This is a genomic window from uncultured Brachybacterium sp., assembly GCF_947500705.1.
Taxonomy (GTDB): domain Bacteria; phylum Actinomycetota; class Actinomycetes; order Actinomycetales; family Dermabacteraceae; genus Brachybacterium.
Map to the genome: position 1 here is coordinate 171,393 of NZ_CANMSY010000004.1, position 57,671 is coordinate 229,063.

The 57,671-nt window shown below is 69.9% G+C and carries 48 protein-coding genes (2 of these 48 cut by a window edge); 19 read left to right on the forward strand and 29 right to left on the reverse strand.

Features of this window, described 5'->3' with window-relative positions:
• The 8 genes from Q0937_RS09520 to Q0937_RS09555 all read right to left on the reverse strand — a co-directional run.
• Positions 1-1,053 carry the 5' portion of a ribonuclease J gene (locus tag Q0937_RS09520; protein ID WP_299302925.1) on the reverse strand. 633 nt of this gene lie to the left of the window's left edge, so only the first 1,053 of its 1,686 coding nucleotides appear in the window; it begins with the start codon at positions 1,051-1,053; the stop codon falls past the left edge of the window.
• 255 nt (positions 1,054-1,308) lie between these two features.
• On the reverse strand, positions 1,309-2,295 hold the full coding sequence (locus Q0937_RS09525) for a dienelactone hydrolase family protein (RefSeq protein ID WP_299302928.1): 987 nt from the start codon (positions 2,293-2,295) through the stop codon (positions 1,309-1,311).
• 5 nt (positions 2,296-2,300) lie between these two features.
• Positions 2,301-3,269, reverse strand: a complete 969-nt coding sequence (locus Q0937_RS09530; RefSeq protein WP_299302931.1) for a carbohydrate ABC transporter permease — start codon at positions 3,267-3,269, stop codon at positions 2,301-2,303.
• Entirely contained in the window at positions 3,266-3,766 is a 501-nt protein-coding gene (locus Q0937_RS09535) for a hypothetical protein (RefSeq protein ID WP_299302934.1), read from the reverse strand. Before Q0937_RS09535 ends, Q0937_RS09530 begins: the two co-directional genes overlap by 4 nt.
• Positions 3,750-5,042: a glycoside hydrolase family 28 protein gene (locus tag Q0937_RS09540; protein WP_299302937.1), complete on the reverse strand. Its 1,293-nt coding sequence runs from the start codon at positions 5,040-5,042 to the stop codon at positions 3,750-3,752. The genes Q0937_RS09535 and Q0937_RS09540 overlap by 17 nt, the downstream gene beginning before the upstream one ends.
• Positions 5,043-5,118: 76 nt before the next feature.
• Positions 5,119-6,630 carry an extracellular solute-binding protein gene (locus Q0937_RS09545; protein ID WP_299302940.1) on the reverse strand — a complete coding sequence of 504 codons (1,512 nt, stop codon included), beginning with the start codon at positions 6,628-6,630 and terminating at the stop codon, positions 5,119-5,121.
• A complete protein-coding gene (locus Q0937_RS09550) occupies positions 6,627-7,355 on the reverse strand; it encodes a YesL family protein (protein WP_299302942.1) in 729 nt (242 codons plus the stop codon). Before Q0937_RS09550 ends, Q0937_RS09545 begins: the two co-directional genes overlap by 4 nt.
• The gene (locus Q0937_RS09555; RefSeq protein WP_299302945.1) at positions 7,355-8,371 is read right to left on the reverse strand and encodes a sugar ABC transporter permease; all 1,017 of its coding nucleotides are present in this window, start codon (positions 8,369-8,371) and stop codon (positions 7,355-7,357) included. Before Q0937_RS09555 ends, Q0937_RS09550 begins: the two co-directional genes overlap by 1 nt.
• A gap of 461 nt (positions 8,372-8,832) precedes the next feature.
• Here Q0937_RS09555 and Q0937_RS09560 point away from each other — a divergent pair, with 461 nt between their 5' ends.
• From Q0937_RS09560 to Q0937_RS09570, 3 genes are read left to right on the forward strand one after another with little or no spacing between them, the layout of a single operon-like run.
• Complete coding sequence (locus Q0937_RS09560) at positions 8,833-10,425, forward strand: glycoside hydrolase 43 family protein (RefSeq protein ID WP_299302948.1); 1,593 nt, start codon at positions 8,833-8,835, stop codon at positions 10,423-10,425.
• Positions 10,425-12,389 (forward strand): DUF6807 family protein, encoded by a 1,965-nt coding sequence (locus Q0937_RS09565; RefSeq protein ID WP_299302951.1) that lies wholly within the window; start codon positions 10,425-10,427, stop codon positions 12,387-12,389. Before Q0937_RS09560 ends, Q0937_RS09565 begins: the two co-directional genes overlap by 1 nt.
• A 2-nt stretch (positions 12,390-12,391) precedes the next feature.
• A complete protein-coding gene (locus Q0937_RS09570; RefSeq protein WP_299302954.1) occupies positions 12,392-13,186 on the forward strand; it encodes a rhamnogalacturonan acetylesterase in 795 nt (264 codons plus the stop codon).
• Positions 13,187-13,303: 117 nt separating this feature from the next.
• Here the strand turns inward: Q0937_RS09570 and Q0937_RS09575 are convergent, their stop codons facing one another.
• A complete protein-coding gene (locus tag Q0937_RS09575; RefSeq protein WP_299302957.1) occupies positions 13,304-14,938 on the reverse strand; it encodes an alpha-N-arabinofuranosidase in 1,635 nt (544 codons plus the stop codon).
• A gap of 80 nt (positions 14,939-15,018) precedes the next feature.
• A complete protein-coding gene (locus tag Q0937_RS09580) occupies positions 15,019-16,539 on the reverse strand; it encodes an alpha-N-arabinofuranosidase (protein WP_299302960.1) in 1,521 nt (506 codons plus the stop codon).
• Positions 16,540-16,649: 110 nt separating this feature from the next.
• Here Q0937_RS09580 and Q0937_RS09585 point away from each other — a divergent pair, with 110 nt between their 5' ends.
• A complete protein-coding gene (locus tag Q0937_RS09585) occupies positions 16,650-16,919 on the forward strand; it encodes a hypothetical protein (RefSeq protein ID WP_299302963.1) in 270 nt (89 codons plus the stop codon).
• A 38-nt stretch (positions 16,920-16,957) separates the two neighbouring features.
• Here Q0937_RS09585 and Q0937_RS09590 read toward each other — a convergent pair whose 3' ends face one another.
• Entirely contained in the window at positions 16,958-17,455 is a 498-nt protein-coding gene (locus tag Q0937_RS09590; RefSeq protein ID WP_299302965.1) for a hypothetical protein, read from the reverse strand.
• A 237-nt stretch (positions 17,456-17,692) separates the two neighbouring features.
• On the opposite strand from Q0937_RS09590, the gene Q0937_RS09595 reads away from it, so the two are divergent.
• The 5 genes from Q0937_RS09595 to Q0937_RS09615 all read left to right on the forward strand — a co-directional run bounded on the left by Q0937_RS09595 (position 17,693) and on the right by Q0937_RS09615 (position 22,836).
• A complete protein-coding gene (locus Q0937_RS09595) occupies positions 17,693-18,340 on the forward strand; it encodes a hypothetical protein (RefSeq protein WP_299302968.1) in 648 nt (215 codons plus the stop codon).
• Between the two features lie 287 nt (positions 18,341-18,627).
• Positions 18,628-19,713, forward strand: a complete 1,086-nt coding sequence (locus tag Q0937_RS09600) for a LacI family DNA-binding transcriptional regulator (protein ID WP_299302970.1) — start codon at positions 18,628-18,630, stop codon at positions 19,711-19,713.
• Between the two features lie 4 nt (positions 19,714-19,717).
• Positions 19,718-20,521: a thymidylate synthase gene (locus Q0937_RS09605; protein WP_299302973.1), complete on the forward strand. Its 804-nt coding sequence runs from the start codon at positions 19,718-19,720 to the stop codon at positions 20,519-20,521.
• An 86-nt stretch (positions 20,522-20,607) separates the two neighbouring features.
• The gene (locus Q0937_RS09610; RefSeq protein ID WP_299303200.1) at positions 20,608-21,102 is read left to right on the forward strand and encodes a dihydrofolate reductase; all 495 of its coding nucleotides are present in this window, start codon (positions 20,608-20,610) and stop codon (positions 21,100-21,102) included.
• Between the two features lie 249 nt (positions 21,103-21,351).
• Entirely contained in the window at positions 21,352-22,836 is a 1,485-nt protein-coding gene (locus tag Q0937_RS09615; protein ID WP_299302976.1) for a glycoside hydrolase family 43 protein, read from the forward strand.
• A gap of 76 nt (positions 22,837-22,912) precedes the next feature.
• Here the strand turns inward: Q0937_RS09615 and Q0937_RS09620 are convergent, their stop codons facing one another.
• From Q0937_RS09620 to chvE, 9 genes are all read right to left on the reverse strand, one after another.
• Positions 22,913-23,836: a carbohydrate ABC transporter permease gene (locus Q0937_RS09620; RefSeq protein WP_299302979.1), complete on the reverse strand. Its 924-nt coding sequence runs from the start codon at positions 23,834-23,836 to the stop codon at positions 22,913-22,915.
• Positions 23,833-24,783 carry a carbohydrate ABC transporter permease gene (locus tag Q0937_RS09625; RefSeq protein ID WP_299302982.1) on the reverse strand — a complete coding sequence of 317 codons (951 nt, stop codon included), beginning with the start codon at positions 24,781-24,783 and terminating at the stop codon, positions 23,833-23,835. Before Q0937_RS09625 ends, Q0937_RS09620 begins: the two co-directional genes overlap by 4 nt.
• Positions 24,784-24,889: 106 nt before the next feature.
• On the reverse strand, positions 24,890-26,284 hold the full coding sequence (locus Q0937_RS09630; protein WP_299302985.1) for an extracellular solute-binding protein: 1,395 nt from the start codon (positions 26,282-26,284) through the stop codon (positions 24,890-24,892).
• Positions 26,285-26,581: 297 nt separating this feature from the next.
• Entirely contained in the window at positions 26,582-27,487 is a 906-nt protein-coding gene (locus Q0937_RS09635) for a carbohydrate ABC transporter permease (protein WP_299302988.1), read from the reverse strand.
• 1 nt (position 27,488) lies between these two features.
• Positions 27,489-28,445 carry a carbohydrate ABC transporter permease gene (locus Q0937_RS09640; RefSeq protein WP_299302991.1) on the reverse strand — a complete coding sequence of 319 codons (957 nt, stop codon included), beginning with the start codon at positions 28,443-28,445 and terminating at the stop codon, positions 27,489-27,491.
• A gap of 17 nt (positions 28,446-28,462) precedes the next feature.
• A complete protein-coding gene (locus Q0937_RS09645) occupies positions 28,463-29,833 on the reverse strand; it encodes an extracellular solute-binding protein (protein WP_299302994.1) in 1,371 nt (456 codons plus the stop codon).
• A 249-nt stretch (positions 29,834-30,082) separates the two neighbouring features.
• A complete protein-coding gene (mmsB, locus tag Q0937_RS09650; RefSeq protein WP_299302997.1) occupies positions 30,083-31,264 on the reverse strand; it encodes a multiple monosaccharide ABC transporter permease in 1,182 nt (393 codons plus the stop codon).
• 9 nt (positions 31,265-31,273) lie between these two features.
• Positions 31,274-32,815 (reverse strand): multiple monosaccharide ABC transporter ATP-binding protein, encoded by a 1,542-nt coding sequence (gene mmsA, locus Q0937_RS09655; protein WP_299303000.1) that lies wholly within the window; start codon positions 32,813-32,815, stop codon positions 31,274-31,276.
• A gap of 79 nt (positions 32,816-32,894) precedes the next feature.
• The gene (gene chvE, locus Q0937_RS09660; RefSeq protein ID WP_299303003.1) at positions 32,895-34,046 is read right to left on the reverse strand and encodes a multiple monosaccharide ABC transporter substrate-binding protein; all 1,152 of its coding nucleotides are present in this window, start codon (positions 34,044-34,046) and stop codon (positions 32,895-32,897) included.
• A 418-nt stretch (positions 34,047-34,464) separates the two neighbouring features.
• Here chvE and Q0937_RS09665 point away from each other — a divergent pair, with 418 nt between their 5' ends.
• The 6 genes from Q0937_RS09665 (at position 34,465) to Q0937_RS09690 (ending at position 42,546) form a co-directional block, all read left to right on the forward strand.
• Positions 34,465-35,487, forward strand: a complete 1,023-nt coding sequence (locus Q0937_RS09665) for a LacI family DNA-binding transcriptional regulator (RefSeq protein WP_299303006.1) — start codon at positions 34,465-34,467, stop codon at positions 35,485-35,487.
• A 106-nt stretch (positions 35,488-35,593) separates the two neighbouring features.
• Positions 35,594-37,255, forward strand: a complete 1,662-nt coding sequence (locus Q0937_RS09670; RefSeq protein ID WP_299303010.1) for a xylulokinase — start codon at positions 35,594-35,596, stop codon at positions 37,253-37,255.
• 101 nt (positions 37,256-37,356) lie between these two features.
• Positions 37,357-38,076, forward strand: a complete 720-nt coding sequence (locus Q0937_RS09675; protein ID WP_299303014.1) for an L-ribulose-5-phosphate 4-epimerase — start codon at positions 37,357-37,359, stop codon at positions 38,074-38,076.
• 87 nt (positions 38,077-38,163) lie between these two features.
• Positions 38,164-39,672 carry an L-arabinose isomerase gene (araA, locus tag Q0937_RS09680; protein WP_299303018.1) on the forward strand — a complete coding sequence of 503 codons (1,509 nt, stop codon included), beginning with the start codon at positions 38,164-38,166 and terminating at the stop codon, positions 39,670-39,672.
• Positions 39,673-39,914: 242 nt separating this feature from the next.
• Positions 39,915-41,207 (forward strand): D-arabinono-1,4-lactone oxidase, encoded by a 1,293-nt coding sequence (locus Q0937_RS09685; protein WP_299303021.1) that lies wholly within the window; start codon positions 39,915-39,917, stop codon positions 41,205-41,207.
• A gap of 4 nt (positions 41,208-41,211) precedes the next feature.
• Positions 41,212-42,546 carry a glycoside hydrolase family 27 protein gene (locus tag Q0937_RS09690; protein WP_299303024.1) on the forward strand — a complete coding sequence of 445 codons (1,335 nt, stop codon included), beginning with the start codon at positions 41,212-41,214 and terminating at the stop codon, positions 42,544-42,546.
• 12 nt (positions 42,547-42,558) lie between these two features.
• Here the strand turns inward: Q0937_RS09690 and Q0937_RS09695 are convergent, their stop codons facing one another.
• From Q0937_RS09695 to Q0937_RS09715, 5 genes are all read right to left on the reverse strand, one after another.
• Positions 42,559-43,401, reverse strand: a complete 843-nt coding sequence (locus Q0937_RS09695) for a DUF1206 domain-containing protein (protein WP_299303026.1) — start codon at positions 43,399-43,401, stop codon at positions 42,559-42,561.
• A 103-nt stretch (positions 43,402-43,504) separates the two neighbouring features.
• Positions 43,505-44,302, reverse strand: a complete 798-nt coding sequence (locus Q0937_RS09700; protein WP_299303028.1) for a sugar phosphate isomerase/epimerase — start codon at positions 44,300-44,302, stop codon at positions 43,505-43,507.
• Positions 44,303-44,373: 71 nt separating this feature from the next.
• Positions 44,374-45,435: an alpha/beta hydrolase gene (locus Q0937_RS09705; RefSeq protein WP_299303030.1), complete on the reverse strand. Its 1,062-nt coding sequence runs from the start codon at positions 45,433-45,435 to the stop codon at positions 44,374-44,376.
• Positions 45,436-45,526: 91 nt separating this feature from the next.
• The gene (locus tag Q0937_RS09710) at positions 45,527-46,870 is read right to left on the reverse strand and encodes a BNR-4 repeat-containing protein (RefSeq protein WP_299303033.1); all 1,344 of its coding nucleotides are present in this window, start codon (positions 46,868-46,870) and stop codon (positions 45,527-45,529) included.
• Between the two features lie 85 nt (positions 46,871-46,955).
• The gene (locus Q0937_RS09715; protein ID WP_299303035.1) at positions 46,956-47,327 is read right to left on the reverse strand and encodes an L-rhamnose mutarotase; all 372 of its coding nucleotides are present in this window, start codon (positions 47,325-47,327) and stop codon (positions 46,956-46,958) included.
• Between the two features lie 264 nt (positions 47,328-47,591).
• On the opposite strand from Q0937_RS09715, the gene rhaI reads away from it, so the two are divergent.
• Genes rhaI through Q0937_RS09730 form a run of 3 tightly spaced genes read left to right on the forward strand, consistent with a single transcriptional unit; the run spans position 47,592 to position 52,335 of the window.
• Complete coding sequence (rhaI, locus tag Q0937_RS09720) at positions 47,592-48,770, forward strand: L-rhamnose isomerase (RefSeq protein ID WP_299303037.1); 1,179 nt, start codon at positions 47,592-47,594, stop codon at positions 48,768-48,770.
• A 2-nt stretch (positions 48,771-48,772) separates the two neighbouring features.
• Positions 48,773-50,824, forward strand: a complete 2,052-nt coding sequence (locus tag Q0937_RS09725) for a bifunctional aldolase/short-chain dehydrogenase (protein ID WP_299303039.1) — start codon at positions 48,773-48,775, stop codon at positions 50,822-50,824.
• Entirely contained in the window at positions 50,821-52,335 is a 1,515-nt protein-coding gene (locus Q0937_RS09730; RefSeq protein WP_299303041.1) for a rhamnulokinase family protein, read from the forward strand. Before Q0937_RS09725 ends, Q0937_RS09730 begins: the two co-directional genes overlap by 4 nt.
• A 6-nt stretch (positions 52,336-52,341) precedes the next feature.
• On the opposite strand, the gene Q0937_RS09735 is transcribed toward Q0937_RS09730, so the two are convergent.
• From Q0937_RS09735 to Q0937_RS09745, 3 genes are all read right to left on the reverse strand, one after another.
• Entirely contained in the window at positions 52,342-53,100 is a 759-nt protein-coding gene (locus tag Q0937_RS09735) for a hypothetical protein (protein ID WP_299303043.1), read from the reverse strand.
• The gene (locus tag Q0937_RS09740; RefSeq protein WP_299303045.1) at positions 53,097-53,996 is read right to left on the reverse strand and encodes a HipA domain-containing protein; all 900 of its coding nucleotides are present in this window, start codon (positions 53,994-53,996) and stop codon (positions 53,097-53,099) included. Before Q0937_RS09740 ends, Q0937_RS09735 begins: the two co-directional genes overlap by 4 nt.
• 270 nt (positions 53,997-54,266) lie before the next feature.
• Complete coding sequence (locus tag Q0937_RS09745; RefSeq protein ID WP_299303046.1) at positions 54,267-55,277, reverse strand: LacI family DNA-binding transcriptional regulator; 1,011 nt, start codon at positions 55,275-55,277, stop codon at positions 54,267-54,269.
• Between the two features lie 252 nt (positions 55,278-55,529).
• Between Q0937_RS09745 and Q0937_RS09750 the strand changes: the two genes are divergently transcribed.
• Positions 55,530-56,522 carry a hypothetical protein gene (locus tag Q0937_RS09750; RefSeq protein WP_299303048.1) on the forward strand — a complete coding sequence of 331 codons (993 nt, stop codon included), beginning with the start codon at positions 55,530-55,532 and terminating at the stop codon, positions 56,520-56,522.
• Positions 56,523-56,553: 31 nt separating this feature from the next.
• Here the strand turns inward: Q0937_RS09750 and Q0937_RS09755 are convergent, their stop codons facing one another.
• Positions 56,554-57,671, reverse strand: the 3' portion of a protein-coding gene (locus Q0937_RS09755) for a Gfo/Idh/MocA family protein (protein WP_299303050.1). Its footprint extends 106 nt past the window's final position; 1,118 of the gene's 1,224 nt are visible here — the last part of the coding sequence; its start codon lies beyond the right edge, outside the window — the gene reads right to left on this strand; its stop codon occupies positions 56,554-56,556.

The following is a 57,671-nucleotide window of genomic DNA, read 5'->3' on the forward strand; positions in this document are numbered from 1 at the left end:
GTAGATCGCGTTCTCGTTGCCGGGGATCAGCGAGCTGGCCATCAGCACGGTGTCGCCCTCGCCGACCTGGATCTGGTGATCGCCGTTGGCCATACGGGCCAGCGCCGCCATCGGCTCGCCCTGCGAGCCGGTGCAGATCAGGGTGACCTTGTGATCGGGCATCGACTGGATCTTGCGGAAGTCGACGACCAGTCCCTTGGGGATGGTCAGGTAGCCGAGATCGCGGGCGATCCCCATGTTGCGCACCATGGAGCGGCCGACGAAGGCGACCTTGCGGCCGTTGGCGTGGGCGGCGTTGAGCACCTGCTGGATGCGGTGCACGTGGCTGGCGAAGCTCGAGACGATGATCCGACGCGGCGAGGTGGTGAACACCTGGTCGATGGCCGGGTTGAGGTCACGCTCGGACATCGTGAAGCCGGGGACCTCGGCGTTGGTGGAGTCGGTGAGGAAGAGGTCCACACCCTCCTCGCCCAGGCGCGAGAAGGCGCGCAGGTCGGTGATGCGGCCGTCCAGCGGGAACTGATCCATCTTGAAGTCACCGGTGTGCAGCACGCTGCCCGCCTTGGTGCGGATCATGACGGCCAGCGCATCGGGGATCGAGTGGTTGACCGCGACGAACTCGAGGTCGAACGAACCGGCCTTATGCTTCTGGCCCGCTTCGACCTGGAGGGTCTTGGGGGTGATGCGATGCTCCTTGAGCTTCGCGGTGATGAAGGCCAGGGTCAGCTCGGAGCCGATCAGGGGGATGTCGCCCCGCTCCTTGAGCAGGTACGGCACGCCGCCGATGTGGTCCTCGTGACCGTGGGTCAGGACGATCGCCTCGATGTCGTCGAGACGGTCGCGGATCGAGGTGAAGTCCGGCAGGATCACGTCGATGCCGGGCTGGTGCTCCTCGGGGAAGAGCACGCCGCAGTCGACGATCAGGAGCTTGCCGGCGTGCTCGAACACCGTCATGTTGCGGCCGACCTCACCGAGACCGCCGAGGGCGGTGATGCGCAGTCCGTTCCGGGGCAGGCGCGGAGGAGCAGTGAGCTTTTGGCGGGGGGTGGGCATAGGAAATTCTCTCCATCGTCGAAGGGTCAGGGTCTCAAGTCATTGGTGGCGCGCGCGTCACAGAGGTCGCAGCAAACGTCCACCCCTTAAACGTACGTCAGGAACGCCTCTTTTCCGCATCCATGCCGGATTGACCACGTTCAGAATCCCGATCCCGCACGGGCTACTCGCCGGTAGCCCCTCTGAGATGTCGCTGTGGCCCCCACGAAGCGACAGCTCAGCGCGCGCACCCCGTCCTCGTCCCGCCAGCTGGAGTCAGCCGGCGAGCGCCTGGACCAGCGCCTCGAGGGAGCGCTCGGCGCGGAAAGCATGACCGCCGCGCGTGACCACGAGCTCGGGCGGGACCGCGCCGTGCGCCTCCCATGCCGGCGCGAGCTGCGCGAACGACTCCCGGGTCGCCGCGATCGGGAAGATGCGGTCCTGCTCCCCCGCCTCGAGGATCAGCGGACGCGGCGCGACGAGGGCGGCGATGTCCGCCATCTCGAGCTCGGGCAGGAGCCCCGGGATGATGTTGCAGGGGCAGTGCCTGATCGAGCACAGGCTCGCCTCGAAGCTGCAGAAGTACGTCGCGACCAGGGCCGCCGCGATCGACGGGTCGGACGCCGCGAGCAGCAGCGCGACCGCCCCTCCCCCGGAGCCGCCGGCGACGGCCACCCGGCCGGGATCCACCCCGGGGAGCTGCCGCAGAGCCTGCACGGCGGCGCGGGCGTCCGCCACCCGGTGGCCCATCACGGGACGGCCGTGCAGGAGCAGGCGTGCGGCATCGATGCCGCAGGAGTTCTCGGCCGGCTCGTAAGGCTCGGCGCCGACGGGGCGCGGGAAACGCCGCCGTCCGAAGCTGATCATCTCCGGGCACAGCACCGTGAACCCGGCGCGCACCAGCTTGTGCGCGAGGCCCTCGTGGTACTCGTCCGTCGGGTCGGTGCGCACCAGGTCATCGATGCCGCGGCCGTGGCCGGCGACCAGCACGACACCGACGCCGCTGGCGAGTTCCGGCGCCGGGCGCAGGAGGAAGGCCGGGATCGAGTCGCCGCCGACGGTGTGCACCCGCACTTCTTCGGGGGCTCCGGTCGCGGGTTCCGACGGGAGGGCCTCGAGACGTGCCGTCTCGCGGATCTCGTCGGCCTGGTCAGCCTGGGGATCGAGAACGGGATCTTCTCGCAGACCGAGCAAGGTGCGCAGGCGCTCCCGCTGCCGCTCGGCGTCCGTCGGCTTGGCAGTCCTCCCCGCAGCTCCCCTCACCGCGCTCAGCCCTTGACCGAGCCGATCAGGGCGCCCTTGACGAAGAAGCGCTGGATGAACGGGTAGACCAGGAGCATCGGCAGGGTCGCGACGGCGATTACGGCCATCTTCACCGACTGCGCCGGGGGCACCACGTCGACGGCGGTGGAGTCGGCGTTCACGCCGCTGGAGACGATGACGATCTGGCGCAGCAGCACCTGGATCGGCCACTTCGAGGAGTCGTTGATGTAGAGCACGGCGTGCATATAGGTGTTCCAGTAGGTCACGCCGTAGAACAGGCCGATGGTCGCGATCGAGGCGACCGACAGGGGCAGCACGATCCGCAGGAACACCCCCAGCTCGGAGCAGCCGTCGATGCGGGCGGACTCCTCGAGGCTCTCCGGGATGCCGGAGAAGAAGTTCCGCATGATCACGAAGTTGAAGGCGTTGATCAGCACCGGCAGCACCAGCGACCACAGCGAGTCCAGCAGCCCCAGCTTGGTGACCACGATGAAGGTGGGGATCATGCCGCCGCTGAACAGCATCGTGAACACGACCATGAAGTTGATGGCGCGCCGCCCCAGCAGATACGGCTTGGCGAGCGCATAGGCCATCAGGGAGGTCACCACCAGGCTCAGGAAGGTGCCGCCCACGGTCACGATCGTCGAGACCCCGATGGCCCGGAAGATGGTGGGGGTGGAGAGGATGTAGCGATAGGCGTCGAGGGTGAATTCGCGCGGGATCAGCAGGAAGTTGCTGGTCGCGAGCTCACCGGGGGTCGCGAAGGAGCTGCCGATGACGTGCACGAAGGGGATCGCGCACAGCAGCGCGAAGCCGGTCAGGATGATCACGTTGAACACCCGGAAGACCTGCTCGCCGGGGGTCAGCGGGCGCAGTTTCGGGGTGCCGTCGCGGCGGCGCCGACGACGGGGCTGCGGGTCGGTGGCCAGTACGGCCTGGACAGGTGCGGTGGTGGCGGTCTGCGAGGTGGTCATGAGGGGCTCCCATCCGTGACCGGTCGAAGGGCGAAGACGCCGGCGGCGACGAAGAAGATGAAGGCGACGGGGAACAGGATCAGCTGGCTGCCCAGCAGGCAGGCGAGGCCGGCGGCGAGGATCCACCAGCCGGCGGTGCGTCGCCAGGGGCGCCGACGGGCCATGAACCAGCCGATCGCCGACAGCAGCAGCACCGCGATCAGGGTGACGGAGAACCAGGCCGCGAGCGTGCGGGCCAGCTCGTGAGCCTCGGCGACGCCGACGCCGGAGTCCGCTTCGGTCCCGACCAGCGCGGGCATCACGACCTGCTCGAAGGTGGTCAGGTCGATCCGGTTCATGACCAGGGCGAATCCGCCCAGGGCCACGAAGGACACGGCCATCCCGATCCCGAGCAGCCAGAGCTCGGCGGTGCGGGAGACCCGCGGGGCGGCCTGCTCGGCGGTGCGGGAGGCGCGACCGGTGCGGGCAGTGCGGCGCGGTTCAGTCATGGTGGACATCGCTCCCCCTGACGTCGAGCTCGAGGTCGGTGCAGGAGGTGGTGAGGACGGCGGGACCGTCGGCTCCCCGCACCCGCACCCGGCTGAGCTCGCCGCCGGCGACGAAGCCGAGCTCGATCCCCGAGCGGACTCGCTCCGGGACGTCCAGCGCCATCTCCGGGGCGGCGGCTCGCGGGTCGGCCGCGAAGCCGATGGTCACATCGTGCAGGCTGAAGTCCTGCAGCGGAGCCTCCGGCAGCCCGAAGATGTGCCCGGCGGAGGCATGCACGTTCGTCGCGGTGAGGTGGGCCAGGTGCAGGGAGCGCAGGAACGGGGTGCCCGCGTCGACCGGGCGTGCCTCGCGGTCGCCGACGTGCGGGTCCTTGCCGTCGGGCCCGCAGAAGTAGAAGGGGTTGACGGTGATGGGACACAGCACGTCGTCCATCACGACATTCGTCACCCGCAGGTTCTCGACCACTCCCCCGCGATCCCGGCGGGTCTTCAGCCGGATGCCGCGGTCGGTGCCCTGGAAGATGCAGTTGCTGATCACGACGTTGCGCACGCCGCCGCTCATCTCGCTGCCGATCACCACCCCGCCGTGGCCGTGGACCATGGTGCAGCCGGTGACGGTGACGTTCTCGGTGGCGACCCGGTCCGGGGTGCGCTCGGTGCCGGACTTGATCGCGATGCAGTCATCGCCCACGTCGATGTGGCAGTCGCTGATGCGCACATTGCGGCAGGACTCGGGGTTGATGCCGTCGGTGTTCGGAGAATCCGCGGGGTTGCGGATGCTGACCCCGGAGACGGTGACGTCCTCGCAGAGCGCGGGGTGCACCGTCCAGGCCGGGGAGTTGCGCAGGGCGACGTCCTTGATCGTGACCCGCTCGCACTCGTGCAGCCCGATCAGGGTGGGCCGGGGATGGGCGAGCTCCTCACGTCGGTCACGGAAGGTGTCCCACCAGGTCTCCCCCGCTCCGTCGATGGTGCCGAGGCCCGTGATCGCGACGTCCTGCTCGCCGTGGGCGAAGAGGCACGGGGAGTGCACCGTCCCCACGGCGCCCTCCCACCGCGCATCCACCGGGGGATACAGCGCCGGATCCGGCACGAACTGCAGGACCGCACCCGCTTCGAGGTGCAGGTCGATGCCGCTGCGCAGGCGCAGCGCCCCGGTGCGATGCACCCCCGCGGGGATGCGGACCTGACCGCCGCCGACGGCCGCGGCCTCATCGATGGCGCGCTGCAGCCGGCTGGTCGCGAGCTGTTCCGTCGTGCGCTGGAGGCTGTCAGCGGTCGTCATGGGATCGTGCCTTCCTTCTGAGGAGCAAAGAGGATCGATGGGCCGGCCACCGTGGCGGCCGGCCCATCGCGAGCTGTCAGCTGACGGCGTCGTGCGCCTCGGTGTATTCCGCGATGATGTCGTCGAGCCCCTGCGAACGGACAGACTCAATAGCCGCCTCGTAATCACTCATCGAGGACTGCCCCACCATGAAGATGTTGTAGGCGTCATTGAGGGACTGCTCGATCGTGCCCCACTGGCTGTCGTAGGTCGCGGAGGTGAGGGACTGCGCGGGGTTGGTGATCGCGTACTCCCCGTTCTCCTCCATCATCTGGTTGGCGAGGTTCACATACTCGTCGGTGGACGTATAGGTCTTGACCGAGTCGGACGGGCGCGAGCTCGAGTACGGCTGGACCTGCTGCTCCCACATCGCCTGGTCGGTGATGGTCACGGCACCATCGCCGTCGATCTCGTAGTGAGAGCCCTCGATGCCGTTGGTCATGAGCTGGAAGGCAGGCTCGTCCAGCAGCTTGTCGATCAGGTTCAAGCCACGGGCGAGGTCCTCCTCGGACTTCAACGACTGGGTGGAGAAGCTCATCAGGCCACCCATGCCACCGCCGGTGTCGGAGACGATCCGACGCGGGACATCGCCGTAGGTGAGGTCATTGATCAGGGTCCACTTGACCTCGGTGTCGGGGTTGATCGACTCAGCGAGCGCGACGTAGTTCTTCGCCTCGAACAAGCCGGTGACCACAATGCCTCCCTTGTCCTGAGCGATCGCCTGCTGCTGGTTCTGCTTCTGGACGGTGACGAACTCCTGGTTGATGCCGCCGGCCTCGAAGATCCCGCGATACCAGTCCATCGCTTCCTTCCACGCATCCGTGGTGCATGCCGGGACGATCTTCCCCGAGTCGTCGAGCTGGAACTTGTCGCCCGCCCCGAAGTAGCCGGCCAGCGAACGGAAACCGACGAGGAAGCTCTCCTGGCGGTCGATGAAGCCTGTCGCGGATGAACCGGTGCCGGTGGGGTCGCCCTCGGCGAAGGCCTTCGCAACCTCCCCGAGTTCCTCGATCGTGTGGGGAACCTCAAGACCGAGTCGGTCGAGCCAGTCCTGACGGATCAGCACGCCATAGCGCGCGAGCGGCTTCTGGAAGGGCACGCCGTACAGCACACCGTTCAACCGTGCGCCCTCAATCGTCGCCGGGTTGATCTGTGAGAGGTTGGGGTAGTCGGCGAGGTGATCCTCGACCTCCCAGAAGAGTCCGGAGGCGAGGGTGGAGCGGATGGATGGCATAGCCAGCTGGTTCAGCGTGGTGATATCCGTGACCGAGCTCGATGCGAGGGCCGCATTGATCTTCTCCTCCTTGGAGGCGTCGGGGACCCACTGGAACTCGAAGTCAGTCCCCGTGTGCTCCGCGAGGGCCTTCATCACGGGCCCGTCATGCTCCGGGGTCGTCGGGGTGTGGAGCATCGACATCCACGTGAGTGGAGCGCCGCCCTCCCCACCATCGCTGCCGCTGCCGCTGGCGGAGCCGCCGCAGGCGGAGAGCGCGAGCGCGCCGGCCGCTGCGACGGGAGCGGACTGGAGGAGATTCCTGCGAGAGATCATGCTGGGGTTCCTTTCGAGAGGGAGTGCACCCGGTCGGAGGCCGAAGCCAGGTGCGGCGTGAGCGCGTCGGTGCGCTGCACGGGAGGCGCGATGGTCCGCGCAGGGACTGCGGGGTCCTCGGCCGCGGCGGGCTCGAGGTCGCGGAGGATCCGCGAGCAGATGGCGGCGAAGACGGCGGCGGGCAGCGCCACGCCGAACATCGCCAGCAGGGGAAGGGCGAAGCGGAGCATCAGCGCGTAGCCGATCACCACCACGGTGGTGCCGATGATCGTCCAGTGGAGCGAGCCGAGACCGAGCAGCAGGGCGCTGGTCAGCTGGGCGCGCAGGCCCTTCACGTCGAGCGCCGCCAGCACGGTGAAGACATAGGCGCAGACGATCCACAGCACGCCCAGGGCCACCAGGTTCGCGGCCCGGAGGTACCAGTCGCCCAGGCTCACCAGGTTCACGAAGATGACGCCGCCGACGCCCATCAGCACGGCACCCACCAGCACGGGCTGCCAGCGCAGCTCACGGGCGTAGCGGAAGAAGGTCCGTGTGGAGGGAGGGGTCTCCCCATGGCGGAACCAGCGGTGGAGGTACTTCGCCATTGCGTAGCTGGCGGGTCCCGCCCCGAGCACTCCGAGGCCCAGCACGGTCACGGCGATCCACAGCAGGTTCAGCCAGGCCAGCCGCCAGAAGCCGCTCAGCTTCCGGTTCACCGCGAGGAACTGCTCGAAGCCGAACATCAGTAGACGCCCTCTTCGCCGAACTTCTTGGCCAGCGAGTTCGCGCCGATCACCAGGACCAGACCCACCAGGCCCTTGAACAGGCCCACGGCGGTGGCGAAGCTGAGCTGGCCGTTCTGGATGCCGGCGGTGTAGACGAAGGTGTCGAAGATTTCTCCGACCTCGCGGTTCATCGAGTTCAGCAGCAGGAACATGTGCTCGAAGCCGAGCTCGAGGAAGTCACCGATCGAGAGGATGAACAGCACGATGATGGTGGGGCGGATCGCCGGCAGGGTGATGTGCCAGGTCTGCTGCCAGCGGTTCGCGCCGTCGATCTCGGAGGCTTCGTACAGCGCCATGTCCACGGCGGTCAGCGCCGCGAGGTAGACGATGGTCCCCCAGCCGGCGGTGCGCCACACGTGCTGGAAGACGTACATCGGGCGCAGCCAGTCGGGATCGGTGAGGAAGCCGATCGGCGCGCCGCCGAGGGAGACGATGAGGTTGTTGATCGCCCCGCCGTCGGTCGTGAGCATCACGTAGAACAGCGACACCACGATCACCCAGGACATGAAGTGCGGGATGTAGATGATGGTCTGGATGCTGCGCTTGAAGAACCGGCCCCGCAGCTCGTTCAGCAGCAGCGCCAGCACGATCGGCACCGGGAACGAGATCAGCATCAGCAGCACCGAGAGCAGCAGCGTGTTGCGCAGCAGCATGAAGAAGGTGTCCTGCGTGAACAGGCGCACGAAGTGCTCGAAGCCGACCCAGGGACTGCCCATGATGCCGAGGAACGGCTTGTAGTCCTGGAACGAGATGATCAGCCCGCCCATCGGCAGGTACTTGAACACCAGGAAGTAGAGGATGCCGGGCAGCGCCATCAGGTACAGCGCCCGGTGCCGCCACATCTTCGCGGCCAGGGTCCGACGGCGCAGCGGGGCGCGGCCGTCGCCGGCACCGGCGCCTGAGGGCGAGCCGGCGTTCGGGCTGTCGAGCAGGGACGTGCTCGCCCGGGGATCGATCACGGAGTCAGCCACCATTGGCCATCCTTGCTCTTCGTCGAGGGCGGGTCGGGACGGTGAGACCGAGCGAGAAACCGCTCTATCGGAAACCGGTATCCCGCTGAGCCCCAATTGTGGAGTCGGTTCGCGTGGCTGTCAACACGTTCGCCGGAAGAATTCCGGACCAGGTCTCAGGGCTGGCGCAGAATGCGCCTCAACTCCGCAGGTCAAAGCGTGTTCACAGCGGTACCTCGCTCCCCGAGCCGCCCATCCCCTGCGGGGCTGACCCCCTCTCGCAGCACCTCTGCGGTGCTGGTACTGTGTGCGACCACAGGGCGGGAAATCGGTTCCCCATCCGTTTCTCGTGCGGCTTCTGGAGCGGTCTCCTCGCGAGCTATTCGGGCGTCGGACCGCCGGTTGCGCAGGCGTATGACGCCATCCCGTTCACCGAGCCCGCACCCCGGGGTCGACGTCGAACCCATCCCTCTGGAGGAGTGAAGTTGGAGCATCGTTCGAACCCCGTCCTCGACGCGGACTGGCCCGATCCGGACGTCATCCGCGTCGGCGCGGACTACTGGATGATCGCCTCCAGCTTCCATCGCGCCCCGGGACTGCCCGTGCTGCGCTCGCAGAACCTGGTGGACTGGGAGCACGTCACCAACGCACTGCCGGCGCTGGTGCCGACCGAGCACTACGGCCTCCCCCGTCGGGGCAGCGGGGTGTGGGCCCCCAGCCTCCGTGAGCACGCGGGCACCTTCTACATCGTCTACCCCGATCCGGACCACGGCATCTTCGTGCTCGATGCCCCGCACCCGGCAGGGCCATGGAGCGCCCCCCGGCTGCTGCTCGCGGGCCGGGGCCTGATCGATCCCTGCCCGCTGTGGGACGAGGACGGCCGCGCCCATCTGGTGCACGGCTGGGCCCGCTCCCGGGCCGGGGTGAAGAATCGCCTCTCCCTGCTCGAGGTCACCCCGGATCTCACCGCGGCGCTGTCTCCGTCGCACGTGGTGATCGACGGCGCCGAGCTCACCGGCATGCTCACGCTCGAGGGGCCCAAGGCCTACCGGAAGGACGGCTGGTACTGGATCTTCGCACCGGCCGGCGGGGTGGCCGACGGGTACCAGGTCGTCTTCCGCGCGCGTTCGATCGAGGGCCCCTATGAGCACCGGATCGTGCTCGAGCAGGACTCGACCCCGGTCAACGGCCCCCACCAGGGCGCCCTGGTGGACGACACCGAGGGCCGCTGGTGGTTCGTGCACTTCCAGGACCGCGGCGTCTTCGGCCGGGTCACCCATGTCCAGCCGGTCCGCTTCGACGAGGACGGCTGGCCGCACATGGGCGAGAGCATCGACGAGGTCCGCGGCCGTCCGGTCGCGCTGGTCCCGACCCCGGGGCCCGGCCCCGCGGCCGAGCCGGCTGACCACGACGCGACGGCGGCACCGCAGCCCTACCGCGAGCCAACCCGCTCCGACTCCTTCACCGCTGCGGGAGATGCTGCCGAGCTCCACCCTCGCTGGCACTGGCAGGCGAACCCGCAGCCCTCGTGGGCCCGCTGCGGCGATGGCCGGCTGGACCTCGCCTTCGCGCCGAGCCCCCGGGGTGACCTGCGGGATCTCGGCGCGATCCTCGCGCAGCAGCTGCCCGGGCAGCCCTCGACCTGGACGGTGACGCTCGAGCTCCCCGCCACGCCGGCGGGTGCGCAGGTCGGCACCGAGCGCGCGGGGCTGGTGGTGCTCGGGCTGAGCTACGCCTGGGTGGGTCTGCACCGCGTCGACGGCCAGGTCGGGCTCGTGCATGGGATCATGGCGGAGGACGAGGTCGACGAGGTGGTCACCACCCATCGCCTGCTCACGGACGATCCCGGGACCCCGGTGTCGGTGCAGCTGCGGCTGGAGTGCGATCGCGTCGGCCGGATCCGGCTCCTGGCCGAGCAGCAGGCGCTGCTCGAGGGCTGGCTGGCCACGAAGGGCCACTGGGTCGGGGCCGAAGTGGGCCTCTTCGCCACGGTGGACAGCATGGTGCACCATGGCCTCACCGAGCGCAGCGCGCGCTTCGGTGCGGTCACCGTCGACCGAGAAGGACGTGAGATCTGATGGCACGCAGCACCGGGGGCCCGACCATCACGCAGGTCGCCGAGGCCGCCGGGGTCTCCCGCGCGACCGTCTCCCGGGTCCTCAACGGCCGCACCTCCGTCGACCCCGGCATCGGCGCTCGCGTGCGCGAGGCGGCGGACCGGCTCCAGTACCGCCCCAACCTCACCGCCCGCTATCTCTCGACCGGTCGCACCATGACCGTGTCCCTGGTGATCCCCGACCTCGGCAACCCGATGTTCCAAAGCGTGCTGCGCAGCCTCACCCGAGCGGCGGAGGCCAACGGCTACGGGGTGCTGGTCGCCGAGGCCTCGACCCCGGAGCGGGAGGCCGGCATCGCCCGGGATGCCCGGCGCCAATGCGATGCGGTGGTGCTGGTGGCACCGCGCATGAACGAGCTCGAGCTCGAGGCGCTGATCCCGGAGATCGCCCCCGTGGTGGTCCTGAACCGCAGGCTCGAGGACCCGCGGGTAGCGAGCGTGGGCATCGACTACGCCAGCGGCATGTCCCAGCTGGTACGGCATCTGGAGTCGCTGGGCCATCGTGACCTGCTGTATGTCTCCGGCCCGCCCCGCAGCGCGGCGCATCAGGAGCGGCTCAGCGCGCTGAACGCTCTTGCGGACACCAGGCCCTCCCTCAGCATCCGCACCATCCTCGGCGGTGCCACCATGACCGCCGGCCACCGCGTGGCCGAGCAGGTGCTGGAGTCAGGGGCCACCGCCGTGATGGCCTTCAACGACCTCGTCGCCTTCGGGCTCCTCGCCCGGCTGAACCAATTCGGCGTCGATGTGCCCGGAGACCTCTCGGTCACCGGCTTCGACGGGATCGAGCTGGTGCGATTCGCGGTGCCGACGCTGACCACCGTCGACCAGGAGGAGCTCGACACCGGGGCCGTCGCCTGGTCGCTGCTGTATCGGCAGCTGGATCCGAGCCGCGCCCCGGAACCCACCGAGCACGCGCTGCTGACCCCGCGGCTGCTGCTCGGCGACAGCACCGGGCGGGTGCCTCCCTCCCGGGCTCCGTCCATGCAGGCGGTACCGGCCAGCGCCGAGCAGCCCCGTCACGAGCTCGACCCCTCGCCGCTCGGCTGGATGCAGGAGAACGGTGCCTGGAACCTCACGCACGGCACCACCCTGCTCAGCACCGCTGTGGACGGCAGCGCGATGGTGCCGGTGCACAGCCCCCGCCCCCACCTGCACCCGGTGCGCTCGCTCGACGGGCGGCCGACGACCGTGGTCACCCCCGTGGATCATCGCCACCACTACGGCGTCTCGCTCGCCCTGCCCGACGTCAACGGCACCACCTACTGGGGCGGCCGGACCTTCGTCGAGGGACGAGGCTCGACCCTGCTGTCCAACCACGGCACCCAGCAGGTGCGGGCGACCCGTGCATCCGAGGACGGCAGCTCCCTGCTCTCGCAGATCGCCTGGCTCTCCCATGAGGGCCGTGACCTGCTCACCGAGCAGCGCACGCTCTCCGCGACGCTGCTGCCCGAGGAACGCGGCTGGGTCCTGGCCTGGCACAGCATCCTCACCCCCGGCTCCGAGCCGCTGCATCTGACCAGCCCCGCCACCCGCGGCCGGCCCGGTGCGGGTTACGGCGGGCTGTTCTGGCGCCTACCCGGTGCGGACGAGACCCGGGTGCTGGTGCAGGAGGGGGCCGGCGAAGCCCTCGCGCATGGCTCCAACGGCGCGGCCCTGGTGATCCAGCGCCGGCACGGCAATTCCTGGTCCAGCCTGGTGATGGTGCAGGACGGGCAGGACCAGGGCCGCATCGACCCCTGGTTCGTGCGAGCCTCGGACTATGTGGGCGTCGGCCCCGGCCTCGCCTGGGACGACGCTCGCGAGGTGCCGCTCGGCGCGACGCTCGAGATCTCGCTGCGGATGCTGCTCCTGGACCGTCAGGTGAGCATCGACGAGGTCCCGCAGCTGCTCGGGGTCGTGCCCGCCGCGGCAGGGGAGGTCTGAGCATGGGAGGGCTGAGCATGGGACAGGTGCTTCCCGCGGCCCGCCGGCGGCGGATCGTGCTCGCCGGCGACTCCACCGTCGCGCCCTATGTGGCCACGGCCTATCCGATGTCCGGCTGGGGTGCCCACCTGGGGGCGGCGCTGACGGCGCGTTGCGCGCTGCTGGACGGGGATGCCATCCCGCTCCACGTCATCGACCTGGCCAAGAACGGGGCCACCACCGAGTCCCATCGCACCGAGGGGCTGTGGGCGGCGGTGCTCGATGCGGCGGCGCCCGGAGATCTGGTGCTGCTCCAGTTCGGGCACAACGACCAGAAGCACGAGCACCTCGCCGCCTGGGACGGATACACCGAGAACCTCACCCGGATGATCGCGGAGGTGCGGGAGCTCGGCGCGCACCCGGTGCTGTGCACCCCGGTGGCGCGGCGACATTACGAGGGCGGGAAGCTGCTGCGCACCCACGGGGAGCACCCCACGGCGGTGCTGGCCCTCTCCGAGACCTTCGACGTGCCGCTGCTCGAGCTCCAGACCCGCACCCGCGCGCTGATCACGACCCTCGGCGAGGAACCCTCGCGCCAGCTGTTCACCCAGCTCCCGGCAGGGACGAGCGAGTTCTATCCCGAGGGCATCGAGGACAACACCCACTTCTCGATCGACGGTGCGATCGCCGTGGCCGAGATCGTCGCCGAGCTGCTCGCTCCGCTGCTGCAGCAGCTGCCCGCCGCGGGGGAGACCGCTACGGGCGCTGCGGCGGGTGCTGCGGCGGGCTCTCCCTCGGCCATGGCGGGCCAGAAGTAGGCGCAGGCCGGATTCGCGGGTCGCCCGTGCGTGAGCATCCCCTCTGAGCGGTCGGCACGCGATGCGCGTACCAGCAGCTCAGAGGGGATACCGGCCAGTCGCCTCTGCCGTGCGGGCTCACTCCCCCAGTTGCAGCTCCACGGTCGCGAAGGAGTGCGGGGGCAGGGTCAGTTCCAGCCCGCGCTCGTGCGGGCGCACGTCGGTGAGCGGAACCGGGGCGACCGCCTCGGGCTGCTCGGGCGTGTTGTGCGCGGCGGAGCTCGCGCCCGTGAGCACGGTCGCCGTGTGACCCGTGACGGAGCGTCCGCGCAGGTCCAGCACCAGGGTCCGCGACTCCGCATGATCCAGGTTCGACAGCGAGACCAGCGCCGTCTCCCCTGTGGTCGAGGCGGAGGCGGAGATCATCGGCAGTGCACGGCCGTCGACCTCGACGGTCTCCTCCGGCAGCAGCACGTGGGCGGCGAGCGCGGAGGCGTCCTGGTGCCCCGCGTTCATCGCGAACACGTGGTAGGTCGGGGTGAGCACGAGCGCGCCGGTATCGGGATCGGTGAGGATCATCGCCTGCAGCACGTTCACCGTCTGAGCGATGTTGGCCATGATCAGGCGATCCGCGTGGCGGTGGAAGCCGTCGAAGTGGATCGAGGCGACCAGCGCGTCGCGAACGGTGTTCTGCTGGTACAGGAAGCCGGGGTTGGTGCCGGGCTCCACGTTCCACCAGGTGCCCCACTCGTCGAAGACCAGGCCCACCTTCTTATGCGGGTCGTAGTGGTCCATCACCGTCGCGTGACGGGCCACCAGCTCCTCGGCATGCGCGGCGCGGGAGAGGGTGCGGTACCACTCCTCCTCGGTGAACTCGGTGGCGGAGCCCTTGTCCTCCCAGGGACCGGACATCGTGTAGTAGTGCATCGAGATCGCCTGGTACGGGCCGGCCTTGCCGTCCCGCTTCTCGAGGTTCGTCGCCGCGCGCATGAGCGCCTCGGTCCAGGCGTAGTCGTGGTCGCTGGCACCAGCGGCGATGCGGGTGACCTCGTTGCCCGCGTGGTCGCGCACGTAGGTGGAGTACTGGCGAGCGAGCGCCGCGTAGTCGTCGGCGCGCATGTTGCCGCCGCAGCCCCAGGCCTCGTTGCCGATGCCGAAGTAGGGCACCTTCCACGGCTCGTCGCGGCCGTTCTCGCGGCGCAGGGAGGCCATCGGCGAGTCGTCGGCGCGGGTGAGGTACTCGATCCACTCGCTCATCTCGCGCACGGTGCCGGAGCCGACGTTGCCGTTGACGTACGCCTCGGTGCCGAGCAGCTCGACGAGGTCCATGAACTCGTGGGTGCCGAAGGAGTTGTCCTCGACGATGTCGCCCCAGTGGGAGTTCACCATCTGCGGGCGCTGCTCGCGCGGGCCGATCCCGTCCTTCCAGTGGTAGTCGTCGGCGAAGCAGCCACCGGGCCAGCGCAGGTTCGGGATCCTCAGGGCGCGCAGCGCCGCCACCACGTCGTCGCGGATGCCTCGGGTGTTCGGGATCTCGGAGTCCTCGCCCACGAAGAAGCCCTCGTAGATGCAGCGGCCAAGGTGCTCGGCGAAGTGGCCGTAGAGGTGGCGGCTGATCGTCGCGCCGGGCAGGTCGAGGTCCACGACCACGCGGGCGGGGCCGTCGGTGGGGGCGGCCGACGGTCCGGTCGAGCCGCTGGCGCGGGAGCCAGGGGTGGTCGAGGCGAGCGCGGAGGTGAGGTCGGCGGCGAGGGTGGGGACGGAGTCGGTCATGGGTGCTCCTGGAGCAGAGGTGCGGAAGCGGGTATGGGCGGGGGCCGACGGACCGGCTGATCCGTCGGCCCCCGAGGTGGTCAGGCCGAAGGACGGGCCAGGCGCACGAGCGACCAGGAGATCGCCGGCAGCGCGCCGACCAGGCGGCCACCCTCGAGGCGCACCGAGTCGTTGGCCTCCGGCGACACGGTGTCGGGCGCATCCTTGGAGTTGGCCGCGTAGGGGTCCTCGTGGTGCAGGGTGACGGCCTCGATCAGCTCGAGATCGCCGAAGGAGGAGAGGTCCGCATCCAGCGCGAGCTCCTCGGCGGTGCCGCGGTTGACGACGAACACGGACAGCGCGCCGTCCTCCTCGTCCCAGGTCGCGACGGCGTCAGCCGCGGAGCTGGTGCCGAAGCGGGCGTTCTCGAAGGTGGGCGCGGTCAGGCGCACATCGAGCACCTCGCCGCGCGCGTGCTGGGAGGTGAGCGCGAAGGGATGGAAGGTGGTCTGCTTCCAGGCCGCGCCGCCGGGCTCGGTCATGATCGGGGCGATCACGTTGACCAGCTGGGCGAGCGAGGCCGAGGCGACGCGGTCACTGTGGCGCAGCAGGGAGATCAGCAGGTTGCCGAAGACCACCGCGTCCATCGCGTTGTAGGTGTCCTCGAGCAGCACCGGCGCGACGGGCCAGTCGTCCCCGCTCGGGGGACGGGACTCGGCGCGGTGCTGGTACCAGACGTTCCACTCGTCGAAGCTGACCATGATGTGCTTCTCGCGCTTGAGCTTCGCGCGCACGTGGTCCGCGGTCGCGACGACGGCGTCGATGAAGTGGTCCATGTCGTCCGCCGAGGCGAGGAAGGAGGCCTGGTCGCCGTCCTTCTCCGCGTAGTAGGCGTGGGCGGAGATCATGTCGACGTGGTCGTAGGCCTCGGTGAGGACCGTGTTCTCCCAGGCGGCGAAGGTCTCCATCGAGGAGCTCGAGGAGCCGCAGGCGATCAGCTCGAGATCCGGGTCCTCCTGGCGCATGGCGCGGGCGGCCTCGGTGGCCACGCGCGCGTACTCCTCGGCGGTCTTGTGGCCGGTCTGCCAGGGGCCGTCCATCTCGTTGCCCAGGCACCACATGCGGATGCCGTGGGACTCGGGGTGGCCGTTTGCGGCGCGCTGGTCCGAGAGGGCGATGCCCTGGGGGGCGTTCGCGTACTGGAGCACGTCGAGCGCCTCCTCGACGCCGCGGGTGCCGAGGTTCACCGCGTACATCGGCTCGACCTCCGCCTTCTTCGCCCAGGCCATGAACTCGTCCAGGCCCACGGTATTGGGGTCGGTCGAGTGCCAGGCGAGGTCGTGGCGGGCGGGGCGCTCCTCGACCGGGCCCACGCCGTCCTCCCACTTGTAGCCGGAGACGAAGTTGCCGCCCGGGTAGCGCACGGAGCTCACACCGAGCTCGCGGGTCAGCGCGAGGACGTCGGAGCGGAAGCCGTCCTCGTCGGCCGACGGATGGTCCGGCTCGAAGATGCCGGTGTAGACACAGCGGCCGAGGTGCTCGACGAAGGCACCGAAGGTGCGACGGCGCACGGGGGCGACCCGGAAGGCGGGGTTGAGAGTAAGGGTGACCTGCGATGACATCAGTGTCTGCGTCCTTCGTGAGGGAGGGGCACGGGTGCGCGCTCGGGGCGCGGCGGCCAGTTCTGCAACGTTGGAAGTAGCTTTCCACAGGCGGGGCGCGGCGTCAACGCGTGGCCGCGCGGGAGCAGCGACGAAGACACTTCGATCCGTGCCTCCACACCCCTCCTCTCGGCGGGGAGTCCGGGACCCTGAAGCTCGATCACCTGGACTCCTGCGCCCGCAGCGGCCAGGCGCATGGCCGCATCGCGGTCTTGCAGGCCGAGATCCTCGCGCACTCCCGGCTCCTGGACGGAGAGGTGGACACCGACGACGAGACCGCCGCGGAGCTGACCCGCCGGACCCCTCCCCACGGTGGAGGGACGGGCGATCACAAGCGATGAGATGGAGGCCCTGGAGCGGGAGCTCCCGGTGCGCTACCTCATCGCCGGACCCGGCCGATGCCCCGTGACGTCGGGAATGACTCAGGCCAGGCGAAGTCCCCGGTGACATGTACGGTCACCAGGCCGTTCTCGGATTTGTAGAGCGAGATCCGGATCCAGGCGTAGTTCTTGCCGACGAGCGGCACCGCCTCATGCAGGAGCGCAGCCATCGGGCCGAGCAGCCACTGCTGCTGGTCACCCTCGCCCTCCGGCCACACGCCGAACAGTGAATAGTCCTCCGGATTGACATAGACATCGGCCCCCGAGCGGACGATGTTGCGGGCATCGTCGAGCTCGATATCCCACTCGGCCAGGTGGAGCAGCTCGCCGGAAGGGTGTCGCAGGAGTTGCATGTCCTCGCCATCGAAGTCCCCCGGGACCATGCGGGCATACTTCTCCAGGGGATCGACGCCGCGATGCACCTCGTCCACGATCTCCCGCATCGTGCCGGCCCATCCACCGTTCCTGCCGCTCTTGGACGACCGTGCTTTGCTCATGCCCGGTGCACCTCCTCGTGCCGATCCGCCTCACTGTCAGCACAGCATGCGTCCCGATCTCACAGCCGTCCAGTCCCTTTCGCTGCCGGTCGAGATCAGCATGCCTGGGAGATTCTCCGAGAGGCTCGCGGACACGTCCCGAGCGGGTTCCTGCCACGCCAGCGAACTCGTGCGAGCTGGCTTATCGTTCGAGGAAGGGCCGCGGTGGCCGCGGTCGGACTCTGGGAAGGGGCCTCGATGCTCACCAGACGCGAGAGAGAGCGCGCTGAGGAGAACCGTGCCGCTCTCGACAAGGTGCGGCAGAGCATCGCCCCTCATCTCCGAGCGGCGGGCTTCCGCAAAGCGAGCATCAACACCTGGCGGTTGGATCTCGCCGAGATCGCCGTGCGCCTCCAGCTGGAGCTGGGCTCACGCCCATCTGGCCCGTGGGCGGCCGTGGGCGGGGAACTGCAGGCGATCGTGGCTGCATCACCGACCCCAGCGACGCCGTTTCGTGAGTGCATCTTCGACAGCCAGCTCGAGCTAGCTCGCCGCGAAACCGCGTATCAGGTCTCTTCTGAAGCGGACCGCTCCGACTTCCTCGATGACCTCATCGAGCATTCGCTGCCGTGGTTGTTGAAGTACGAGAGGTTCGACGACGTGTGGCGCGCCCTGCTCCATGCGGAGCTGCCCAGCGCGATGATCCCAGCTCGACCAGCTCGGCCGAAGCAGCACGCGCGAGAGGCGCTCGAGGTGGCCTTCAACCATCAGCTGGGTCCTGCCTACATCGATGAGGCCGTTGCGTACAGCTGGGACCGCGGCTTCGCCTTCGACCCATCATCGTTCGGCAGCGACATGTCAGAGATCGTAGTCCGGCTGCCGCTCAGCGGCGATCGACGACCCTGACCTCCACCCCGTCCGCGCCCGCGTCCGCGCCCGCGCCACGCCTGACCTATCCCCCAGTTCCGCCCAGATCTGAGCGGAATCGGGGGAGAGGACAGCGCCGGGACGGCTCGTCGGCCACTACCGCCAGTCCGCGACGGTCGCGCACACCCCGGGCGGCGCGCCGCCGACGCGCTCGTCAAGAGCACCGACCTCCCGCGGTGCCGGCAGTACGAGCTGTTCCGGGCGTCCTGATGTGAGGTGCGAATCGCGCCCGCCGCGGGCGACCCGTCAATGCGAGAATCGACCTCATGCCCTCTCGCTCCACCTCCGGCCAGCGGCGTCCGCCTGCGCTGCGCGATGTCGCCGAGCTTGCGGGCGTCTCCATCAAGACCGTCTCCAACGTGGTCAACGACTATCCCCACGTACGGGATTCCACGCGCGAGAAGGTGCGCGAGGCGATCCTGCAGGTCGGCTACCGGCCCCAGGTGGCCGCCCGGCAGCTGCGCACCGGCGCCAGCGGGGTCATCACCCTCGCGGTCCCCTCGCTGACCTTCTCGTACTTCTCTGACCTCTCCCAGCGCTTCATCGACGAGGCTCAGCGCCGCGGCCAGACAGTCGTGCTGCATTCGACCTCCGCCGGTCCGGAGGCCGAGCGCACCGTGCTCGAGGGGTTCCAGCGCGTCTTCGGCGACGGCGTGATCTTCAATCCGCTGTTCCTCGAGGAAGAGCAGTACGCCCGGATGCTCCGCACCACCCAGCCCACCGTGTTCATCGGCGAGCACCTGCCGGAGGCGCTCCCCGAGGGCAGCGATTACGTGCGGATCGACAACCGAGCCGCCTCCTTCGAGGCGACAACCCACCTGCTCGAGGCAGGCCGTCGACGCCTGGCCTTCATCGGTGCGATCGCCACTGAGCGAGGCCGGCAGCCGCACAGCTCCGGCACGCTGCGACGTGACGGCTTCCTCGCCGCGCTGCGCGAGCACGGGCTCTCGGCGGGCGACGAGGCGGTGCAGGCCGTGGACGACTGGCACCGGCCCGACGGCTTCGAAGGAGCGAACATCCTGCTGGATCGCTTCGCGGAGGTGGACGGCATCGTCTGCGGCAACGACGACCTGGCGATCGGCGTGCTCGCCGCGCTTCGCCGCCGCGGCCGGCGCGTGCCCGAGGACGTCGCCGTGATCGGCTACGACGACACCCCCGATGCCCCCTTCGCCTCTCCGCCGCTGAGCACGATCTCCCCGGACAAGGAGACGCTCGCCCGCACCGCCCTGGACCTGCTCAGCGAACGCATCCAGGGTCACGACGGGCCGCCGCGCGTGATCGACGCCCCGTACCGGCTCGTGATGCGCGAGTCCACCACTGTCGCGATCCAGACCGCCATCGAGAAGGAGTGACGCGATGAGCATCCCCACCCCCTACGAGGACCTGCTGCGCGAGGTCATGGAGACCGGCAATGCCAAGAGCGACCGCACCGGCACCGGCACCCGCAGCCTGTTCGGCAAGCAGATCCGCTTCGATCTCTCCGAGGGCTTCCCGCTGATCACCACCAAGCGGGTGCACACCCGCTCGATCATCCTCGAGCTGCTGTGGTTCCTGCGCGGGGACACCAATGTGCGCTGGCTGCAGGAGCACGGGGTGACGATCTGGGACGAATGGGCCGACGAGAACGGCGACCTGGGCCCCGTCTACGGCGCGCAGTGGCGTTCCTGGCCCACCCCCGGCGGCGGGGTGATCGACCAGATCAGCGACGTCATCGAGCAGATCCGCACGAATCCCGACTCGCGCCGGCTGATCGTCTCCGCCTGGAACCCGGCGGACATCCCGAAGATGGCGCTCGCCCCCTGCCATGCGCTGTTCCAGTTCGAGGTGCACGACGGGAAGCTCTCCTGCCAGCTGTACCAGCGCAGCGCCGACCTCTTCCTCGGGGTGCCCTTCAACATCGCCAGCTACGCGCTGCTCACCCACATGATCGCCCAGCAGACGGATCTCGAGGTCGGGGACTTCATCTGGACCGGCGGGGACTGCCACATCTACGACAACCACCACGAGCAGGTCACCCGGCAGCTCTCGCGCGAGCCGTTCCCGTACCCGACGCTGCGGATCGCCCGCCGGCCGGAGTCGATCTTCGGCTACGAGCTCGAGGACTTCGAGATCCTCGACTACCAGCATCACAAGGGCATCAAGGCCCCGGTGGCGGTGTGAGCACGGCGGCCAACGGGACGACGCATCGCGGGGCCGACACCGCGGCCCGCCCTGCAGCCGATGACCCGGCGACGCCGCGGATCGGAATGATCTGGGCCCAGGCCCGCGGAGGCGTGATCGGCGCGAGCGGCACCATGCCCTGGCACCTCCCGGAGGATCTGCGACACTTCCGGAGCACCACCTCCGGCTGCCCGGTCGTGATGGGACGGCGCACCTGGGACTCCTTCCCTTCGCGGTTCCGCCCACTGCCGGGACGTACGAACATCGTCATCACCCGGGACGACGCCCTCGGGCTGACCGGCGCGGTGCGGGCGCGCTCGCTGCCGGAGGCCCTGGAGCTCGCCGCGACCGAGGCGGGCCCTGACGGGACCATCTGGGTGATCGGCGGCGGGTCGATCTACGCGGACGCGATCGCGGCCGCGGAGCTGCTGGTGGTCACCGAGATCGACCTCGACGTTGACGGCGACACCACCGCGCCGCAGATCTCTGCGGAGTTCTCCCTGCAGAGCGCCGACCCGGCCGAGGGCTGGCACGAGGCGACCAACGGCCTGCGCTACCGGATCCTCACCTACCGCCGCTGACGCCGAACGGGTATGCGGGCTGCCGCTCGGCACCCGCGCCCCGCCGTTCTGCCCACCGAGCCTGGGCAATACTCTTGCGCGGTATTTTTCAACGTTGTAACGTCGGACTCGGCGCGATGACCCTCGAACGGCCCGTCGCGCTCCCCGCGCTCACCTCCCGCAACCCTGCGACCTCCTCCCCGGAACGGAACCGTCGAGCGCGGCGCCCGGCCATTGGGCGGCCCCGGGGACTCGACGAAGGAGTTGAGCATGGCGACCATCTCACGACGCGGCCTGTTCGCCGCCACTGCGACCCTGTCCACCGCAGCCGGGGGCGTCGCGCTCGGCGCGGGCCCCGCCGGCGCCCGACCACCGGGAGTCCCGCCGCTCCCGACTCCCTCTTTCACCGAGATCTCGGTGCACGACCCCTCGGTGATCGTCACCGAGCAGGGCTTCCACGTGTTCGGCTCCCATCTGGCCGCCGCCCGCAGCGAGGACCTCCTGCACTGGGAGGGTGTCGCGGATCTCGTGACCCCGGAGAACCCGCTGTTCGAGGACGTCACCCAGGAGCTCGCCGAGGCCTTCGCCTGGGCGAACACCGACACCCTGTGGGCGGCCGATGTCAGCGAGACCCCCGACGGACGCTTCCGGATGTACTACTGCGCCTGCGAGGGTTCCTCGCCGCGCTCGGCGATGGGCACCGCGATCGCCGACCATGTCGAGGGCCCCTATCGGGACGAAGGGATCTTCCTGCGCTCGGGGATGTGGGACCAGCCCAGCGAGGACGGCGAGATCTACGACGCCCGGATCCACCCCAACGCCATCGACCCGCACGCCTTCGTGGACGCCGACGGCCTCCACCGCCTGGTCTACGGCTCGTACTCGGGTGGGATCTTCCTGCTCGACCTCGACCCCGCCACCGGGCAGCCCACGCCCGGCCAGGGGTACGGGATCCACCTCATCGGCGGCAACCACGCCCGCATCGAGGCCCCCTACATCCTGCACTCGCGGGCAGCCGGCTACTACTACCTGCTGCTCACCTTCGGCGGCCTGGACGCGAACGGCGGGTACAACGTGCGGGTGGGCCGCTCCCGCGCCGTGGAAGGCCCGTATCTCGACCCGATGGGGCAGGACCTGCGCGAGGCGAAGGCTGATCCCACGCTGCCACTGTTCGACGATGCGTCCATCGAGCCCTACGGGGCGAAGCTGCTGGGCAACCATCGCTATGCGGATGCCACCGAGGACGGGCCGGGCTCCGGCTACGTCTCCCCCGGTCACGTCTCCGCCTGGAGCAGCCCCGAGGAGAAGGACACCTTCCTCTTCCTCCACAGCAGGTTCCCCGGCACCGGCGAGCTCCACCAGGTCCGCGTGCATCGGATGCACATCAGCCGCGACGGCTGGCCGGTGATCTCGCCCCATCGCTACGCGGGAGAGCCTCCCGCCGAGGAGCACGGCGCCCTTCCCCACCGCTCGGAGCTCGAGGGTGCCTGGCAGCTTGTGGACCACGGCCGGGAGATCAGCGCGGAGGTGACCCCGTCCCATTCGGTCCGGCTGCACCGCGACGGGACGATCACCGGCACTGTCAGCGGCCGCTGGCGGCTCACGGGCAGGTACCGGGCCACAGTGGTGCTCGAGGGCGAGACCTTCGAGGGGGTCTTCACCCGCGGGTGGCGGGAGAGCGCCGGCGCCTGGACCCTCACCTTCAGCGTGCTGGGCGGGGACGGTCGCAGCCTCTGGGGCACGAAGGAGCTCTGAGCGCGCGACGCCGCGACGCAGACAGCGCCCGCCGGTTCCGCAGCGTGAGCTGCGACGCCGGCGGGCGCTGCGGGGCTCAGCTGCCGGCGATGCCGGTGGTGGCGATGCCCTTGATGATCTGGCGCTGGAAGAACATGAACACCACGATCAGCGGCAGCGCGGCGAGCACGGCCTGGGCCATGTTCTGCGCGTACTGGATGCCGTAGGCGCTGATCACCGTCTGCAGGCCGGTGGGCAGCGTCATCAGGTTCGAGTCGTTGACGACGATGAACGGCCACAGGAAGTTGTTCCAGGCGCCGATGAACACGAAGATCGCGACGGCGCCCAGGATCGGCCGCGACAGCGGCAGCACGATCGACCAGAGGATCCGCAGGCGGCTCGCACCGTCCATGAGGGCGGCCTCCTCCAGCTCGAAGGGGATCTGGTCGAAGAACTTCTTGAGGATGAACACCATCGGGGCGGCGACCACCTGCGGCAGGATGATGCCCCAGTAGGTGTCCACCAGGTTCAGATTGAGCATCAGGTGGAACAGCGGCACGATGAGGATCTGCCCGGGGATCATGATCGAGGCGACGATCAGGGTGATCAGCATCTGCCTCCCCGCGAACCGCAGGCGCGACAGCGCATAGCCGGCCAGGGCGGAGATCGCCACGGTGATCAGGGTGACCGCCGCCGAGGTGATCAGGCTGTTCCATGCCCAGCGGGGCACCAGGCCCTCGGAGAGCACGTTGACGTAGGCCTGGAGCGTGAAGCCGTTCTCCGGGACGATCGTCACCGGCATCGCGGCGGCCTCGGCCTCGTTCTTGAACGAGGTGAGCGTGGCCCACAGCACGGGCGTCAGCCACGCCAGTGCCAGAACGGCGAGGATCACGAAGGCGAGGATGCGGGCCGGAGCCGGTGCGCGCCGTCGGGACCGGGTTCCCGTCGCCGCCAGGGTGGGAGCCTTCACCGCGGGGACGGCTTTGCTCAGGGCAGGGCTGGTGGGGGTCGCGGCGCTCATGCCTTCACGCTCCGTCGGGATGCGATCACCATGTAGGCGATCGAGACGATGATGATCAGGAAGAAGAAGATGTAGGAGATCGCCGAGGCATAGCCCAGGCGGTATCCGGTGAAGCCGACCTCGTAGATGTACAGCAGCACGGGGCGGGTGGTGCCGCCGGGCCCGCCGCCGGTCATCTGGTAGATCTGGTCGAAGACCTTGAGCGAGGCCAGCAGCTGGAGCACGAGCACCAGCACGGTGGTGGGCGCCAGCTGGGGCAGCGTGATCGAGAGGAACTTCCGCCAGCCGCCGGCGCCGTCGAGGGAGGCGGCTTCGTAGAGCTGGTCGGGAATGTTCTGCAGCGCGGCGAGATAGAGCAGGAAGTTGAAGCCGATGGTCCACCACACGGTGGTGATGACCACGGCGATCATGGCCGTGCTCGGGTCCTGCAACCAGGCGGGGCCGGTGATCCCGAACCAGCCCAGGAAGGTGTTGATCAGGCCCAGCTGCGGGTTGTACATCCAGTTCCAGAACTGGGAGACCACGGTGGAGGCCAGCAGGAACGGCATGAAGAAGCTCAGCCGCCAGAACCACTGGCCGGGCAGGCCCAGGTTCACCAGCACGGCGAGCACCATCGCGATCACCACGAGCGGGATCGTCGACAGCAGGGTGAACCAGGCGGTGTTGCCCAGGGAGGTCCACACCTGCGGGTCACCGAGGGCCTCCTTCCAGTTGTCCAGACCCACGAACTGGGTGTTGGTCCCGGCGAGGCTGGTCCCGGTGAAGCTCATCCAGAGCCCGTAGAGGGTGGGCCAGATCAGGAACAGCCCGAAGGCGATGAGGAAGGGCGCGCAGTAGATCCAGCCGCGCAGGTTCTCGGAGCGGCGCCGGCGGGAGCGCCCGGCGGAGAGGTGGTCGGTCCTGTCGGCCGCGCGGGGCGGTGCGACGAGGCCGTCGGCGGTGGTCATCGGACGTCTCCTTCGACGAGCGGACGGGCGGGCACGGACGTGGAGCATTGGCGACTCGGGGCGGCGGTGCCCCGGTGGCGGAGGGGGTTCGGCTGGTGCACGGCGATCACATCGGGGTGGGCTTGAGCAGCAGAGCGTTGATCCTGGCCACGAACGCGTTCCATCCCTCGAGGGGATCGGCGCGACGGGCCCAGACGTTCTGCATGTCATTGCCGAAGTAGGTGTGGAAGTCACTGCCCGAGCCGCTGAACCAGGCCGGCGGGTCATAGACGAGGTGGTCGACGGCGTCGGCGTAGTGCGACTGCGGGATCAGCTCGCCGTAGGCCGGGTCCTCGATCACCGGCGAGTAGGCCGGGATGTGCCCGGCCGCCGCCCAGTCGATCGAGTTCTTCAGCAGGTGGGCCACGACAGCGTGGACGTTGCGGCGCCGTTCGGGGTCCGGACTCATCTGATGAGGCAGCACGAACGCGTGCGAGTCGGCATAGGCGACCGGGTCGCCGAAGACGCCGGGGATCATCGTCATGTCGAAGGGGACGCCCTGGTTCCGGTAGTTGCCGGACTCCCAGACGCCGCCGTAGAAGGCCCCGGAGCCGCCGGTGGCGAACTCGGAGATCGCGGTGCCGCCGTCGTGGCCGGGGTTGCCCACCTCGCCGTCGATGAGGGAGAGGATCCACTCGGCCGTCTCGATGACGAGCTCCTCCTGGTACACCATCTCCCCGCCCACGGGCAGCTCGATCGTGCCGCCGAGCTGGGTGTAGTAGGTGGAGAACATGCGCCACTGGTTGGAACCGTCCCCCAGGTACCCGAAGGAGAGGCCGTACCCGCTGGGCGCCTTGCCGCCGAGCTCGAGGGCGAGCGCTCGGAAGTCCTCGGGGTTGTCGGTGGGCATGAGCAGCCCGTCGCTGCCCAGCACCCCCGCCGCCTCGGCGATCTCGGTGTTGTAGTAGAGGACGAAGGGGTGGGAGTCCAGGGCGATGGCGCTGAGCTGGCCGTCCACGACCATCTTGTCCCAGATGAGCTCCGGGAAGTCCTCCTGCCGCACCCCGAACTCGCCGAGCAGGTCGATGTCCCACTCATCGAGCAGCCCGCCGGGCGCGTAGCCCGGTACGCGCGCCGCATGCATGACGGCGAGGTCGGGGGCACGCCCGCCGGCCGACGCCATCGCGAGCTTGGTGTAGTAGGGAGCGCCCCAGGCGAGAACAGTCTGCTCGACCGTGGCGGCGCCCTCGGTGGTCATGTAGTCGCCGAGCATCTCGCCCATGGTCACGCCGTCGGGCCCGGAGAGCAGGTGCCAGAAGGCGATGTCGTCGGCCGCCCGAGCGCTGGATCCGGCGCAGCCGGACAGGGCGCCGAGACCGCCGAGCGCGCCGAGGGCGCCGGCGCCGTGCAATAGGGAGCGGCGACCGAGGGCGGGGCCGCCCTCACCGCGTCGCCCTGATCGGGGCGCCGGAGACGCCGGTCGGGACCGGGGGCTCCCGGCGCGAGAAGAACTGTGCTTCATCAATCCACCTCTTCGTGGTCGGGCGCGGGAAGCCCGAGGAGACGGGGTGGCCGCGACCCGGGGACGGGTGCAGAACCCAGAATTTACATCGTTGTAACGCAAGCGTCAACAGATGCGTCCGCCTCGGCGGGCTCGGTGCGCAAAGCGACGTCTCCGCGAGCATCGTCCGTCGGTTCAGGCATGACGTCGGTTCAGGCCCGACGACGGTTCAGGCATGACGGAGCGGAGTGCCTGCGGTCGCCGTCTCGACGACCGCAGGCACTCCGCGTCCTCCGCCCGGGGCGGCCGACGCCCGTGTCAGCCCTTGATGCCGGAGCCCGTCACACCCTCGACTATCTGGCGCTGGAAGAACAGGTACAGCACCACCACGGGCAGCGCGGCGAGGATCGCCCCGGCCTGGATGTCCGCATAGCGCAGCCCGAACGTGCCCTGCACCGTGGCCAGACCGACCGGGATGGTCATCAGGTTCGGGTTGGACAGCACGAACAGCGGGAGCAGCAGGTTGTTCCAGGTCCACACGAAGGTCAGGATCGCGACCGCCGCGGTCACCGGGCGGGACAGCGGCATCACCACCGACCAGTAGATCCGCCACAGTCCGGCACCGTCGACGCGAGCAGCCTCCTCGAGCTCCTTGGGGATGCCGTCGAAGAAGCTCTTGAAGATGAACACCGCGAGCACGGAGGGCACCTGCGGCAGGATCACGGCCCAGTAGGTGTTCAGCAGCTGCAGGAAGCGCAGTTCCTCGAACAGCGGCACGATGAGCACCTGCGCGGGGATCATCAGCCCGGCGATGATCAACAGGTAGATCAGCGTGCGCCCGACGAACGTCAGCCGGGACAGCGCGAAGGCGGCCATCGACGCGAACAGCAGGGTCAGCACCGCCGTGACGATCGCGGTCAGGAAGCTGGACAGGTACCAGTTCCAGATGTCGCCCTGGGACAGCAGCGTCACGTACGACTCGAGCGTCGGGCTGAGGTCGGCGAGGATCTCCTGGGCGCCGAGGGCGGCGATGCCGTTCTCCGTCAGCGAAGTCTTGACCGCGAACACGGTGGGGATCAGCCACAGGATGGCGAGCGCCACGAGGACGACGCGGGAGACCACGACGAACGAGCGGCCGCTGTCGCGGACCGGTGCCGTGCGGGCGGGCGCGGCGCCGGAGACTCCGCTGCGGCGCTTTCGGGGGGTGGTGGCGGTGGCAGTCATGTCAGGAGACCTCCTCGCGCTTGGTGCTGGCCCAGGTGACGATCTGCTGGATGATGGCGATCACCAGGATGATGAGGAACAGCAGGACCGAGGCCGCCGAGGCGGCACCGATCCGGTTGTCCGTGAACGCCGTGACGGTGATCAGCCCGAGCGCGACCTGCGTCGACACCCCGGGACCACCGTTCGTCATCAGGTAGACCTGATCGAAGATCTTCAGGCTCGCGATGATCTGCAGCAGGATCACCAGCCCGGTGGTGCGGTTCAGCAGCGGGACGGTCACCTTCCAGATCTGCTGGAGAGGGGTGGCGCCGTCGACCGCGGCCGCCTCGTACAGCTCCCGCGGGATCTCCTGCAGGCCCGCCAGGTAGAGCACGAAGTTGAAGCCGATGGTCCACCAGATTGTGGCGATCGCGATGCCGATCATCGCCGTGCGCGGGTCGCTGAGGATGCCGTTCCCGACGTCGAGGCCGAGCCGGGTCGCCGGCAGCGACCACAGGCCGGTCTTGGGCGTGAAGATGAACACCCAGATCAGCGAGATCGTCGCTGACGGGAGGATGAAGGGCAGGAAGAACGCCAGCCGGAAGAACCACTGACCGCGGACCGCGCGGTTGGTCAGCACCGCCATCACGAACGCGATGATCACCAGCGGCGGGACCGTGTACAGGGTGAATTGGAGGGTGTGCCAGAGCGCCGACCAGAAGTCCTCCCGGGCGAACATCTCGGCATAGTTCTCGACGCCCGCGAACTGCCCCAGACCGCTCTCGACGGTCGAGGTGTGGAAGAAGCTCGCGACGAACATCCAGATCATCGGTCCGACCATGAAGGCCAGATAGAAGATCACGAAGGGTGCGAGGAAGAGCCACGCCTGAGGGGTCCGTCGTCGGGTCTTGCCGCCCGAGGGGCGCCGGGCCGCCTGCGCCCCAGCGGGCCGAGGAACGGTGGGAGACGTCGTCGTCATGAGATGTTCCTTCCGGATCAGAGGGGACTGGGCGTGGTCGTGTAGATCTCGAGCTGGTCCCGGATCGCCTGCAGCGCCTGCTCCGGCGTGAGCAGACCCTGCTGCACCAGGCCGAGCTGAGCGCCGACGGTGTTCTCGAAGGTTGACCCGGAGCCGCTGTACCAGGCCGCGTCGGTGTAGACCGCATAGTCGGCCGACTCGGCGTAGTAGCGCTGCGGCTCGAGGTCCTGGTACTCCTGGCTCTCGAAGGTGGGCAGGTACGACGGGATGTGCCCGCCCTCGGCCCAGATCAGGCTCTGCTCCAGCATGGCCTTGATGAACTCCATCGCGTTCTGCTTCTGCTCCGGGGTCCGGTCCATGTGGGGAAGGATGAAGGTGTGCGAATCGGCCTGGACGGCGGGCCGGTCGTAGACCTGCGGGACCGGGGCCATCCCGAACTCGAGACCCTCGATCGACTGGGCGGTGGCGATCTCCCACTCGCCCTGCAGGTAGAACCCGGAATCACCGGCGAACATCGTCGTCTGCGAGGTCGCGTAGTCCAGACCGCTGTTGAGCCATCCCTGGTCGACCCAGTGCTGCACCTTGCTCATGACCTCGATGAAGGCCTCCTCGTCGACGCTGATGGTGGCCCCGTCGTCCGAGAGGAACGGGGTGACGCCCTCGATCTGGTTGTAGAGCGTCCAGAAGAAGCGCCAGGGGGTCGACGTCTCGGAGACGTTCGCGACGGTGATCGCGAGGCCGCCGGTGACGGCGCTGATCTCGGCCAGGGCGGCCTCGAAGGCGTCCATGCCGGTGAGGTCCACGATCAGCCCGTCTGCGTCCAGGAGCCCGGCCTGCTCGCACACCGTCTTGTTGTAGAACAGTGTGAACGGGTGGGTGTCGAGCGGGATGGCGATGTTCTGGCCGTCGACCTTCTGCTCCTCCCAGTTCCGGGCATTGAAGCTCGCGCTGGACAGCCCGACACCGGCGAGATCCTCCTCGGTGATCGGATCCAGCAGGCCGCCGCTCCACAGCGGCTTGGCACGGGTGAGGTGGGCGACCGCGACGTCGGGCGGCTGATTGCCGACCGTGGCCAGCGTCAGCTTCGAGTAGTACGGATTTCCCCAGGTCAGCGTCGTGGCCTGCAAGGAGTTCGGGCCGTAGATCTCACGGTAGCCCTGCTGCATGTCCTGCATGCGGACGCCATCGCCGCCGCCGAAGAGGTTCCAGTAGATCAGCGTGTCCGGGGAGACCCGGGTGCCCAGCAGACCGGCGGCCAGCGGGGTGGAACATCCGGCCAGGGGCAACGACGTGGCCGCCAGCGCTCCGGCACCGAACAGGTGTCGCCGGCTGACTCCCCTGGCCGTCGGGGGCCGGTTCGACGCCGAGCGGGGTGGACGATTCCTCATCTCAACACTCCATCGGGATCAGGGTGCCGGGCGCCGGATGCAGAGCACGGCTCGGTCAGGAGACCGGGACGACGCCCGCGGACGGGCCGCGCCCCGGAGCGCCCACCGCGACGGTGCGCCCTGCGAGCACACCGGCCCGGTGGGGCCTCGGGGGGCACTCCTGCGCCCCCGGGGGAACGCCGGTTTGTGCCCTATATCACAGTTTTACTGTACATCGTTGCAGGTCCCGGTGCAAAGGATCCGAGGGGCTCACGCGCCCGACTGGGACCGCTTCTTGTTCCAGACGTCGAAGGCCACAGCGACCAGCAGCACCACGCCACGGACCACGGACTGGGTGGACTGATCGATGCCCATGATCGACATGCCGTTGGACATCACGGCCATGATCAGGCCGCCGATGATCGCGCCGTGGACCTTGCCCACGCCGCCCGTCACCGCCGCGCCGCCGATGAAGGCCGCGGCGATCGCGTCGAGCTCGAACATGTTGCCGGCGCCGGGCTGGGCACTGTTGGAGCGGGCCGAGTAGACGATGCCCGCGACCGCGGAGAGCAAGCCCATGTTCACGAACAGCCACATGTTCACCCGCCGCGTCTTCACGCCGGAGAGCTGCGCGGCCTGGAGGTTGCCGCCCATGGCGTAGATATGACGGCCGAAGATGGTGCGCTGGCTGATGAAGCCGTAGATCAGCACCAGCGCCGCCAGCAGGATCAGCACCACGGGCAGACCGCGGGAGTGCGCGAGCTGCCAGGCGAAGGCCATCACGACGACCGCCACCGCAGCGATCTTGAGCCAGAACAGGGGGAAGGCCTCGACCTGCTGCTTGTACTTCAGCTTCGCCAGGCGCCCGCGGTACTCCTGGATCGCGAACACCGCCACCAGCGCCGCGGCGAGGAACAGCGTGAAGGCGTCGTAGCCGTCACCGCCGAGGAGGCCGTTGAGGAAGCCGCCGGAGATGTACTGGTACTGCTCGGGGAACGGCGAGAGGGAGACGTTGCCCAGCACCTGCATGGTCAGGCCGCGGAAGATGAGCATGCCGGCCAGGGTGACGATGAACGCGGGGATGCCCACGTACGCGACCCAGAAGCCCTGCCACAGCCCCACCAGCACGCCGGTGCCGAGCGCCGCGAGCACGCCCACCCACCAGGGCAGGCCGTTCCCGATCACCACCACGGCGGCGACTGCGCCGGTGAGCGCGACCACCGAACCCACCGACAGGTCGATGTGCCCGGCCACGATGATCAGCACCATGCCGATCGCGAGGATCAGGATATAGGAGTACTGCAGCACCAGGTTGGTGAGATTGCCGGGGCTCAGCAGCTGGCCCCCGGTGAGGAACGTGAACAGCACGATGATGAACACGAACGCGATGTAGATGCCGCTCTGGCGCAGATTGCGCGTGAGAAGTTCCTTGATGTCAGAAGTTCCGGCCATGAGGCGCGCTCACTCCCTCTCCATGGTCATGAGCTCCATCAGGCGCTCCTGCGTGGCGTCCTGGGCGGTGACCTCACCGGTGACCCGGCCCGCGGACAGTGTGTAGATGCGATCGGCCAGGCCCATCACCTCGGGCAGCTCCGAGGAGATGACGATGATCGCCTTGCCTGCCTCGGCGAGCTGGTTGATGATCGAGTAGATCTCGAACTTCGCTCCGACGTCGACGCCTCGGGTGGGCTCGTCGAGGATCAGCAGCTCCGGCTCGGTGTACAGCCACTTGCTGAGCACCACCTTCTGCTGGTTGCCGCCCGAGAGCTTCCCGACCGTCGCCATCACCGTCGGGGTCTTGATGTTCAGCGAGGAGCGGTAGCGCTCGGCCACCGCGATCTCCTCGTTGCCGTTGATCCAGCCACCGGTGGTGACCTTCTTCAGCGCGGCGGCGGTCACGTTGGTGCGGATGTCCTGGATCAGGTTCAGGCCGAACTGCTTGCGATCCTCGGAGACGTAGGCGATGCCCGCATCGATCGCGTCGGCGACGGTGCGCAGCCGCACCGGTCGGCCGTGCATGAACGCGGTCCCGGAGATGTCGCGGCCGTAGGAGCGGCCGAACACGCTCATCGCCAGCTCGGTGCGTCCGGCGCCCATCAGGCCCGCGATCCCGACCACCTCGCCGGCGCGGACGTCCAGCGCCGCGCCGTCCACGACGGTGCGACCGGCCTGAGTGGGGTGGCCGACGTGCCAGTCCTCGATCCGGAAGATCTCCTCACCGATCTCGGCGTGGCGCTGCGGATAGAGGCTCTCGATGTCGCGCCCCACCATGCCCTTGATGAGGCGCGGGATCAGCGTGTGCCGCTGCTCGGCCGGGACCCGCATGTCGATGGTCTCGATCGTCGAACCGTCGCGGATCACGGTGGTGGCATCGGCGACGGCCGCGATCTCTCCCAGCTTGTGGGAGATGATGATGCTGGTGACGCCCTCGTCGCGCAGGCCCCGGATGAGGCTGAGCAGATGCGCGGAGTCGTCGTCGTTCAGCGCCGCGGTGGGCTCGTCGAGGATCAGCAGGCTGACGTTCTTCGAGAGCGCCTTGGCGATCTCCACCAGCTGCTGCTTCCCGACGCCCAGCTGACCGACGGGCGTAACGGGCTTCTCCTTCAGGCCCACGCGCTCGAGCAGCTCGGCGGCCCGCGCATTGGTCTCGTGCCAGCTGATCACCCTTCCGCGGGCCTGCTCGTTGCCGAGGAAGATGTTCTCGGCGATCGACAGGTGGGGCACCAGGGCGAGCTCCTGGTGGATGATCACGATGCCCTCGGCCTCGGAATCGTTGATGTTCGCGAAGCTGACGGGTCGGCCGCGGTAGTGGATCTCGCCCTCGTAGCTGCCGGCCGGCTCGACACCGGAGAGCACCTTCATGAGCGTGGACTTGCCGGCGCCGTTCTCGCCGCAGATCGCGTGGATCTCGTGCTCGGCGACGTTCAGGGAGACGTCCTTGAGCGCGACCACGCCGGGGAATCGTTTGGTGATGGACCGCATCTCGAGGATGTGTTCGGTCAAGGGGCCCTCCTTCGGGCTGGGGGCCCCGGCGATGCGGCGCATGCCGGGGCCCCACCGGGATTCTGCGGAGGCGGCCTGCTCAGAGCTGGCCGGACTCGACCTGCTCCGGCGTGTAGTAGCCCGAGTCGACCATGATCTCCTCGTAGTTGTTCTGCAGCACCATCTGCACCTCGAGCAGGTACGAGGGCACGACCTTCACCCCGTTGTCGTAGGTCTCGGTGTCGTTGGCCTCGGGCTCCTCACCGTTCAGGATCGACTCCGCGGCGATGATGGCCTGTTCGGCGAGATCTCGGGTGTCCTTGAAGATCGTCGAGGACTGCACGCCATCGGCGATCAGCTTGATCGTGGCGATCTCGGCGTCCTGTCCGGTGACCACCGGCAGGCCCTCCTCGATCGTCGGGCCCATGCCGGTGTTCTGCAGCGCGTTGATGATGCCGCGCGAGAGCGGATCGGCCGGTGCCAGCACGCCGGCCAGCTCCTCGCCGCCGCTGTAGTGCGTGGTCAGCAGGGTCTCCATGCGCTTCTGGGCCGTCTCCTGCTCCCAGCGCTGGGTGGCGGCCTGATCGATGTCCATCTGCCCGGAGACGACATTCAGGGTGCCGTCGTCGAAGTACGGCTGCAGCGTGTCGATCGCACCCTTCCAGAACAGGTGGGCGTTGTTGTCGTCGAGCGAGCCGGCGAACAGCTCCACGTTCAGCGGACCCTCGGGGGCGTCCGCGGCCGGCTCGAAGCTCTCGTCGAGCAGTCCCAGGCCGAACATCAGCGCGTTGGCCTGGTTCACGCCCACCTTGTAGTTGTCGAAGGTGACGTAGAAGTCGACGTTCTCGTTGTCGGTGAGCAGGCGGTCGTAGGCGATGACCGGGATGCCCGCGGCGGCCGCGGCATCGAGCTGCGCCGAGAGGGAGGCGCCGTCGATGGACGCGATGAGCAGCACGCTCACGCCGGAGTTGATCATCTGGTCGATCTGCTGCTGCTGGGTGGGGATGTCGTCGTCGGCGTACTGCATGTCGACGACGAAGCCCTTCTCCTCCAGGCCAGACTTGATGTTGTTGCCGTCGGCCACCCAGCGCTCGTAGGTCTGGGTGGGCATCGCGACGCCGACGGTCTGCTCGCTCGGCTCCGCATCGGGATCGGGGCCGCCGGAACCGGCGCCCTCACCACCGCAGGCCGCCAGTCCGAGCGCGGCCGCGGCGGCCGACGCTCCCAGCATGAAGGTTCTCCGGTTGTACATGGCTTCTCCTCGTCGAAATCGCCGTCTGCTGCGTACAGCAGAGAGATCCCGCCGGGACTCCGGGCGGCACCGCAGGCGTCCATGCCAGGCGCGGTGCCGACGGGGTGTCGGCGGTGCTGCTGGGCCCGGGCGGGCCCGTCGGGCGGTCCGCGCGCCGACCATGGCGCGACTCCGCCGACGGCGGGGACCGCTCGAATGGTAACGTTCACATCGCAGAGGAAGTCAACCGCCCCTCGCTCCGAGCGGGTCACAACTCGGCAACGGGCGCGAAATCTTTCAGCAGTTCCCTCCTGAGCTGCACGTTCCCGGGGCCTACGGGCGACTCCCACTGATGCGCACGGCCTCCCGGGCCCGTCGCACCACCTCGGCGGCCCCGGCCCCTCCGCCCGCCGCCCCGTCCGACAGGAGGCGCCCCCTCATGAGCCCCGCCCTGCGCCGCCCCTCGATGGGCGATGTCGCCGCCCGCGCCGGCGTCTCCTATCAGACCGTCTCCCGCGTGCTCAACGAGCCGGGCATCGTCCGACCGGACACCCGCGACCGGGTGCTCACGGCGATCTCCGAACTCGGGTACACCCGCAACCGGGCGGCCCGTGCGCTGAAGACCTCCCGCTCCTCGCTCATCGGCGTGCTCACCGACGACCTGTCGCTGTTCGGCCCGGCCGAGACCACCACAGCCATCGAGACCGCAGCCCGCGAGGCCGGGTACTCGGTGGTGCTGACCTCGATGCCCCACGGACCGCACAGCGCCCACCGGATCGGTGCGGAGCTGCTGGGCTCCGGGGTCGAGGGGATCCTGGTGATCGCCGCCCACGAGGGGATGACCCCTGCGTTCTCCGCCGTGGCGCGCTCCACCCCCGTGGTCGCGGTCTCCGCCCAGCCCCCGCACGAGGCCGGGGTGGAGGTGGTCGGCATCGACCAGGGACGCGGGGCGCACGAGGTGGTCGAGCACCTGCAGCGCACCGGCGTGCGCTCGATCGTGCACATCGCCGGGCCGACGGACTGGTTCGATGCCCGGGCACGGCGCAGCGGCTTCACCGCCGCGCTCGAGGAGCTCGGGCTCGACGGGGAGGTCGTCGGGCCGGGCGACTGGACCCCGCGCTCGGGCTACGAGCTCACGGAGGCCGTGCTCCGCTCCGGGCTGCCGGAGGCGATCTTCGCCGCCAACGACATGATCGCGATCGGCGTCCTGCATGCCCTGCACGAGCACGGGCTGCGGGTCCCCGAGGACGTCGCCGTGGTCGGCTTCGACAACACCTTGGGCGCCGAGTTCCTGATCCCCTCGCTGACCACGGTCGCACAGCCGTTCGCCGAGGTGGGGCGGGCGGCGCTGCGCCACCTGGTGAGCCTGCTCGAGGGGGAGCAGCCGGCTCCGGAGTCGCCGCTCACGCTCGCGCCGCGGCTGGTCGTGCGCCGTTCCACACGACCTGAGCGCACGCACTGAGCGTCCTCCGGCCACCTCGCGCCGACGCTCCGGAACCCTTTGTCCACGCTCCGGGACCGCTAATGTGAACGTTGACATCGCCGAGAGCTGATGGTTCAGTGGTCCCATGACGCCCGACGACGTGGCCCCCGCCTCGCTTCTCGACGCCGCCTCCCTCCTCGCCGAGGGCCGCGCCCACCTGGGGCTCGAGCTCGGCTCGACCCGCATCAAAGCCGCTCTGATCGACGACGCCGGCACGGTGCTCGCCACCGGCTCCCACGCCTGGGAGAACCAGCTCGTGGACGACAGCTGGACCTATTCCCTGGACAGCGTCTGGACCGGTATCCAGGACTGCTACGCCGACCTGGTGCGCGAGGTGCGCGAACGGCACGGAGTGGAGCTCACGCAGCTCGCGAGCCTCGGGATCTCCGCGATGATGCACGGGTACCTCCCCTTCGGGGCCGACGGTGAACAGCTCGCCCCCTTCCGCACCTGGCGCAACACCTTCACCACCGACGCCGCCGGCGAGCTCAGCCGCGCTCTCGCCCTCAACATCCCGCTGCGCTGGAGCATCTCCCACCTGCTCCACGCGATCCGCAGCGGTGAGGAGCATGTGCGCAGCCTCGACCTCCTCACCACCCTCGCGGGCTACGTCCACTGGCAGCTCACCGGGCGCAGGGTTCTCGGCGTCGGCGATGCCAGCGGAATGTTCCCGATCTCCGCCGCCGGCGACGCCTTCGACCCCGAGCTGCTCGAGCGCTTCTCCGCGCTCGACGGCGTGCCCGACCTCCCCTGGTCCCTTGCCGACGTGCTCCCCGAGGTGCTCGTGGCCGGCCAGGACGCCGGCTCCCTGACCGCCGAGGGTGCGGCGCTGCTGGATCCCCGCGGCGCGCTGCAGCCCGGCGCGGTCGCAGCTCCTCCCGAGGGGGACGCCGGCACCGGCATGGTCGCCACCCACGCCATCGCCCCGCGCACCGGGAACGTCTCCGCCGGCACCAGCGCCTTCGCGATGGTCGTGCTCGAAGGGCAGCTCTCCGGCCCGCGCGAGGAGATCGACATGGTCACCACCCCGGCCGGGGATCCGGTGGCGATGATCCACACCAACAACTGCACCACCGACCTCGACGCCTGGCTGGGCCTCTTCGCCCGCTTCGCCGAGCTGCTGGGCCACCCCGTCGGCCCCGAGGAGCTGTACGGCACCCTGTTCGGCGCGGGCGCCGAGGGCGACGCCGACGCCGGCGGGGTGCTGAGCTTCAACTACGTCTCCGGCGAGCACCAGACGGGCGTCCCCTCGGGCCGGCCCCTGCTGGTGCGCGAGCAGGAGGCCCGCTTCACGCTCGAGAACTTCATGCGCTCCCAGCTCTACGGCGCCTTCGGGGCGCTGGCCGTCGGCATGGAGGCGCTGCTGAAGGACGAGGGCGTGCAGCTGGACGTGATGTACGCCCACGGCGGCATCTTCGCCACCGCAGGCGTCGCCCAGCAGGTGCTGGCCGACGCGCTCGCCACCCCGGTCGCCGTCGGCGACTCCGCGGCCGAGGGCGGCGCCTGGGGCATGGCCCTGCTCGCCGCCTTCACCGCCCGCGTTCGGACCGCCGCCGCCGGGACCTCCGCCGCCCGACCCGCGGAGCAGACCACCCTCCGCGACTTCCTGGCCACCGAGATCTTCGCCTCCCAGCAGCTCAGCACCCTCGCCCCCGAGGAGACCGGGATGGCCGGGCACGCCCAGTGGCTGACCAGCTATCGCACCGGGCTCCCGGTCGAGCGGCTGGCCGGCGAGCTGCTCGGCTGATCCCGCTCCTCCGGGCGCCCCAGCTCATCCAGGCGCCCCAGCTCATCCCGGCGACCTCGACCCGCCCCCTCGCCCGTCGTCTCGACCTCCCAGGAGTCCCCATGACCCTCGCCCTCACCGCCCTCCCCCACGACACCCAGGAGGCCGTGGCCGCCACCCGGGAGCAGGTCGCCGCACTGCACGCCGAGCTGCCCCGCAACGGACTGGTGGTGTGGACGGCCGGGAACGTCTCCGCGCGGGTCCCCGCCACCTCCCCCGAGGTCCCGGGGCTGATGGTCATCAAGCCCTCGGGCGTCTCCTACGACGAGCTCACCCCGGAGTCGATGGTGGTGTGCACCCTGGACGGCGAGAAGATCGACGACGGTACGCCCGACACCCTGACCCCCTCCTCGGACACCGCCGCCCACGCCTACGTGTACTCCCACCTGCCCGAGGTGGGCGGGGTCGTGCACACCCACTCGACCTACGCCACCGCCTGGGCCGCGCGCGGCGAGGAGATCCCCTGCGTGCTGACGATGATGGGCGACGAGTTCGGCGGCCCCGTGCCCGTCGGCCCCTTCGCCGTGATCGGCGACGACTCCATCGGCCGCGGCATCGTCGAGACGCTCGAAGGCCACCGCAGCCCCGCCGTGCTCATGCAGAACCACGGCCCGTTCACGATCGGCAAGGACGCCCGCGCCGCGGTGAAGGCCGCCGTGATGGTCGAGGAGGTCGCCCGCACGGTGCACATCTCCCGCCAGCTCGGCGAGCCGCTGCCCATCGAGCCGCGCATGATCGACTCGCTCTACGACCGCTACCAGAACGTCTACGGCCAGCGCTGAGACCGGCCCCGCCCCGGCCGTCGCGCGACGGCCCCACCCGACCCGCCGGCTCCGTCGGCCCATCCCATGAACGATGAGGACACTCCCATGCAGAACCCCTTCGAAGCCCGCGAGATCTGGTTCCTGACCGGCAGCCAGGGCCTGTACGGCCCCGAGACGCTCGACCAGGTCGCCGAGCAGTCGCGCGTGATCGCCGAGACCCTCGACGCCGGCAGCTCGATCCCCGTGAAGATCGTCTGGAAGCCGGTGCTCACCGATCGGGAGGCGATCCGCGAGATCGCCCTGGCCGCGAACTCCGATCCGGCCTGCGTGGGCGTCATCGTCTGGATGCACACCTTCTCCCCGGCGAAGATGTGGATCCAGGGCCTGGATGCGCTGCGCACCCCGCTGCTGCACCTGCACACGCAGGCGAACGTCGAGCTGCCCTGGTCCAGCATCGACATGGACTTCATGAACCTCAACCAGGCCGCGCACGGCGACCGCGAGTTCGGCTACATCGCCACCCGCCTCGGCGTGCACCGCAAGACCGTCGTGGGCCACTCCTCGGACGAGGGCGTGCAGGAGAAGATCGGCCGCTGGGCCCGCGCCGCGACCGGCTGGGCGGAGATGCATTCGCTGAAGCTCGCCCGCTTCGGGGACAACATGCGCGGTGTCGCGGTCACCGAGGGCGACAAGACCGAGGCCGAGCTGCGGCTCGGCGTCTCCGTGAACACCTGGGGCGTCAACGACCTGGTCGCCGTGGTCGATGCCGTCCAGGACAGCGCGATCGACGCACTGGTCGCCGAGTACGAGGAGCTGTACGAGGTGGTCCCCGAGCTGCGGGCCGGCGGCGAGCGCCACGAGTCGCTGCGCTACGGAGCCCGCCAGGAGATCGGCCTGCGCACCTTCCTCGAGGACGGCGGCTTCGGCGCCTTCACCACGAACTTCGAGGACCTCGGCGGGCTCCGCCAGCTGCCCGGCCTCGCCGTGCAGCGCCTCATGGCCGACGGCTACGGCTTCGGCGCCGAGGGCGACTGGAAGACCGCGATCCTGGTGCGGGTCGCCGCGGTGATGGGCCACGGCCTGCCCGGCGGCGCCTCCCTGATGGAGGACTACACCTACGAGCTCACCCCCGGCCGCGAGCAGATCCTCGGCGCCCACATGCTCGAGGTCTCCCCCTCGCTGACCACCGCGAAGCCGTCGCTCGAGATCCACCCGCTGGGCATCGGCGACCGGGAGGACCCGGTGCGCCTGAAGTTCACGGCCGACGCCGGCCCCGCCGTCGTGGTCGCGCTCTCCGACATGCGCGAGCGGTTCCGCCTGGTCGCCAACGTGGTCAATGTCGTCGAGCCCGCGCAGGAGCTGCCGAACCTGCCCGTGGCCTGCGCCGTCTGGGAGCCCGCCCCCGACTTCGCGACCTCCGCCGAGTGCTGGCTGACCGCCGGCGCCGCCCATCACACGGTGATGACCACCGCCGTGGGGCTCGAGGTCTGGGAGGATCTCGCCACCCTCGGTGACCTCGAGCTCGCGGTCATCGACGAGGACACCACGGTGCGCTCCTTCGCCCAGGAGCTGCGCACCAACCAGGTGTTCTACCGCCTCGGCCAGGGCTTCTGAGCCCGGGCCGGGCCGGGCGCGCGGTCCGGCCGGCGGCGACGCCGGCCCGGCCCGGCCCGGTCCGGCACCGGACGGCCCGAGTTTTGCGCCCCGCAGGACCTATGCAGAGCGCACCATCGGTCCTCAGGGCACAAAACCTGCCGTCTGCCTCCGTGCGGCGGTCCGCTGCCAGCCGGCACCCCGAGCGCCCGAGCACCGCGTTCGACGTCCTGATCACCGCAGACCATGAAGAGGCGGACCCCGTGCATTCCCCCAGCGACTCGCTCGGCCACGAACTCGCCCGCCCCGGGCTCAGCTGGTCCGGGACCGTGGACTACGGGCCCGGGCCGCTGCACGCCCCGACCTCGGTCGCGGAGCTGCGCTTGCTGGTGGGCCGCAGTCGCCGGATCCGGGCGCTCGGCACCCGGCACTCGTTCTCCGAGATCGCCGCGAGTGATGCGGACCTGGTCACCCTCGCGCACCTGCCCGCCGACCTCGAGGTCGACATCGCGGCGCGCACCGTGCGGGTCGCGGCGGGAGTGCGCTACGGGGAGCTGGCCCTCGCGGCGGCCGAGCACGGACTGGCACTGGCGAACATGGGCTCGCTGCCGCACATCTCGGTGGGCGGGGCGAGTGCGACCGGCACCCACGGCTCGGGGGACGGGAAACGCTCGCTGTCCTCCTCGGTACGGGCGGTCGACCTGGTCACGGCCGGCGGGGATCTGCTCTCCCTGTCCCGCGACGAGGATCCGGAGATCTTCGACGGGGCGGTGCTGGCGCTCGGCGCGCTCGGCATCGTCACCCACCTGACGCTGGATCTGATGCCCGCCGCACCGATGCGCCAGACGGTCCACCTGGACTTCCCCTCGGAGAGCATGACCAGCGAGGGACTGCTGACGATGCTCGCGGGCGGAACCAGCGTGAGCCTCTTCCATCACTGGGACGGGCGCATCGACCAGGCCTGGGTGAAGCAGGTGGTGGGCAGGGACGGAGAGCTGCCGGAGCAGTGGCTGGGCGGCCGACGGTCCCGTCGGCCGGTGCATCCGCTGCCCGGGCTGCCCGCCGATTTCTGCACCGACCAGACCGGGGAGCCCGGGCCCGCTCATGAGCGCCTGCCGCATTTCCGGCTCGAGTTCACGCCGAGCAACGGCGAGGAGATCCAGTCGGAGTACTTCGTGGCCCGCGAGGACCTCGCCGCAGCCCTCGCCGCGGTGATGCCGCTCGGCGAGCGGATCCGGCCGCTGCTTCACGCCTCCGAGATCCGCACCGTCGCAGCCGACGAGCTGTGGCTCTCCCCCGCCTACCGGCGCGACAGCGCCTGCGTGCACTTCACGTGGAAGCAGCTCCCCGAACAGGTCACGGCGCTGCTGCCCGAGATCGAGGAGCGACTGGCGCCGTTCGCGCCGCGCCCGCACTGGGGGAAGGTCTTCACCCTGGATCCCGAGCAGGTGCGCGTTCAGTTCCCGCGGCTCGCGGACTTCCTGACCCTGCGCGAGCGCCTGGACCCGGGCCGCGTCTTCACCAATGCCTACGTCGACCGTCTGCTCGGAGAGTGACCCCATGACCGCTTCGCCCACCCCGCGCTCGTCCCGCCCGCCGATGGGCTGGAACTCCTGGGACAGCTACGGCACCACCGTCACCGAGGCAGAGGTGCTGGCCAACGCCCGCTTCCTCGCCGAGCACCTGGCACCGTTCGGCTGGGACACCGTGGTCATCGACATCGACTGGTCGGATCCGTCGGCCCGCTCCCACGGCTACAACGACGACGCACCGCTGACGATGGACGAGCACGGCCGGCTGCTGCCGGACCCGGCGCGCTTCCCCAGCAGCTCGGGCGGGGCCGGGTTCGGGCCGCTCGCGGAGCAGATCCACGCCCTCGGGTTGAAGCTCGGGATCCACGTGATGCGCGGGATCCCGCGCCGCGCGGTCGCGGCCGACGCCCCGGTGCTCGGCAGCACGCTGCGGGCCTCGGACATCGCCGATCCCACCAACTCCTGCGAGTGGAACCCGCACATGGTGGGCATCGACCACTCCGTGACCGGGGCGCACGCCTATTACGACTCGGTGCTCGCGCTGTATGCGGACTGGGGCGTGGACTTCCTCAAGGTCGACGACATGCTGTGGCCCTACCAGGCCGCGGAGATCGAAGCCTTCGCCGGCGCGATCGACGGCTGCGGCCGCCCGATGCAGCTGAGCCTCTCCCCCGGCCGGGACCTGTCCCTGACCCGCCTCGATCACCTGCGCGAGCACGCCACCATGTGGCGGATCTGCGATGACCTGTGGGACCGGTGGGAAGACGTCGAGGCGAACTTCTCCCGCTTCGCCCGCTGGGCACCGCACGCCGGTCCGGACGGCTGGCCCGACGGCGACATGCTGCCCCTGGGCAGGATCGGGATCCGGGCCGAACGCGGCGAGCCCCGCGATGACCTGCTCACCCCCGACGAGCGCCGCACGCTGCTGACCCTGTGGATGATCGCGCGCTCACCGCTGATGGTGGGCGGGGACCTGCCCAGCTCGGATCCGGCGACGATCGCGCTGCTGCAGAACCCGGACGTGCTGGCCGTGCACCGAGAGGGCAGCGGGACGCGCGAGGTGTTCCGCGAGGATCCGCTGATCCTGTGGACGGCCGACGGGCCGGACGGCGAGCGCTACGTCGCGGCGTTCAATGTGGGCGAGGTGGAGCTCACGGTCGCTCTCGACAGCCAGGACGTGGGCCTGCCCGCCGTGGTGGGCGACGGCGAGGTCACCGAGCTGTGGATCGGGGAGCCCGTGCCGGTGAAGGCGGTCTCCGTGCAGTCCGACGCCGCGCGCGGCGTGGCCCCGGGGTCCAGCGCGATCGATGTGGTGATCCCGCGCCATGGGGCGGTGCTGCTGCGGCTGCGGCCGCAGGGCTGAGCTGCGCCGCGCTCACATCGGCGCGTAGCGCGAGCGCAGCACCGAGTAGATCCCGAAGAGGATGAGTCCGGCACCGATGACGGCGAGGATCACGGAGCCGGCGGGCAGGTCGGCCATCGTCTTCAGCGCGCCGTCGAGGCCGGTCGCCTTCTCCGGGTCCGCGCCGAGGCCGGCCCAGCCGAACAGCAGGCCCACCCCCATCAGCGCGATGCCCTTGGCGATGTAGCCGAGCACGCCGGTGACCACGATCGCGCCGGCGGTCTTCTGTCCGGAGGGCACGCGGAGGTCGTCCTCGAAGCTCCGGCTCGCGCCCCGATAGACATGGAAGCAGCCGATGCCGAGAACCACCAGGCCGGCCACGACCACCAGGATCCGCCCGGCGGCGCTGCCCATCAGGCCGGCGGTGAGCTCGGAGGTCTGCTGGCCGGAATCGCTGCCGGCCCCCGCAGCGAAGCGCAGGGCGGTCACGGCGAGCGCGCCGTAGACGACGGCCTTGCCGAGGGTCTTGATGACGTGGGCGGCGCGGTCCTTCGCGCCCTGCGCCCACTTCGCTCCGAACCAGGTCTCGGCCAGGTGCCAGATCACCAGGGCGCTCATCGCCAGGCCTCCGATCCAGAGCAGGATGTTCCCGCCCGGCGCGGAGGCGACCGTCTGCAGCGCACCGGACTGGTCGGCGTTCTGGGAGGATCCGCCGAGCGCCATCCGCAGCGCGATCGCACCGATCAGGACGTGGATGAGTCCGCTCATCACGAACCCACCGCGGGCCGCGTTCTCGAAGGCGGGATGGTCGGTGACGTCCTCGGCGGCGTTCTCGACGGATTCGGCGCCATGCTGGGCGCTGCTTTTCGCAGTCATGAGTGCACTGTAGGAGACCGGCGCCCGACTCGAGCCCGAAAGCGGCCGACGTCCCGGGCGCCGACCGGGCGGTCACCGCCCTTCAGCCCTTCAGGCCCCCGGGTCAGACGCCCGAGGCGCTCCTCACCGGATCTGCGCCGCGGACGGCGGCGAGCGCAGGGGCGGCCTCGATGGCGACATCGGCCCAGGTGCACTCGATCGAGACATGGCCCAGATAGCCGCCGCTGCGCAGGGCCTGCAGGAACTCCGCGAGCGGCCAGTCCCCCTGGCCGGGCGGGCGGCGGTCGGTGTCGGCGATATGGGCGTGGGCGACGCGGCCGGCGTGGGCGCGGAGCACGTCGAAGGGCTCCTGCTCAAGCATGATGTGGAAGAAGTCCGCGACCACCCTGACCTCGCCCATCCCGAACTCGTCGAGGAACTCGACCGCCTCGGCCAGGGTGTTGATCAGGTCGGTCTCCCCGCGGTGGAGCGGTTCGAGGATCACCTCGAGCCCGTGCTCGGCGGCGAGGTCCCGAGCCAGCTCCACGGAGCGAGCGAACTGTCGGCGCCCCGCACTCGGGTCCACTCCATCGGGGAGGCGCCGTGCTCTGCCGCTGCCGAGCACCACGGTGGCGCCGGGCCGGGCCAGCGCGGACACCGCGGCGAAGGCGGTTCCCAGGTAGTCGCGGACCTGCTCGAGGGGGAACGCCGGATCGGAGAGCCTCAGCCCGCCGGGGCAGAGGATCGCGAACGACGGAGACAGCGCCCGCTCCCGCAGCGCCGGATCCGGCTGCCAGCTGCCGTCCGGATCCTGCACGATCACGTTGCCGACGATCGTCGGCTCGAGGTAGTCGGCGCCGGCAGCGAGGAACGCATCAGCGTCCTGATCAGGCGTGATGACTCCGTACTGAGGGGACTGCATGGGATGCCTCCCGTCGGATCCTGCGGAGTCGGTGCGTGTGCCGCGCCGGCGCCCTGGTCACAGCTCGCAGGTCACAGCCCGCGGACGATCTCTCCCATCCGGTCCATCGACGCGCGCGCCTCCGCCAGGCCCACCCGGTTCAGGTGGCCGTGGCACACGCCGCGGCGCACCACGTACTCGACGTCCACCCCGGCCTCGTCCAGCTGCTCCGCGTAGCGGCGGCCGCTGACGCGCAGGTCGTCGTGCTCGTCGGTCTCGAGGTAGGTGCGGGGAAGCCCCGCCAGCTGCTCCCGGGTGGCCAGCCCCGGGAAGTCGTAGGGCGTCGCCTCCTCGAGTGGCCGGCCGATGTAGTTGCCCGACATCGCACGCATCGTCTCCTCCGAGAAGCGCAGCATCGGCGGGGTCGCGTCGAGCGCCTGGGCCTCGTCGGCGTCGGGTTCGGGGCGCAGCGGGTGGGCGACCAGATATAGCAGCAGGGAGGCCGCGAGCGGAGCGCCCTCGTCGGCCAGGCGCAGGGAGGTGGCCGCCGCGAGGTTGCCGCCTGCGCTGGCGCCGCCGATCGCGATCCGGTCCGGATCTATGCCCAGTGCATCCACGTGCTGCCGGGTCCAGGCCACGGCCGCGCACACGTCATCCAGCGGGATCGGTGCGAGGACGTGCTCGGGGCCGCCGGGGAAGGGCCGGGCAGGGGAGCCATCGATCTCGTCGCACAGCCGGTAGTCGACCGAGACCACGACGGCGTCGGCGCGGCCCGCGACACCGCGCGCCACATGATCGCCCTCGGGCATGTCGAGGTCGCCGAGCATGAATCCGCCGCCGTGCAGCCAGACGAGGCAGGGGCGGGGCCCCTCGGCCGGAGTCTGTCGGGAGTGCGGGGTGTAGATCCGCACCGGAACGGGTCCATGGGGGCCGGGAATCTCGCGGTCCTCGACCTGCAGATCCCAGTCCTCGGCGGGGCCGTACGGCTCATCCCAGCGGCGATGCATCTCCGGATCGAGATCGTCCCAGGCGGCGACGCCACCGAGGGTGCGCAGCCGCCGCTCCATCTCGCCCAGGGCGGTGGAAGCGGCGGTCACCTCCGCCGCGAGATCACGGGATGCGGGCCGGAGGTCCGGGGAGGTCTGCTCGGTCATCGAGGGGTCCTTTCGGTAGGGGTGCGGGGGGGCAGGAACGCTGAGACGCGCCGGCAGCAGTCAGCGGGGAGGATGTCAGCGGGAGCGGCTGTCAGCGGGGTCTGCTGCGGAGCACGACCTCGCAGTCGTAGTCCTGCGAGGAGCGCATGTCTCCGCGGAACCAGAGCAGGTGGGTGGTTGCCGGATCGCCGGGAGCGACGATCGGGCGGAGGTTGTCGACCCCTGGATTCTCGGCGGCCTCAGTGATCGCGGTCCAGTCCCAGCCCCGCCCGTCGTCGGCGGTGCGTCCGCGGTAGATCTCGTGGTGGTCATGGCGGGTGCCGTCGCGCGGATCGACCGGAGTGGAGACGTAGACGGTGGAGACGTCATAGGGGTCGATCGCCGCCAGGCCCGAGTAGTCCTGCTCATGGGGCAGCAAGCCGGGCCCGGCGTGGGCGAGCGGCGAGAGCGTCCACTGCCCGTCGGCCCCCAGCCGGCCGTAGACCAGGCGCAGGTCGTCGACAGGGACATTCCGGCCGAGGTCGGAACCGTCCGGCTCGGCGGGGTGGTTCGCGCGGGCCGTCATCACCGCGGCGAGCTGGCCGCCCGCCTCGCGGAGGTCGGTGGTCCAGGCGTGACTGAGCTTCGCGCCGCCGAGCTCGATGCCCGTGGGGAGCACGGTGGTGAGCTGCGCCTGGTCCGGGACGGGCTCGGCGAACAGCGCGGTCTCCAGGGGGCGGCCGGCGCTGTCGTGGAGGCGGCCCAGGGAGAGGGTGCCGTGGTAGATCGAGTTGTCGACGTCGCGCGGGTGGTGGTCGGTGACCAGCACATGCAGTCCCTCGGCGCCGTCGGCATAGCGGGCGTATCCATTGACGTAGCCGATCTTCGGGCGGTCGAAGAGCTTGCCCGCGTAGCTCCAGGTCTCGCCGTGGTCGTCGGAGACCAGGGCGCAGGGGTCGTCGTTCACGGCGCGCGCGAAGCAGTAGAGGCGGCCGTCGAGCTCGCGGAGGTTCGAGTAGGTGACGCCGCGCCCGGCAGTCTGCTCGCTCCAGTCGTAGACGCGCTCCTCGCCCCAGCGGGTGGGGTCACCGGGCTCGCTGATCCGCCAGTACGTGAGGTCGTCGGTCTTGTGCCGGGCGTAGACCGCGAGCCAGCGGCGGTCCGGCCGACGCCAGATCGCGGGCACGTCGTGGTCATCGGCCTCGAATCCCGGGTGCAGGGTGACGACCTGAGCGGTGCCGGCGGCGAGATCGACGACCGTGAGATCGAGGTCGCCGCGCCGCGCGGGATCCTGTGCCGCGCCCCCGGAAGCGATGGAGCCGACGACGAGCAGCCCGGCGTCGGGATCCGCCAGGGCACGTTCGTCCTGGAACCAGCACCAGGCGCCGTCGGTGTTGATGACCTGGACGGACGCTGATGGCGCTGGTCGGGTGGGGTGCGGATCGGGCGAGCTCATCGGGTTCCTCTGCTCGGTGGTGCGCGGGGCGGTGGTGCGCGAGATGGTGGTGCGCGGGGGTGACGGGTTCAGGTGGGTCGTGCGGTCAGGCGAGGTGGAAGTACTGCGGCAGCACCTGCTTCTCCCCGCCGCCGGGGGCGAAGTACTCCCCCATCGCCGCCTCCCAGCGCGGGGAGATCACGGCGCGGGCCATCGCGTCCTGGGCGGCGTCGACGTCGTCGGCCTCGAAATAGCCGACCACCATGCCGTCCTCGGACCGCAGGAACAGCGAGTAGTTGCGCCAGCCCGCGTCAGTGAGCGCCTCGCGCATCTCCTCCCAGACATCCTGGTGCGCGGCGACGTAGTCGACCAGCCGCTCGGGCCGCACCTGGAGCAGGAAGCAGCAGCGGTGCGGGCTGCGGGCGGTGCTGGTGGCGAGGAGATGGTCGAGATCCGGGGTGGCCATAGCGATCCTCATCTGGCAACGGATATAGGGGTGCCGCCACAGCCTGGACGGTGAGAACGTCCTTGTCAACCGCTTTCCCGCCGCGCTGGGACGCCTGCGATCAGGCACCGGCAGCGCGTCGACCTCTATGAACGCGGCGCGCAACCGCCCTCTGGCGCATCGCTCGACCTCGTGATAGCGTCAATGTTGAGTCGTTTCAATAGCCATGTCTTACCGTCTTCGCGCCGAGGATCCGCCGTCTCCGACCGGAAGCCGACGCACCTCGAAGGAGCCCCTATGCCCACCCCCTCCACCCTCCCCGCCGAGATCGCCCGCGACCTCGCCGAGTTCACGATCGAGGTCCCCAGCTGGGGCTACGGCAACTCCGGCACCCGCTTCAAGGTGTTCGGCACCCCCGGCACCCCGCGCGACCCCTTCGAGAAGATCGCCGACGCCGCCCAGACCCACGCCTTCACCGGCTCCGCGCCGCGGGTCTCCCTGCACTACCCCTGGGACAAGGTCGAGGACTTCGGCGTGCTGCGCGAGTACGCCGCCGAGCAGGGCATGACGCTGGGGATGATCAACTCCAACACCTTCCAGGACGACGAGTACAAGTTCGGCTCCCTCACCCACGGCGACAAGACCGTGCGCCGCCGGGCGATCGACCATCACCTCGAGTGCATCGACGTCATGCGCGCCACCGGCTCCAAAGAGATGAAGATCTGGCTGGCCGACGGCACCAACTACGCCGGTCAGGACTCGATCCGCGCCCGCCAGGACCGCCTGGCGGAGTCGCTGCAGGAGATCTACCTGGGCCTCGGCGACGATGAGCGACTGGTGCTCGAGTACAAGTTCTTCGAGCCGGCGTTCTATCACACGGACGTCCCGGACTGGGGCACGAGCCTGCTGCACTGCCTCGCGCTCGGTGAGAAGGCGCAGGTGGTGCTCGACACCGGCCACCACGCCCCGGGCACGAACATCGAGTTCATCGTCGCCCAGCTGCTGCGCCAGAACCGGCTCGGCGCCTTCGACTTCAACTCCCGCAACTACGGGGACGACGACCTGATCGTCGGCGCCGCGGATCCCTTCCAGCTGTTCCGGATCCTCTTCGAGATCGTCCAGCAGGACGCGCACCGGCCCGCCGCGGGCGTGAACTTCATGCTCGACCAGTGCCACAATCTCGAGTCGAAGATCCAGGGCCAGATCCGCTCCGTCCTGAACGTGCAGGAGACCCTCGCCAAGGCCCTGCTCGTGGACCGTGAGGCCCTGGCCGCCGCGCAGAGCAGCAACGACGTGCTGCTGGCGCACGAGATCCTCATGGACGCCTTCTGGACCGATGTGCGCCCGGCGCTCGCGGCCTTCCGCGAGGAGCAGGGCCTGCCCGCGGATCCCTTCGCGGCCTTCCGTGCCAGCGGCTACGAGGAGAAGGTCGCCGCGGAGCGCGTGGGCGGGAACCAGATGGGATGGGGCGCCTGAGCATGACCGATACGACGACATCGCACGAGACCGTCGCCGCCCTGCTGGAGCGCTCCAACGCCCTGGGCTCCGACCCGAAGAACACCAACTTCGCCGGCGGGAACACCTCCGCCAAGGGATCCGCCACCGACCCGGTCACCGGCGAGGAGACCGAGCTGCTGTGGGTCAAGGGCTCCGGCGGCGACCTGGGCACCCTCGAGGAGAAGGGCCTCGCGGTGCTGCGCCTGGACCGGGTGCGCGCCCTGCAGGACGTGTACCCCGGGGTGGAGCGCGAGGACGAGATGGTCGCGGCCTTCGACTACTGCCTGCATGGCAAGGGCGGAGCCGCCCCGTCTATCGACACCGCGATGCACGCCCTGGTGGACGCCGCGCATGTGGACCATCTGCATCCCGATGCGGGGATCGCGCTCGCGACCGCGGCCGACGGCGAACGCCTGACCCGCGAGTGCTTCGGTGACGCGGTGGTGTGGGTGCCGTGGCGCCGGCCCGGTTTCCAGCTGGGGCTCGACATCGCCGCGATCAAGGAGCAGAACCCTTCCGCGATCGGCTGCATCCTCGGTGGTCACGGCATCACCGCCTGGGGCGAGACCTCCGATGAGGCCCGCGAGAACTCGCTGCGGATCATCCGCGAGGCCACCGCGTTCATCGAGCGCACCGGCGCTTCCGCACCGTTCGGCGCGCATGATGCGCGCCGCGCGGCGCTGACGGAGGCCGAGCGCCGCGCGAAGGCGTCGGCCCTGTTCCCGGTCATCCGGGGCCTGGCCTCGACCGATGTCCCGATGGTCGGGCACTGGACGGATACCGAGGCGGTCCACGAGTTCCTGGCCAGTGAGAAGCTCGCCCCGCTCGCCGAGCTCGGGACCTCCTGCCCCGACCACTTCCTGCGCACGAAGGTCAAGCCGCTGGTGCTGGACCTGCCGTCGGACGCCTCCGTCGAGGACTCGATCGCGCGGCTGAAGGAGGTGCACGAGTCCTACCGGGAGGACTACTCCGCGTACTACTCCCGTCACGCGGAGCCGGACTCCCCCGCCATGCGCGGTGCGGATCCGGCGATCGTGCTGGTCCCGGGTGTGGGCATGTTCAGCTTCGGTGCCGATAAGCAGACCGCCCGCGTGGCCGGCGAGTTCTACGTCAACGCGATCAATGTGATGCGCGGGGCGGAGGCGATCTCGACCTACTCCCCCATCGAGGAGTCGGAGAAGTTCCGCATCGAGTACTGGGCGCTCGAGGAGGCGAAGCTGCAGCGCAGGCCCGCACCGAAGCCCCTCGCGACCCGGGTGGCGCTGGTGACGGGCGGCGGCTCCGGCATCGGCAAGGCCACCGCCGAACGCCTGGTCGCCGAGGGCGCCTGCGTGGTGATCGCGGATCTGAACCTCGAGAACGCCCAGGCCACCGCCGAGGAGCTGGGCGGGCCCGACCGCGCTGTCGCGCTGCGCGCGGATGTCGCCGACGAAGCCGCCGTCGTGCAGGCCGTCGCGGATGCGGTGCTCGCCTTCGGCGGTCTGGACCTCATCGTCAACAACGCCGGGCTCTCGCTGTCCAAGCCGCTGCTGGAGACCACGGCGAAGGACTGGGACCTCCAGCACGACGTGATGGCACGGGGCTCGTTCCTGGTCTCCCGCGAGACCGCACGGGTGATGATCGACCAGGCCATGGGCGGGGACATCATCTACATCTCCTCGAAGAACTCTGTGTTCGCCGGGCCCAACAACATCGCCTATTCGGCGACCAAGGCTGATCAGGCGCACCAGGTGCGGCTGCTCGCCGCGGAGCTCGGCGGCCACCAGATCCGCGTCAACGGCATCAACCCCGACGGGGTGGTGCGCGGCTCCGGCATCTTCGCCGGCGGCTGGGGCGCGTCCCGCGCGAAGGTGTACGGCGTCGAGGAGGAGGACCTGGGCGAGTTCTACGCCCAGCGCACCCTGCTCAAGCGCGAGGTGCTACCCGCGAACGTGGCGAACGCCGTGTTCGCGCTGACCGCCGGGGACCTCTCGCACACCACCGGCCTGCACATCCCGGTCGACGCCGGGGTCGCGGCCGCGTTCCTGCGATGAGCGCCACCGACGGTCCCGGCCCCCGGCTCGGTCCGCTCGCGGTCGCGGCGATCGACCTCGGCGCGACCTCGGGCCGGGTGATGCTCGGGGTGGTCGACCACGGCCGGATCGAGCTCGTCCCCGCGCACCGCTTCGAGAACACGCTGGTGGAGCGCGAGGGTCACCTGTGCTGGGATCTGGAGGCCCTCTGGGCCGAGATCCGGCAGGGGCTCGCCGACGCGCACGACCTCGCCCTGGTGCGCGGCCTGCCCGGTCTCGCCTCGATCGGCGTGGACTCCTGGGCGGTGGACTACGGCCTGGTGGGCCCCGAGCCGCTCGCGGCCGACGGCGCTCCTGTTCCGGGCGGCGGGGAGCCGATCGGGGAGGTGATCGCCTACCGCGACTCCCGCACCGGCGGCGTCGCCGAGACGGTCGCACAGCAGGTCTCCCGGGAGCGGCAGTTCGCGCTCACCGGTATCGCCCAGCAGCCCTTCAACACCCTCTACCAGCTCGCCGCCGAACAGCGCTTGGCGGACCTGCCCAGCGGCAGCACGCTGCTGATGGTCCCGGACCTGATCGGCTTCCTGCTCACCGGGCGGCGTCGCACCGAGCTCACCAATGCCTCGACCACGGGGATGCTCTCGGCCGACGGGCAGGGCTGGAGCGCAGAGCTGCTCGAGGTCGTGGGCGTCGACCCGGGCCTGTTCGCCCCGCTGATCCGTCCCGGGGAGCAGCTCGGCACGATGCGCCCGGAGCTCGGCACGCAACTGGGCATCGGGGAGGTGCCGGTGATCGCCGTCGGCTCCCACGACACCGCCTCGGCGGTGATCGCCGTCCCCGCGCAGGGCGCGGCGCCGGTCGCCTTCATCTCCTCGGGCACCTGGTCCCTGATCGGCCTCGAGCTGGATGCCCCGGTGGTCACCGAGGAGGCGCGCGAGGCGGGGTTCACCAATGAGGGCGGGGTGGGCGGGACCGTGCGCCTGCTCAAGAACGTCGCCGGGATGTGGCTGGTCAGCGAGTCGATCCGGCAGTGGGAGGAGGCCGGTGCGCGCGTCGAGCTGGCGGACCTGCTCGATGCCGCCGCGGCGGTGCCCGGGGACCGCTTCCGCATCGATCCCACGGATCCTGCGTTCCTCGCCCCTGGTCGGATGGCCGATCGCGTCACCGCCGCGGCCCGACCGCTCGTGGGCGAGGACGAGTTCCCCCGCACCCCGGCCGAGCTGGTGCGCTGCATCCTCGAGTCCCTCGCCGAGACCTACCGCGAAGAGCTGCACACCGCGTGCCGCCTTGCGGGGGTGCCGCTCCCGGAGCGCCTGCACGTGGTCGGCGGTGGCAGCCGCAACTCTCTGCTGAACCAGCTCACGGCCGACGCGCTCGGCATCGAGGTCGTCGCCGGGCCGATGGAGGCCACGGCGCTGGGCAACGTGGCGCTGCAGTCCCGGGCGCTGGGCGCGATCACCGAGGGGGCCGGCGCGATCCGGGAGCTGGTGCGGGCGAGCGTGGAGCTGGAGAGCTTCACGCCCCGCGCCTGAGCGGAGTCAGCCGACCAGGTCCCAGCGAGGATCGTCGAAATGGGCTGCGCGGATCAGCTCGCCCCGCAACCGGACCCGCAACCGCAGGTGCGGGTTCGTCCCGATGCGGTTCGCATGCGCGACGTCTGCTGAGACTGCACCTGCGCGTTCGAGCAGCGGGAGAAGCGGACCGGGGACCCACCCCAAGTCGGCTCCTTCACGAGTGGTCACCAGACGAGCGCCGGGATCCACGGGGTTGCTCGGCTCCGGAACGATCAGGAGCTCGTCCCCGATGGACAGGCCATCGATCGCACGCTGTTCCTGGTCACTGCGATGCCGTACGCCGTGGACGAGGAACTCGAGCACCTCCCCGCCGCCCGGATGGGGTGTCGGCATCTGGATCAGCTCGATGGTGTCGCCCTGTCGACGCCCGCCGTTCCTCGCAAGGATCTCGAACGCGGTCGCCGTCTCGCCCAGTCCCAGCGTCTCGAGAATCCGAGCTCGATCCGGCCTGCGCCGCGAGATGACGCGCTGGGCGAAGAGCGGGAACAGGAACGGGGACTCGGCGACGACAGCGGCGTCGGGGAACCCCGGAAGCCGCGGGACAGCGGGGTCGCGCTCGACCTCGCTGAAGTATCGGAAGGTCCATCCGTCCCCGTGCTCCGAGAGCACGCCGAGGCGCACGTATCGACGGCTCTCGCGGTCCTGCCGGGTGACGAGGAAGCTGCGGGCGACGTCGAGAACAGGGCCCGTGCCGCCACGGACGAGCGTGGCCAGTGTGGTCATGGTGTCAGCAACCTCCTTCTGTTCTCTTCGAGCAGTCGACAGATGAATGTACGTCGTAGCTCCGACATTCCTGGCACGGCGTCGACGATCGCTCGTTCGTCTCCCGCACTGATCTGCACCAGTGCGTCGAGCCACGGGCCTCCCCAACGACTCATGGCGTCGAGCGCAAGGTCGGCCAGGTGAACATTCTTGCCGTTCTCGAACTTCCTGGCCATAGCACCGTAGGCGAAGTCTCGTGGATCCGTGCGATCAAGGAAGGAGTCCTCCCTCCCCGCTGCGAGTGCGGAACCGTGGTCGAAGCTTGCTGCCAGCCGAAGGACTGTGCCGTCGACCGTGAGTGCCCAGTTGTCTGCGTGTCGATCGGTGTTGCCGATCCAGGCATCGAGAACCAGGTACCCAGAGAACGTCTCGCGAGCACTCAGTGCGCCGCCCGAGACCGGCCCCTCCAATCCCTCGAGCACCCGGCCGATCGCGTCGAGGTGATGCCCTGTTCGGTTCCGAGCCTTCTCGGCATTCGGCACGTAGTGACGCCCCAACAGGCCGGAGAGGAAGACGTCCCCGCTCTGCATATCCTCGTCTGGCGACTTGACGCTTCGAGAGATGGCACCCGCAGCGCCATCCCTCCGGGCGAAGTGGATGTCTGCCGACGGCACGTCGATCGATGTCGCAAGCTGATGTGCGATCCACTCGGATTGCGCATCGAACCAGGTGAACAACCGGGATGAAGACTCAGCTCGTCCCGGGAGTTCATTGCGGCGCGACGGTTTGAACAGCCAACGCCTCTCCGGTGCGTCGTGCAGAACTGTCGGCTCGACCAGCCACTCTTTTTCCTGCTCGCCAAGCCACTCGTCATCTGCGCGCAACCAGCTGGAGACATCCAGCACCGGAGCTTCCATGGTCCGAGTCTAGGGAGAAGGCGGACGCGCGACGATTTCGGAGCCCGGTTCAGCCGACCACCGACTCCCGCTGCGGCGGCCGATCGCCTGCACGCGGCGCCCACCCCGCTCTAGGTGCGGCGACGCGGTCGACCCGCGAATCACGAACCGGGGCTCGAGCTGCACAAGGGAGGGCTCCGTTCACCCTCTGCTCCGCTGCAGAAGCCACCGGACGGCGTGGGCTCCGAGTGCTCGTCCGTCCTGCCGTTGCCGGCCCGGTCCCCGAGCACCTCACCCCGTCGTCGACTCCCGCTCCACCAGCGTCGGCGTGAAGCTCACATGCCGCGGGGAGGCCTCGGGAGTCGCGATCTCCTCCTCGAGCAGCGCCAGCGCGGTGCGGCCCATCAGATCGGCGGGCTGGGACACGGAGGTCAGCGGCACCACGGTGGAGCGGGCGAAGGCGATGTCGTCGTAGCCCACCAGGGCGATCTCCTCGGGCACCGCGACCTGGTGGCGGAAGGCGAAGGCCTGCAGCACGCCGACGGCGAGCAGGTCGTTGACGCAGAACACCGCGTCGGGACGCTCCGCGACGGAGCGGGCCACCACCTCTTCGCCGACGGTGCGACCGGCGAGCACGGTGAGGTCCTCGGCCTCGAGCACCTCGATCTCGATCCCTGCCGCCGCGGCAGCCCGTCTCGCTCCGCGCAGGCGGTCGGCGACCTGGCGGAGGTCCTGCCGGGCGGCGACCACCTCGATGCGTCGTCGTCCCAGCCCTGCCAGGTGCTGCACGGCGATCTCGCCCCCGGCGATGTCATCCACGCTCACCGAGGAGCCTCCGGTCCCAGGTTCGCCTTCGAGCAGCACCACGGGGGTGCCGCGGCCGCGGATCGCCTCGACCACCCCGGCGCTGCCACCGGTGGAGGCGAGCAGGATGCCGCGCACCCGCTGCTCCTCGAACAGGGAGAGGTACAGCCGCTCGCGCTGCTCCCGGTTGCCCGTGCTGCCGGTGATGACCATCAGCTGCGAGTCCTCGGCGGCGGCCTCGATCCCGCCCACCAGCTGGGCGTAGAACGGGTTCGCGGAGTCCAGGACGATCGCGCCGACGGTGCTGGAGCGTCCCAGCTTCAGCTGGCGGGCGGCATCATTGCGCACATAGCCGAGCTGGACGATCACGGCCTCGACCCGCTCCCGGCGGTCCGGGGAGACGATGTCGGGGCGGTTCAGCACATTGGAGACAGTGCCGACGGAGACCCCGGCCTCTCGCGCGACGTCCTTCATGCCCACGGTGCGGGCTGTGGCCATCACGCATGCTCCTCAGCTGGTCCGCTCGGCTCGGGCAGATCGCCGCGAGCCACTGCCCCAATTTTATCCTGACGTGCGCGAAGAGGCGGCGGATCGCCGCACCTGACCCCGCCGTCGGCCCAGATCACGAAAGCGACTCACCCTGCCCCGGACGTCGCTCCGCGCCCTATGCTCTGGCTCAGGGGACCCGCGCAGGGTGGTGGGGAGACTCGGGGCCTCCATCCGAGCAGGCGACGGCCTTGGGAGGTCACGATGAGCACCGATCCACGAGACAGCATCACCCCGGTAGGGCCGGACATCCCTGCCGACGGCCGCGCCGACGGACCCCCCGTCGTGCCTCCGCGCCACGGATCCGGCGTGCTCGCCCGCATCCTCACCGCCCTCTACGCCCTGGTGGTCACCCCGATCGCCACCGGGCTGCTGGCCTACGGTGGCAGCACACTGATGAACTACGCGATGTCCCGCGGCTACCTCGGTGCGTCGCTGGGCGAGCTGCTGGCCGGCCCCGCGGGAGTGCGGGTCATCGTCGGGGTCGGGCTGGGAGTCCTGCTGCTGGCGAGCATCGTGGCCACCGGGATCGTCAGCTCCGCGGGTCTGCTCGCCACCGGTGCGGTGGGGCTGCTCAGCGTCCTCATCGCCGCCATCCCGGCCCTGGCGCTGCAGGTCTACACGCTGCTCCCGCCGGAGATCCCCTTCGAGCTGCTCGACGGGATCTCCTACGGCCTCACCCTAGTGCTCCATCCGCTGATCGGCGGGCTCGGGCTGGCTCTGGTGATCGCGCGTCGCCGCCCCGCTCCGCATCTGGTCGCCTCCCTGCTCGGCCTGCTCCTCATACCGCTCTTGCTGCTGATCGCCGCCCTGATGCTCTTCCACGGTCATGCCGCCGGGGTGCGTGTGGCCGTGATGACGTTCAACACCGAGATCCACCTGTTGAACGTGGCCCTCGTGGTGCTCGGGGCATTGCTGCTGTTCGCCACCATGGCAGCCACCCGCTGGTCGCCCTACGCGCTGGTGATCCCTGCGATCGTCCTGCTGCTCGTGTCGGTCGGGATCTTCCTGTTCACCATCGAGCTGATCCCCCCGATGGTGTGGACGAGCCCGTCCGGCCAGGCCGCGATGTCGTTCCTGTTCGTCGGCGGCGGGTTCGCCGCGGCCGTGGTGATGCTGGTCCATACCGGTGTGCTCGCGACCGTACGAGCCCTGTCCCGGAGGCGGCTGCGCACCGCCGCCGGGATGCCCAGCTGAGCATTGCAGCTGAGCACCCGCGCCCAGGGGCTCACCCCGTCGGTGCGTGCACCAGCTCGGCCAGCGAGGTCCAGGTGTGCACCGCATCCTCACGCGCCCAGCTCACGCCGAGCTCGGTGAAGGGGCGGCCCGCAGCGAGGGCCGCGAGCAGGGTCGCCTCGATGGCCTCGACGACGGGGTGGGCCTGCTCCCCCTCCCCCTGCCAGTCGATGGCCGAGTCTGCGATCGGGAGCGGGTCGGGGACGGACTGGATCGCCTCGAGCACGGCGGAGAACGCGGAGGTGCTCTCGAGCGGGGAGAGCAGCTGGACCGAGCGGTCGCGCACGTGCGCGGCGAGGTTCTCCATCAGATCGGTGCGGGCGTGGACGAGCTCCTCGACCGAGCCGTCCGTGCTGGTGGCGGCGTCGATCGTGGTGCGGGCCGAGCGGTCGTCGGTGTACCAGAGCCGGTGCCGGCCTCCGGTGCCGATGATCTCGATCCAGGGGGCATGCTGCGTGGGGGCGGCGGTGGTCAGGGCGCAGACCACAGCGGGGCCGTCCCCGGCGGGGTCGATCCGCAGGAAGGTGGTGTCGTCGGCCTCGATGTCGTGGGCGCGGCGCAGCTCGGTGGTGATCGAGGAGATGTCCGCCGCCTGCTGGATCCCGGCGATGACCAGGCCGGCGTGCACGGCATGGGCGAGCGGATTGGTGGCCACGCCGTCGGCCACCCGGCGGCCGTTCAGGCGTCGTCTGCCCGCCCAGGCCGAGCGGTGGTAGTAGGCGCGGTCCCGCTGCCAGGCGCCGTGCACCCGGACCGCGGTGATCTCGCCGAGGCTCCCGTCGGCCACCTCTCCCGCGAGCAGATCGACCCCGGCCCCGCCGCGGGCCTGGAAACCGACCTGCACGCTGCGTCCGGCCGCCCGGGCGGCCTCGAGCAGCTGCCAGTGGTCGGCGAGGGAGGGCACCGGCGGCTTCTCGAGGTAGACGTCGAGCCCGGCGGCGAGCCCCTCGGTGGCCAGCGGCACATGGGTGTCGATCGGGGTGGCGATGGCGACGATCTCAGGACGGTCCTCGGCGGGGGCGGCCTCCAGCAGCGCGGCGAGCGAGCGGTGATGGATCCCCCTCAGCTCCTCCGGCGGCTCCGCCACGTCGACCACTCCGACCAGGCGGG

Coding starts and splice junctions, on each gene's coding strand:
- Q0937_RS09530 (WP_299302931.1), bottom strand. CDS start 3,269: ATGACCACCTCGCAGACCGCCACCACCGCACCTGTCCAGGCCGTACTG.
- Q0937_RS09535 (WP_299302934.1), bottom strand. CDS start 3,766: ATGTCCACCATGACTGAACCGCGCCGCACTGCCCGCACCGGTCGCGCC.
- Q0937_RS09540 (WP_299302937.1), bottom strand. CDS start 5,042: ATGACGACCGCTGACAGCCTCCAGCGCACGACGGAACAGCTCGCGACC.
- Q0937_RS09545 (WP_299302940.1), bottom strand. CDS start 6,630: ATGATCTCTCGCAGGAATCTCCTCCAGTCCGCTCCCGTCGCAGCGGCC.
- Q0937_RS09550 (WP_299302942.1), bottom strand. CDS start 7,355: ATGTTCGGCTTCGAGCAGTTCCTCGCGGTGAACCGGAAGCTGAGCGGC.
- Q0937_RS09555 (WP_299302945.1), bottom strand. CDS start 8,371: ATGGTGGCTGACTCCGTGATCGATCCCCGGGCGAGCACGTCCCTGCTC.
- Q0937_RS09565 (WP_299302951.1), top strand. CDS start 10,425: ATGGCACGCAGCACCGGGGGCCCGACCATCACGCAGGTCGCCGAGGCC.
- Q0937_RS09570 (WP_299302954.1), top strand. CDS start 12,392: ATGGGAGGGCTGAGCATGGGACAGGTGCTTCCCGCGGCCCGCCGGCGG.
- Q0937_RS09575 (WP_299302957.1), bottom strand. CDS start 14,938: ATGACCGACTCCGTCCCCACCCTCGCCGCCGACCTCACCTCCGCGCTC.
- Q0937_RS09580 (WP_299302960.1), bottom strand. CDS start 16,539: ATGTCATCGCAGGTCACCCTTACTCTCAACCCCGCCTTCCGGGTCGCC.
- Q0937_RS09590 (WP_299302965.1), bottom strand. CDS start 17,455: ATGAGCAAAGCACGGTCGTCCAAGAGCGGCAGGAACGGTGGATGGGCC.
- Q0937_RS09595 (WP_299302968.1), top strand. CDS start 17,693: ATGCTCACCAGACGCGAGAGAGAGCGCGCTGAGGAGAACCGTGCCGCT.
- Q0937_RS09600 (WP_299302970.1), top strand. CDS start 18,628: ATGCCCTCTCGCTCCACCTCCGGCCAGCGGCGTCCGCCTGCGCTGCGC.
- Q0937_RS09605 (WP_299302973.1), top strand. CDS start 19,718: ATGAGCATCCCCACCCCCTACGAGGACCTGCTGCGCGAGGTCATGGAG.
- Q0937_RS09610 (WP_299303200.1), top strand. CDS start 20,608: ATGATCTGGGCCCAGGCCCGCGGAGGCGTGATCGGCGCGAGCGGCACC.
- Q0937_RS09615 (WP_299302976.1), top strand. CDS start 21,352: ATGGCGACCATCTCACGACGCGGCCTGTTCGCCGCCACTGCGACCCTG.
- Q0937_RS09620 (WP_299302979.1), bottom strand. CDS start 23,836: ATGAGCGCCGCGACCCCCACCAGCCCTGCCCTGAGCAAAGCCGTCCCC.
- Q0937_RS09625 (WP_299302982.1), bottom strand. CDS start 24,783: ATGACCACCGCCGACGGCCTCGTCGCACCGCCCCGCGCGGCCGACAGG.
- Q0937_RS09630 (WP_299302985.1), bottom strand. CDS start 26,284: ATGAAGCACAGTTCTTCTCGCGCCGGGAGCCCCCGGTCCCGACCGGCG.
- Q0937_RS09635 (WP_299302988.1), bottom strand. CDS start 27,487: ATGACTGCCACCGCCACCACCCCCCGAAAGCGCCGCAGCGGAGTCTCC.
- Q0937_RS09640 (WP_299302991.1), bottom strand. CDS start 28,445: ATGACGACGACGTCTCCCACCGTTCCTCGGCCCGCTGGGGCGCAGGCG.
- Q0937_RS09645 (WP_299302994.1), bottom strand. CDS start 29,833: ATGAGGAATCGTCCACCCCGCTCGGCGTCGAACCGGCCCCCGACGGCC.
- mmsB (WP_299302997.1), bottom strand. CDS start 31,264: ATGGCCGGAACTTCTGACATCAAGGAACTTCTCACGCGCAATCTGCGC.
- chvE (WP_299303003.1), bottom strand. CDS start 34,046: ATGTACAACCGGAGAACCTTCATGCTGGGAGCGTCGGCCGCCGCGGCC.
- Q0937_RS09665 (WP_299303006.1), top strand. CDS start 34,465: ATGAGCCCCGCCCTGCGCCGCCCCTCGATGGGCGATGTCGCCGCCCGC.
- Q0937_RS09670 (WP_299303010.1), top strand. CDS start 35,594: ATGACGCCCGACGACGTGGCCCCCGCCTCGCTTCTCGACGCCGCCTCC.
- Q0937_RS09675 (WP_299303014.1), top strand. CDS start 37,357: ATGACCCTCGCCCTCACCGCCCTCCCCCACGACACCCAGGAGGCCGTG.
- araA (WP_299303018.1), top strand. CDS start 38,164: ATGCAGAACCCCTTCGAAGCCCGCGAGATCTGGTTCCTGACCGGCAGC.
- Q0937_RS09690 (WP_299303024.1), top strand. CDS start 41,212: ATGACCGCTTCGCCCACCCCGCGCTCGTCCCGCCCGCCGATGGGCTGG.
- Q0937_RS09695 (WP_299303026.1), bottom strand. CDS start 43,401: ATGACTGCGAAAAGCAGCGCCCAGCATGGCGCCGAATCCGTCGAGAAC.
- Q0937_RS09700 (WP_299303028.1), bottom strand. CDS start 44,302: ATGCAGTCCCCTCAGTACGGAGTCATCACGCCTGATCAGGACGCTGAT.
- Q0937_RS09705 (WP_299303030.1), bottom strand. CDS start 45,435: ATGACCGAGCAGACCTCCCCGGACCTCCGGCCCGCATCCCGTGATCTC.
- Q0937_RS09710 (WP_299303033.1), bottom strand. CDS start 46,870: ATGAGCTCGCCCGATCCGCACCCCACCCGACCAGCGCCATCAGCGTCC.
- Q0937_RS09715 (WP_299303035.1), bottom strand. CDS start 47,327: ATGAGGATCGCTATGGCCACCCCGGATCTCGACCATCTCCTCGCCACC.
- rhaI (WP_299303037.1), top strand. CDS start 47,592: ATGCCCACCCCCTCCACCCTCCCCGCCGAGATCGCCCGCGACCTCGCC.
- Q0937_RS09725 (WP_299303039.1), top strand. CDS start 48,773: ATGACCGATACGACGACATCGCACGAGACCGTCGCCGCCCTGCTGGAG.
- Q0937_RS09730 (WP_299303041.1), top strand. CDS start 50,821: ATGAGCGCCACCGACGGTCCCGGCCCCCGGCTCGGTCCGCTCGCGGTC.
- Q0937_RS09735 (WP_299303043.1), bottom strand. CDS start 53,100: ATGACCACACTGGCCACGCTCGTCCGTGGCGGCACGGGCCCTGTTCTC.
- Q0937_RS09740 (WP_299303045.1), bottom strand. CDS start 53,996: ATGGAAGCTCCGGTGCTGGATGTCTCCAGCTGGTTGCGCGCAGATGAC.
- Q0937_RS09745 (WP_299303046.1), bottom strand. CDS start 55,277: ATGGCCACAGCCCGCACCGTGGGCATGAAGGACGTCGCGCGAGAGGCC.
- Q0937_RS09750 (WP_299303048.1), top strand. CDS start 55,530: ATGAGCACCGATCCACGAGACAGCATCACCCCGGTAGGGCCGGACATC.